Annotated in this window: 56 protein-coding genes (2 of these 56 cut by a window edge); 22 read left to right on the plus strand and 34 right to left on the minus strand. The window is 70.2% G+C overall.

Translation table 11 applies throughout. The features are described 5' to 3' along the window. Both HQ325_RS22390 and nadE read right to left on the minus strand, forming a co-directional pair. A protein-coding gene (locus HQ325_RS22390; protein ID WP_261777743.1) for a hypothetical protein crosses the window boundary here: on the minus strand, positions 1–37 show its 5' end (the start). Its footprint begins 89 nt before the window's first position; the window shows 37 of its 126 coding nt (coding positions 1–37); the start codon lies at positions 35–37; its stop codon lies off the left edge, out of view. A 107-nt stretch (positions 38–144) separates the two neighbouring features. Beyond that, a complete protein-coding gene (gene nadE / locus HQ325_RS07575) occupies positions 145–969 on the minus strand; it encodes an ammonia-dependent NAD(+) synthetase (RefSeq protein WP_222627770.1) in 825 nt (274 codons plus the stop codon). A 108-nt stretch (positions 970–1077) separates the two neighbouring features. Between nadE and HQ325_RS07580 the strand changes: the two genes are divergently transcribed. After that, positions 1078–1629, plus strand: a complete 552-nt coding sequence (locus HQ325_RS07580) for a CinA family protein (protein WP_222627772.1) — start codon at positions 1078–1080, stop codon at positions 1627–1629. On the opposite strand, the gene HQ325_RS07585 is transcribed toward HQ325_RS07580, so the two are convergent. The 3 genes from HQ325_RS07585 to HQ325_RS07595 form a co-directional block, all read right to left on the minus strand. After that, complete coding sequence (locus HQ325_RS07585) at positions 1609–2958, minus strand: SpoIIE family protein phosphatase (protein WP_308014295.1); 1350 nt, start codon at positions 2956–2958, stop codon at positions 1609–1611. The genes HQ325_RS07580 and HQ325_RS07585 overlap by 21 nt on opposite strands. A gap of 89 nt (positions 2959–3047) precedes the next feature. After that, on the minus strand, positions 3048–3557 hold the full coding sequence (locus HQ325_RS07590; protein WP_222627776.1) for an ATP-binding protein: 510 nt from the start codon (positions 3555–3557) through the stop codon (positions 3048–3050). Beyond that, positions 3554–3946, minus strand: a complete 393-nt coding sequence (locus HQ325_RS07595; protein WP_051612937.1) for an STAS domain-containing protein — start codon at positions 3944–3946, stop codon at positions 3554–3556. The genes HQ325_RS07590 and HQ325_RS07595 overlap by 4 nt, the downstream gene beginning before the upstream one ends. A 127-nt stretch (positions 3947–4073) precedes the next feature. On the opposite strand from HQ325_RS07595, the gene HQ325_RS07600 reads away from it, so the two are divergent. Continuing rightward, on the plus strand, positions 4074–5042 hold the full coding sequence (locus HQ325_RS07600) for a polysaccharide pyruvyl transferase family protein (RefSeq protein ID WP_222627778.1): 969 nt from the start codon (positions 4074–4076) through the stop codon (positions 5040–5042). Between the two features lie 50 nt (positions 5043–5092). Further along, a complete protein-coding gene (locus tag HQ325_RS07605) occupies positions 5093–5911 on the plus strand; it encodes an SDR family oxidoreductase (RefSeq protein WP_222627780.1) in 819 nt (272 codons plus the stop codon). Between the two features lie 30 nt (positions 5912–5941). Here HQ325_RS07605 and HQ325_RS07610 read toward each other — a convergent pair whose 3' ends face one another. From HQ325_RS07610 to HQ325_RS07645, 8 genes are read right to left on the minus strand one after another with little or no spacing between them, the layout of a single operon-like run. Then, entirely contained in the window at positions 5942–6814 is an 873-nt protein-coding gene (locus HQ325_RS07610; RefSeq protein WP_308014296.1) for a glycosyltransferase family 9 protein, read from the minus strand. 56 nt (positions 6815–6870) lie between these two features. Further along, complete coding sequence (locus HQ325_RS07615; RefSeq protein ID WP_261777744.1) at positions 6871–7560, minus strand: SDR family oxidoreductase; 690 nt, start codon at positions 7558–7560, stop codon at positions 6871–6873. 34 nt (positions 7561–7594) lie between these two features. Continuing rightward, positions 7595–8989, minus strand: coding sequence for a PfkB family carbohydrate kinase (locus HQ325_RS07620; protein ID WP_308014297.1), 1395 nt, complete (start codon positions 8987–8989; stop codon positions 7595–7597). Further along, on the minus strand, positions 8986–9549 hold the full coding sequence (locus tag HQ325_RS07625; protein ID WP_222627784.1) for an SIS domain-containing protein: 564 nt from the start codon (positions 9547–9549) through the stop codon (positions 8986–8988). Before HQ325_RS07625 ends, HQ325_RS07620 begins: the two co-directional genes overlap by 4 nt. Then, a complete protein-coding gene (locus tag HQ325_RS07630) occupies positions 9546–10637 on the minus strand; it encodes a glycosyltransferase family 9 protein (RefSeq protein WP_308014298.1) in 1092 nt (363 codons plus the stop codon). The genes HQ325_RS07625 and HQ325_RS07630 overlap by 4 nt, the downstream gene beginning before the upstream one ends. Further along, positions 10634–12163 carry an HAD-IIIA family hydrolase gene (locus HQ325_RS07635; protein WP_222627786.1) on the minus strand — a complete coding sequence of 510 codons (1530 nt, stop codon included), beginning with the start codon at positions 12161–12163 and terminating at the stop codon, positions 10634–10636. The genes HQ325_RS07630 and HQ325_RS07635 overlap by 4 nt, the downstream gene beginning before the upstream one ends. Further along, positions 12160–13806: a carbamoyltransferase C-terminal domain-containing protein gene (locus HQ325_RS07640; RefSeq protein WP_222627789.1), complete on the minus strand. Its 1647-nt coding sequence runs from the start codon at positions 13804–13806 to the stop codon at positions 12160–12162. Before HQ325_RS07640 ends, HQ325_RS07635 begins: the two co-directional genes overlap by 4 nt. Before the next feature lie 54 nt (positions 13807–13860). Beyond that, positions 13861–14892, minus strand: a complete 1032-nt coding sequence (locus HQ325_RS07645) for an NAD-dependent epimerase/dehydratase family protein (protein ID WP_222627791.1) — start codon at positions 14890–14892, stop codon at positions 13861–13863. Positions 14893–14963: 71 nt separating this feature from the next. Here HQ325_RS07645 and HQ325_RS07650 point away from each other — a divergent pair, with 71 nt between their 5' ends. Next, positions 14964–15914: a glycosyltransferase family 2 protein gene (locus tag HQ325_RS07650; RefSeq protein ID WP_222627793.1), complete on the plus strand. Its 951-nt coding sequence runs from the start codon at positions 14964–14966 to the stop codon at positions 15912–15914. Continuing rightward, positions 15911–16813, plus strand: a complete 903-nt coding sequence (locus tag HQ325_RS07655; RefSeq protein WP_222627795.1) for a glycosyltransferase family 2 protein — start codon at positions 15911–15913, stop codon at positions 16811–16813. The genes HQ325_RS07650 and HQ325_RS07655 overlap by 4 nt, the downstream gene beginning before the upstream one ends. Before the next feature lie 39 nt (positions 16814–16852). Here HQ325_RS07655 and HQ325_RS07660 read toward each other — a convergent pair whose 3' ends face one another. From HQ325_RS07660 to HQ325_RS07670, 3 genes are all read right to left on the minus strand, one after another. Beyond that, positions 16853–18091 (minus strand): glycosyltransferase, encoded by a 1239-nt coding sequence (locus HQ325_RS07660; RefSeq protein ID WP_222627797.1) that lies wholly within the window; start codon positions 18089–18091, stop codon positions 16853–16855. Positions 18092–18198: 107 nt separating this feature from the next. Further along, entirely contained in the window at positions 18199–19161 is a 963-nt protein-coding gene (locus HQ325_RS07665; RefSeq protein ID WP_222627799.1) for a glycosyltransferase, read from the minus strand. An 84-nt stretch (positions 19162–19245) separates the two neighbouring features. Continuing rightward, positions 19246–19581, minus strand: coding sequence for a DUF3140 domain-containing protein (locus HQ325_RS07670; RefSeq protein WP_222627801.1), 336 nt, complete (start codon positions 19579–19581; stop codon positions 19246–19248). A 119-nt stretch (positions 19582–19700) separates the two neighbouring features. Here HQ325_RS07670 and HQ325_RS07675 point away from each other — a divergent pair, with 119 nt between their 5' ends. The 5 genes from HQ325_RS07675 to HQ325_RS07695 are packed head-to-tail and all read left to right on the plus strand — an operon-like array spanning position 19701 to position 25360. Continuing rightward, positions 19701–20798: a hypothetical protein gene (locus tag HQ325_RS07675; RefSeq protein WP_222627803.1), complete on the plus strand. Its 1098-nt coding sequence runs from the start codon at positions 19701–19703 to the stop codon at positions 20796–20798. Positions 20799–20855: 57 nt separating this feature from the next. Beyond that, complete coding sequence (locus tag HQ325_RS07680) at positions 20856–21653, plus strand: PIG-L family deacetylase (protein ID WP_222627805.1); 798 nt, start codon at positions 20856–20858, stop codon at positions 21651–21653. 43 nt (positions 21654–21696) lie between these two features. Next, on the plus strand, positions 21697–22254 hold the full coding sequence (locus HQ325_RS07685) for a 2Fe-2S iron-sulfur cluster-binding protein (RefSeq protein ID WP_222627807.1): 558 nt from the start codon (positions 21697–21699) through the stop codon (positions 22252–22254). Beyond that, positions 22251–23270, plus strand: coding sequence for a xanthine dehydrogenase family protein subunit M (locus tag HQ325_RS07690; protein ID WP_222627808.1), 1020 nt, complete (start codon positions 22251–22253; stop codon positions 23268–23270). Before HQ325_RS07685 ends, HQ325_RS07690 begins: the two co-directional genes overlap by 4 nt. Then, positions 23267–25360 (plus strand): xanthine dehydrogenase family protein molybdopterin-binding subunit, encoded by a 2094-nt coding sequence (locus tag HQ325_RS07695; protein WP_222627810.1) that lies wholly within the window; start codon positions 23267–23269, stop codon positions 25358–25360. The genes HQ325_RS07690 and HQ325_RS07695 overlap by 4 nt, the downstream gene beginning before the upstream one ends. Before the next feature lie 8 nt (positions 25361–25368). On the opposite strand, the gene HQ325_RS07700 is transcribed toward HQ325_RS07695, so the two are convergent. Continuing rightward, positions 25369–25848: an SRPBCC family protein gene (locus HQ325_RS07700; protein ID WP_222627812.1), complete on the minus strand. Its 480-nt coding sequence runs from the start codon at positions 25846–25848 to the stop codon at positions 25369–25371. Between the two features lie 173 nt (positions 25849–26021). On the opposite strand from HQ325_RS07700, the gene HQ325_RS07705 reads away from it, so the two are divergent. Genes HQ325_RS07705 through HQ325_RS07715 form a run of 3 tightly spaced genes read left to right on the plus strand, consistent with a single transcriptional unit; the run spans position 26022 to position 29099 of the window. Then, positions 26022–27269: a glycosyltransferase family 4 protein gene (locus HQ325_RS07705; RefSeq protein ID WP_222627814.1), complete on the plus strand. Its 1248-nt coding sequence runs from the start codon at positions 26022–26024 to the stop codon at positions 27267–27269. Beyond that, complete coding sequence (locus HQ325_RS07710) at positions 27263–28015, plus strand: class I SAM-dependent methyltransferase (RefSeq protein ID WP_027503960.1); 753 nt, start codon at positions 27263–27265, stop codon at positions 28013–28015. Before HQ325_RS07705 ends, HQ325_RS07710 begins: the two co-directional genes overlap by 7 nt. After that, positions 28002–29099, plus strand: coding sequence for a prenyltransferase (locus tag HQ325_RS07715; protein WP_308014299.1), 1098 nt, complete (start codon positions 28002–28004; stop codon positions 29097–29099). The genes HQ325_RS07710 and HQ325_RS07715 overlap by 14 nt, the downstream gene beginning before the upstream one ends. Here the strand turns inward: HQ325_RS07715 and HQ325_RS07720 are convergent. Both HQ325_RS07720 and HQ325_RS07725 read right to left on the minus strand, forming a co-directional pair. Next, on the minus strand, positions 29075–29719 hold the full coding sequence (locus tag HQ325_RS07720; RefSeq protein WP_222629072.1) for a class I SAM-dependent methyltransferase: 645 nt from the start codon (positions 29717–29719) through the stop codon (positions 29075–29077). The genes HQ325_RS07715 and HQ325_RS07720 overlap by 25 nt on opposite strands. 23 nt (positions 29720–29742) lie before the next feature. Then, positions 29743–31128 (minus strand): FAD-binding oxidoreductase, encoded by a 1386-nt coding sequence (locus tag HQ325_RS07725; RefSeq protein WP_222627816.1) that lies wholly within the window; start codon positions 31126–31128, stop codon positions 29743–29745. A 139-nt stretch (positions 31129–31267) separates the two neighbouring features. Between HQ325_RS07725 and HQ325_RS07730 the strand changes: the two genes are divergently transcribed. Beyond that, the gene (locus tag HQ325_RS07730; RefSeq protein WP_222627819.1) at positions 31268–32620 is read left to right on the plus strand and encodes an MFS transporter; all 1353 of its coding nucleotides are present in this window, start codon (positions 31268–31270) and stop codon (positions 32618–32620) included. 75 nt (positions 32621–32695) lie between these two features. Here the strand turns inward: HQ325_RS07730 and HQ325_RS07735 are convergent, their stop codons facing one another. From HQ325_RS07735 to HQ325_RS07765, 7 genes are all read right to left on the minus strand, one after another. Next, positions 32696–33703 (minus strand): substrate-binding domain-containing protein, encoded by a 1008-nt coding sequence (locus HQ325_RS07735; RefSeq protein WP_222627821.1) that lies wholly within the window; start codon positions 33701–33703, stop codon positions 32696–32698. 170 nt (positions 33704–33873) lie between these two features. Then, on the minus strand, positions 33874–35283 hold the full coding sequence (locus HQ325_RS07740; RefSeq protein WP_222627823.1) for a class I adenylate-forming enzyme family protein: 1410 nt from the start codon (positions 35281–35283) through the stop codon (positions 33874–33876). Beyond that, positions 35280–35897, minus strand: coding sequence for an energy-coupling factor transporter transmembrane protein EcfT (locus tag HQ325_RS07745; protein WP_222627825.1), 618 nt, complete (start codon positions 35895–35897; stop codon positions 35280–35282). Before HQ325_RS07745 ends, HQ325_RS07740 begins: the two co-directional genes overlap by 4 nt. Further along, the gene (locus tag HQ325_RS07750) at positions 35894–36574 is read right to left on the minus strand and encodes an energy-coupling factor ABC transporter ATP-binding protein (protein ID WP_222627827.1); all 681 of its coding nucleotides are present in this window, start codon (positions 36572–36574) and stop codon (positions 35894–35896) included. The genes HQ325_RS07745 and HQ325_RS07750 overlap by 4 nt, the downstream gene beginning before the upstream one ends. Beyond that, on the minus strand, positions 36571–37701 hold the full coding sequence (locus HQ325_RS07755; RefSeq protein ID WP_222627829.1) for a thiolase family protein: 1131 nt from the start codon (positions 37699–37701) through the stop codon (positions 36571–36573). Before HQ325_RS07755 ends, HQ325_RS07750 begins: the two co-directional genes overlap by 4 nt. 1 nt (position 37702) lies before the next feature. Next, complete coding sequence (locus tag HQ325_RS07760) at positions 37703–38290, minus strand: biotin transporter BioY (protein ID WP_222627831.1); 588 nt, start codon at positions 38288–38290, stop codon at positions 37703–37705. 106 nt (positions 38291–38396) lie between these two features. Continuing rightward, positions 38397–39380: an NAD-dependent epimerase/dehydratase family protein gene (locus HQ325_RS07765; RefSeq protein WP_222627471.1), complete on the minus strand. Its 984-nt coding sequence runs from the start codon at positions 39378–39380 to the stop codon at positions 38397–38399. Positions 39381–39445: 65 nt separating this feature from the next. Between HQ325_RS07765 and HQ325_RS07770 the strand changes: the two genes are divergently transcribed. Beyond that, positions 39446–40567, plus strand: coding sequence for a class I SAM-dependent methyltransferase (locus HQ325_RS07770; RefSeq protein ID WP_222627834.1), 1122 nt, complete (start codon positions 39446–39448; stop codon positions 40565–40567). A gap of 36 nt (positions 40568–40603) precedes the next feature. On the opposite strand, the gene HQ325_RS07775 is transcribed toward HQ325_RS07770, so the two are convergent. Then, positions 40604–41059, minus strand: coding sequence for a hypothetical protein (locus HQ325_RS07775; RefSeq protein ID WP_222627835.1), 456 nt, complete (start codon positions 41057–41059; stop codon positions 40604–40606). A gap of 200 nt (positions 41060–41259) precedes the next feature. Here HQ325_RS07775 and HQ325_RS07780 point away from each other — a divergent pair, with 200 nt between their 5' ends. Continuing rightward, positions 41260–42108, plus strand: a complete 849-nt coding sequence (locus HQ325_RS07780; RefSeq protein WP_222627467.1) for a Bax inhibitor-1/YccA family protein — start codon at positions 41260–41262, stop codon at positions 42106–42108. 79 nt (positions 42109–42187) lie between these two features. Here HQ325_RS07780 and HQ325_RS07785 read toward each other — a convergent pair whose 3' ends face one another. Together HQ325_RS07785 and HQ325_RS07790 are read right to left on the minus strand one after the other, a co-directional pair. Beyond that, positions 42188–43405 (minus strand): acetyl-CoA C-acetyltransferase, encoded by a 1218-nt coding sequence (locus tag HQ325_RS07785; protein ID WP_222627837.1) that lies wholly within the window; start codon positions 43403–43405, stop codon positions 42188–42190. Positions 43406–43469: 64 nt separating this feature from the next. Then, on the minus strand, positions 43470–44444 hold the full coding sequence (locus HQ325_RS07790; RefSeq protein WP_222629073.1) for an SGNH/GDSL hydrolase family protein: 975 nt from the start codon (positions 44442–44444) through the stop codon (positions 43470–43472). Positions 44445–44562: 118 nt separating this feature from the next. Here HQ325_RS07790 and HQ325_RS07795 point away from each other — a divergent pair, with 118 nt between their 5' ends. The 3 genes from HQ325_RS07795 (at position 44563) to ilvA (ending at position 48457) form a co-directional block, all read left to right on the plus strand. After that, complete coding sequence (locus tag HQ325_RS07795; RefSeq protein WP_222627839.1) at positions 44563–45948, plus strand: cystathionine beta-synthase; 1386 nt, start codon at positions 44563–44565, stop codon at positions 45946–45948. A gap of 63 nt (positions 45949–46011) precedes the next feature. Continuing rightward, positions 46012–47184 (plus strand): cystathionine gamma-synthase, encoded by a 1173-nt coding sequence (locus HQ325_RS07800; RefSeq protein ID WP_056447615.1) that lies wholly within the window; start codon positions 46012–46014, stop codon positions 47182–47184. Positions 47185–47239: 55 nt separating this feature from the next. Beyond that, positions 47240–48457, plus strand: coding sequence for a threonine ammonia-lyase (ilvA, locus tag HQ325_RS07805; RefSeq protein WP_222627841.1), 1218 nt, complete (start codon positions 47240–47242; stop codon positions 48455–48457). On the opposite strand, the gene HQ325_RS07810 is transcribed toward ilvA, so the two are convergent. From HQ325_RS07810 to HQ325_RS07820, 3 genes are all read right to left on the minus strand, one after another. Beyond that, positions 48458–49180 carry an FAD:protein FMN transferase gene (locus HQ325_RS07810; protein WP_222627843.1) on the minus strand — a complete coding sequence of 241 codons (723 nt, stop codon included), beginning with the start codon at positions 49178–49180 and terminating at the stop codon, positions 48458–48460. Between the two features lie 147 nt (positions 49181–49327). Next, on the minus strand, positions 49328–49822 hold the full coding sequence (gene greA, locus HQ325_RS07815) for a transcription elongation factor GreA (protein ID WP_027503942.1): 495 nt from the start codon (positions 49820–49822) through the stop codon (positions 49328–49330). Between the two features lie 288 nt (positions 49823–50110). Beyond that, positions 50111–50542, minus strand: coding sequence for a DUF4307 domain-containing protein (locus HQ325_RS07820; RefSeq protein ID WP_204866684.1), 432 nt, complete (start codon positions 50540–50542; stop codon positions 50111–50113). 136 nt (positions 50543–50678) lie between these two features. Here HQ325_RS07820 and mca point away from each other — a divergent pair, with 136 nt between their 5' ends. The 3 genes from mca to HQ325_RS07835 all read left to right on the plus strand — a co-directional run bounded on the left by mca (position 50679) and on the right by HQ325_RS07835 (position 53855). Further along, positions 50679–51527, plus strand: a complete 849-nt coding sequence (mca, locus tag HQ325_RS07825) for a mycothiol conjugate amidase Mca (protein ID WP_222629075.1) — start codon at positions 50679–50681, stop codon at positions 51525–51527. Further along, positions 51528–51767 carry a hypothetical protein gene (locus HQ325_RS07830; RefSeq protein WP_204866685.1) on the plus strand — a complete coding sequence of 80 codons (240 nt, stop codon included), beginning with the start codon at positions 51528–51530 and terminating at the stop codon, positions 51765–51767. 78 nt (positions 51768–51845) lie between these two features. Continuing rightward, a complete protein-coding gene (locus HQ325_RS07835) occupies positions 51846–53855 on the plus strand; it encodes a thioredoxin domain-containing protein (protein WP_222627845.1) in 2010 nt (669 codons plus the stop codon). 7 nt (positions 53856–53862) lie between these two features. On the opposite strand, the gene HQ325_RS07840 is transcribed toward HQ325_RS07835, so the two are convergent. Further along, a complete protein-coding gene (locus HQ325_RS07840; protein ID WP_222627847.1) occupies positions 53863–54531 on the minus strand; it encodes a hemolysin III family protein in 669 nt (222 codons plus the stop codon). A gap of 42 nt (positions 54532–54573) precedes the next feature. Further along, on the minus strand, positions 54574–55944 hold the 3' portion of the coding sequence (locus HQ325_RS07845) for an NAD(P)/FAD-dependent oxidoreductase (RefSeq protein ID WP_222627849.1). The gene runs 231 nt beyond the window's last position; only the last 1371 of its 1602 coding nucleotides appear in the window; the start codon falls outside the window, past its right edge; the stop codon is at positions 54574–54576.

The following is a 55944-nucleotide window of genomic DNA, read 5'->3' on the forward strand; positions in this document are numbered from 1 at the left end:
GGCCGGCCTCGGTCCAGACCACCGTGTCGATGTCCATTTGTCCATCTCCTGTCGAAACACCGGAATGCGTCGACGCCTCACTTCTCGAGCGCTGTGAGGGGGACTACCCGTTCGGAGCAGGAACACACCGACCGGCCGAGTCGGTCAGCGCCACCACGTCTCACTGGGGGTGACCGGAGTGGTGCGCTTGTGCCGGGTCTTGACGAACCAGTTCTCGATGGTGGCTGCGGCCTCGTCGGGCACGTCCTCGCCTTCGAGGTAGGCGTCGATCTGGGCGTACGTCACACCCAGTGCCTCCTCGTCGGGCAGCGCCGGCCGGTCGTCCTCGAGGTCGGCTGTGGGCACCTTCTTCCACGTGCTCTCCGGGGCACCGAGTTCGCGCAGCAGGGCCGCACCCTGGCGCTTGGTCAGGCCGGTGAGCGGCGTGAGGTCCACACCGCCGTCGCCGTACTTGGTGAAGAACCCCGTCACGGCCTCGGCAGCGTGATCGGTACCGACGACGAGCAGGTTCCGCTCGCCCGCGAGCGCGTACTGGGCGATCATCCGCTCGCGTGCCTTGATGTTGCCGCGAACGAAGTCGCGCAGTCGATCGACTCCGAGGGCCGTGGCAGCTGCCACGCCTGCGCCGTCCGCGGACGGCTTGATGTCCACCGTCACCGTGGTGTCGGGGCGGATGAAATCGAGCGCGATCGCCGCGTCGGCCTCGTCCGCCTGCTCGCCGTAGGGGAGTCGTACGGCCATGAACGTCGCGTCGCCGCCGCCGGCGCGGACGCGTTCCGCGGCGAGCTGGCACAGGCGTCCCACGAGCGTGCTGTCCTGTCCGCCACTGATGCCGAGCACGAAGCCGGCAGTGCGGGTGGAGACGGCGTAGTCGGCGAGAAAGCCCACCCGCGTGTCGATCTCCGCTGCGGGATCGATGCTCGGACGGACCTCGAGTTCGGTTCGGATGGTGTCGCGAAGGCTTGGCATGACTCAACGCTAGCGCCGATCCTCCTCCCGTGCCGGGGATGTTTCTCACCGGGCGGAGCGGGAAGGACTACCGGTCCGTGCAGCACTGAGAGAGGAGACGGAAGACACATGTCTCACCACGTCGAGACCGAGGAACTCATCGAGAGCGAGGCGGCCGAACCGGAGCAGCGCGTCGACACCGACGAGGATCTCGCCGAGCTCTGTTCGGAGATCGCGGAACTCGCACTCGAACGCGATCTTCGTATCGCCACCGCCGAGTCGCTCACCGCCGGGAACATCGCTGCCAACCTGGGCCGCGCGTCGTCGTCCGGAACGTGGTTCCGCGGGTCGATCGTCGCCTACGCCAGCGAGGTGAAGTACTCGCTGTTGCAGGTGCCCCGCGGCCCCGTGGTGAGCGAGGAGGCCGCCACCGCCATGGCGAGCGGAGCGGCGTCGGCGCTCGGCGCGGATCTCGCCGTGGCCGTCACCGGCGAGGCGGGACCGGAGACGAACGAGGACGTGGAACCCGGAACGGTCTGGTTCGGCATCGCCGACCACGGGACGACCAGCGCGGAGCGCGTGGTCTTCGAGGGCGACCCGAAGGACGTCCTGGCCGCGACCATCGAACGCGCGCTACGCCTGCTGCGCGACCACGCCCGGTCAGGCGCCCAGCGCGAGTAGGGCGATGTCGTCGATCGGAGAGAGGTCGGGGATGAGGGCGACCAGATCCTCGACCATCTTCGTCGTGGACAGTCCGAGGCGGGCCTGCGTGAACTGCGCGAGACCGTCCTCGCCGAACATGGTGCGCCCGTCGGGACGTGCCTCGGTGATGCCGTCCGTGTAGAGCAGCAGTGTCTGCCCCTCCTGCAACCGGAAACTGCACGCACTGAAGGTCGCGTTCGGCAGAGCGCCGACGAACATGCCTGTACTGGAACGGATCTCGTGCACCTCGCCGCGAGCGGGATCGAGGAGCAGGGCGGGCGGGTGCCCGCCCGTCGCCAGTGTGACGCGGAAACCGCCGCGAGGATCCGGGGTGATCACACCGAACAGCACGGTGCAGAAACGCTGATGCGAGGTGTCCATCAACAACAGTCGATTGAGCTCGGCGAGCCCCTCCGTCGGGTCGTCGTGGTGCAGCGCCGCGGCCCGCAGGGTGTAGCGGACCAGCGAGGTGACGGCCGCGGCGCCGGCGCCGTGGCCCTGGACGTCGCCGAGGAAGAACGCCCACCGGTCCTTGCCCAGCGCGAAGACGTCGTAGAAGTCGCCGCCGACCTGCAGCGGTGACGAGGCGTGGTAGTGCGACGCGAGCGTCAGACCCTCGATGGTGGGAAGGGAGGGTGGGAGCAGCGTGCGCTGCAGCACGGCGGCGTAGTCACCGATGATCGCGGAGTCCGCCTCGGCGCGCGTGCGGAGTTCCCGCTCGGCGCGCACGGTGGTCGCGGCCGACAGTCGCAACTCGAACTCGTCCATCGCTATGTCGGCCAGTTCCATCAGGATGTCCGCGCGATCGTCGGACACCGTGCGCGGCACCACGTCGTAGACGTTGACCGTGCCGAGCCGGAAGCCGTCGGCGGTCACGATGGGGGCGCCGGCGTAGAAGCGGATGCCGAGATCGCCGCGGACGAAGGCACTACCGGCGGTGGCCGGGTTCGCCAGGGTGTCCGACGCGACGAAAGGCCCGTCGTGCGTCATCGCCATCGTGCACAGGGCGTCGTGACGTTCGGTGTGGTCCGGGAGCCCGTCGCCGTAGGTGGCGGTGAACCGCACCAGGTCGGCATCGATGATGGACACGGACGCGTACGGCGCGTCGAACCAGCGGGCCGCGAGGCGGGCGATGCGGTCGAAGGCGCCGTCGGCGGCGGTGTGCTCGACGTCGTACCGGGCCAACGCGGCCAGGCGTGCCGCCTCGGCGGCCTGCGCGAGGTCGGGACCGAGATCGAGGGAATCGATCGCCGTTCTCGACGTGGCACGGCGCGGGGAGTCGAACGCGTGGGACGAGAGTGCAGTCACGAAGCCTCCGGTGAGACGAGAGCGGTAATGCTCTCCCCGGGGCTGGAGGAGGAGAGACTCACGGGGAGCCTCAGCAATCGCGTACGAGTCTACGAGACCTGATCGTCGGTGTCGATGCCGGATGTCGGTGCCACGTCCCATGCCATGGTCACGGTGGTGCCCGAGTCGGCGGACGACAGCGTGACGTCGTCCGACAGGGTCTCGATCAGCGGCAGACCGCGGCCACGGAGGGGCCCCGGCGACGAGTCGGACCACGTCCCGTGATCACGGACGGCGACCTCGAGCCGAGCGGAGTCGTAGGTGGCCTGGAGGTCGAAGACGCGTCGACCGGTGGTGGCGGCATAGGCGTGCTCGACGACGTTGGCCATCGCCTCGTAGACGGCGAGCACGATGTCGTACGTCCGCGCCGCGTCGAACGGCGTGTGCGTCAACCACGCACCGAAGCGGACGCGTGCGTCGGTGATGCGCTGCGGTTCGGCGTCGAGATCGGTGAGGGACAACTGGGTGGGGGGCTGGTGGTGCTCAGTCGTCGCGTCGTCGATCACGAGGGGAGGAGTACCCCACGCGTGCCCGGTCCTCACACCGGGAGCGCTGCTCATGCGAGGTCGTCGACGGGCGAACCGGACGTGGTGACGGCCGCGAGCGCCGCCTCGCGGGTGTCGAGCACGGGGAACGTCTCGTCGAGACCGACCAACTGCAGGGGGCGAGCGGTGGCCGCACCGCGGGCGACGACGGCGAAGGCGACGTCGTCGCCCACCGCCTGATGCGAGGTCACCAGCACGGTCATACCGGCCGACGCAAGAAAATCGACACCCGTCAGATCGATGATCAGCGCGCTCGACGCCGTGGTCCGTACGGCGTCCACCGCGTCCTGAAGAATCGGCGCGGTGGCCAGATCGAGTTCGCCCACGACTGTCAGGATCGCTGCGTCGTCGTGCCATTCGGTGTCGACACGGAATGCGTCCGTGGTGTTCTCGGCGATCGACATCGGATGTCCTGCCTTTCGGTGTTCGGTCCAGAAAGGCCATTCAAGCAGCCGAGTCCGACCGATGCCACACCGGCTCCGAGCGCCGGGTGGGGAGTTTGACGGGGTTTTTCCAGGGTATCGAGCCCCGATGAGCAGCATCGGTACGGACGGCCGACGCGTTCTCGTCGTGGGCTGGTCGAGTGTCGAGAACGGCGAGTGCACGGCCGGGGACCAGAAGGCCATGTGGGCTGTCGCGGACGCGGTGGCCGCGGCCGGGCACCGGGTGGACATCGCCTGGAGCACGGTCATGAGCCGCGCCCCGCTCGGCTCCCGAGCCGGCCGTGACGTCCCTCTCGCCGACGTCGACCCGAGCGAGTACTCCCATCTGCTGTGGGTGTGCGGGCCGGTGAGCGGGAGCGAGATCGAGGCGCTGCACCGCAGATTCGCGCACTGCCGCCGTTACGCGGTGGGAGTCAGCGTCGTCGACGTCGCCGGTGCGGCGTACACGGGGTTCGACGAGGTCTTTCCCCGAGACATCGACGTCCCGGCCGGCGAGTCGGGTGGGGCGAGGTGCCCCGCCCCACCCGTTCCGGACCTGGCTGCCGCGGCGGCACCCGGAGCCGTGCCCGTCGTCGGGGTGTACACGACGTCCGGTCAGCGCGAGTACGGGGCGCGTCGCCGGCACGAGGCGGTCGCTGCCGTTCTCGACGACTGGCTCGCCTCCCGGCACGATATGGCGCTGCTGGATCTCGACACCCGGCTCGATCCGCGGTCGTGGCGATCACCGTCGACGTCGGCCGCGGTCGAGTCGGTGGTGCGACGCCTCGACGTCGTCGTCACGATGCGCCTGCACGGACTGGTGCTCGCGCTGTCCGACGGCGTTCCCGCTCTCGCGATCGACCCGGTGGCCGGGGGAGCGAAGGTGACCGCGCAGGCCGCGGCGTGGGGATGGCCGGCGGTGCTCGCCGCCGACGACGTGGACGCGGCGTCGCTGTCCCGGTGGGCGGCGTGGTGTCTGTCCGACTCCGGTCGAGCGCAGGCGTCGCAGGCGGCTGCGCGGGTGCGCCCGGTGGTGGCGGATCTGCTCGTCGATGTCGTGCGGGAACTCGCGTCGTGAGGTCGTGCGGGCACTCGCATAGTCGCGTGGTCGGTGGGTAGTCGACCGACATGACCGATACCTCGTCCACCCCCGGCGACACCCGACCTCTGGCGCTCGTGACCGGTGCCTCCAGCGGCATCGGGCGCGAGCTGGCCCGACTCTTCGCGCGCGACGGTCACGACCTCGTCGTCGTGGCGGAATCCGACGGCCTCGACGTGGTCGCGACCGAACTGAGCGCGACCGGCGTGTCGGTGACCCCCGTGACCGCGGACCTGGCGACGCCGGACGGTGTGGCGCGCGTCGCCGACGCGCTGCGGGCGCAGGGCCGCCCCCTCGTGGCCGCGGCTCTCAACGCCGGTATCGGTCGCGGCGGCGCGTTCACCGAGGTGCCGCTCGACGACAGTCTCGCCGTCGTCGACCTGAACGTCCGTTCGACGGTGCATCTCGCGAAGGTGGTGCTGGACGGCATGATTCGCGCCGGTGAGGGCTGTGTGCTCATCACCTCGTCGGTAGCCTCGACCATGCCCGGCCCGTACCAGGCCGTCTACAACGCGTCCAAGTCGTTCCTGCAGTCGTTCGCCGAGGGGATCCAGGGCGAACTCAGTGAGTCACCCGTGACCGTCACGTCGCTGATGCCCGGACCCGTCGAGACCAACTTCTTCCACCGCGCGCGCATGGACGACACCGCCATGGGCCGGTCGAGGAAGGACGACCCGGCGGACGTCGCGCGTGCGGGATACGACGCCATGCAGGCCGGCTCGCGCAGGGTAGTGGCGGCGTCGGTGATGTCGAAGGCGATGGCCGCGGTCGACGCGGTCCTGCCCGACGTGGTCAAGGCGACCGGCCACAAGGTACTGGCCAAGCCGCGAGAAGCCCTGCGCCGGTGATGCTTCGAGCCGTCACAGCCGTCAGAGCCGTCAGAGCCGTTCCCGCACGGCGGTGAGCACGTCGGACACGGAGATCTCGAGCAGGCCTGGATCCACCGTGTCCGCGTGCGGATCGCCGGTGTGTCCGCTCCACAGCACCGTGTGCGGCCCGTCCGACGGCGGCCCCCACCAGCGCGGCGGGGTGGGACCGAACAGTACGACCGACGGCGTCCGGTAGGCGCTCGCGAGATGCGCCACACCGGTGTCTCCGCACACCACCAGGTCGGCATCGCACACCAGCGCTGCCAGGTGCACGAGGTCCAGCTCTCCGGCCAGGACCGCGTCTGCGCCCAGTGCTGCCTGGTCCGCGACAGCCCGACAGAGACCCCTCTCCTCGGCCACTCCGGTGAGCACCACCCGGTGGCCCTGTCGGTCGAGTCGTGCTGCCACACGGGCGAACCGGTCGGGGGGCCATCGGCGTGAGAGCGACGCCGCGCCGGGGTGCACGACCACGGATCGCGTCACCGGCACGTCGGCGGGCCGAGCGATCAGGCGATCCCGCCGGTCCGCCGACGCGCCGCCGTACTCCGTCAGGCGGCACCATCGGTCGACCTCGTGGAGTTCCTGCATCCACGGTCGGCCCGCGAGTCCCCGGTCGGGGTGGGCGTGGGTCAGGATCGACGGTGCGCCGGTGGCGACGCACACGTCGATGCTCTGCGGTCCTCGCCCGTGGAGGTTGATCGCGAGGTCCGGGGTCGGACCCGGAGGCGGTCCCGTGAGGCCGCGGGTGTCGATCACCGCGTCCACGCACGCGGTACCGTCCGCGCCGTGCGCCAGGGCGACGAGGTCGGTATACCGGTCCGGCATCGCCAGGGCGAGGTGCGCGTTCGGGTACTGCGCGCGCACGGCTCGGAGCGCCGGCACCGCGGTGAGCAGATCGCCGAGACCGAGCGCGCGCAGGACGAGGATGCGGGAGAGGTTCAGGGCCAGGACGATTCGGTGGAGGAGGTGACCACCAGCTCACGGATCTCACAGCCCGCCGGCTGTGAGAGTGCGAAGATCACCGACGCGGCGGTGTCCTCGGGCCGGTTCAGCTTCGCATCTGCCGGCGGCTTGTACTGCTCGGTGCGGCCGTCGAAGAACGCGGTGTGCATTCCGCCGGGGATCAGCAGCGTCACGCCGATCTCGCCGGCGGTCTCCGCGGCGAGGGCTCGGGTGAAGCCCACGACGCCGAACTTGGAGGCGCAGTAGGCGGTGGCGTCACCCACGGCCTTGATGCCGAGCGTGGACGCGCACGTGACGACGCGTCCGTGCGACTCGGTCAGCGCGGGGAGGGCGGCGCGCACGACGGCGACGGTACCGAGCAGATTGACGTGCACCACCCGTTCCCAGTCCTTCGTGGACACCGAGCCCAGGGGGCCGCACGAATCGACGCCGGCGGCGGTGAACACCCCGTCGAGACGGCCGGCGCGGGAGACGAGCTCCAGGGTGGCTGCTTCCGCGGCTGCGGAGTCGCCGAGGTCGGCGACCACGTGCTCGACACCGGATTCCGGTGCGACGCGGTCGATGACCAGCGGTGTGCCACCGGCGTCGAGGACGGCGTCGACGACGGCGGCGCCGAGGCCGGATGCACCACCGGTGACGAGAACGGTTCCGAGAGTGGGGGTCATGAGAGTTCCTTCCATGGTCGATCGTGTGGACGGGTCAGGCGGGGCGTGCACGTGCGGCGTCGACGAGCCGAGTGGTCGAGTACCCGCCGACCACGGGGACGAGCACGATGTCGCCGCCGTGGCGACGGACGGTCTCCGCCTCCGGCAACGTCGCCTCCGCGTAGTCGGATCCCTTGACCCAGAGGTCGGGTCGTAGGCGGTCGAGGACGGCGGTGGGGGTGTCCTCGTCGAACACCACCACGGCGTCGACGCTGCCGAGCTCGAGGAGGACGCGCGCTCGATCTCGTTGCGAGACCACCGGTCTCGTAGGTCCCTTGGCGCGGGCGACGGAGGCATCGGAGTTGAGGCACACCACCAGGGCGTCGCCCATCAGTCGGGCCTGACGCAGCAACGAGACGTGGCCGGTGTGCAGGAGGTCGAAGCACCCGCCGGTCGCGACGATCCGACCGCCGGCACGTCGGACGCGGTCGATCGTCGTCTCGGCGTCCTCGGGAACGGTCGTGAGCGCGGCAGCAGGGATCTCGCCCTCGCATCGGGAGAAGCCGACGGCGCCGCCGGACACGACGAAGCGGGCCGCCGCGTCGACGGCCACCCGGGTGGCGGCGAGCAGGGTGGCACCGTCCCGCAGCGCGGCTGCGGCCGCGGTCGCGAACCGGTCACCGGCGCCGCACGTGTCGGCGCCCCGCCCCGCGGCGCCGATGTCCGCGCCGATGGGTACCTCGGTGCGATCGTCGCCCTCCACGAGAACTGCGCCACGTGATCCGGTGGTGACGGCGACACCGGCGGCGTGCAGAGCCGCGGCCACCCGGTCCAGCACCGCCTCCTGGTCCTGCGCGCCCGTGACCCGCCGAGCCTCGTCCAGGTTGGGGGTCGCGAGCATGGTGCCGCGCACCGGCGCGGGCCCTCGGGGATGGGGGTCCCACACGACGGGAACGCGCTCGGCCGCTGCGTCGAGACATGCCCGTAGTGACGGGTTGGCCGCCACGCCGCGGCCGTAGTCGGACACGAGAACGGCTCCCGCGGAGGCGATCGCGTCGGACACCCGGGTCGGCACGTCGGCGCGGGACGCCCGCCCGTCGCCGGAATCCAGGCGCAGTAGGGGCTGCCCGGACGCCTGCACACGGGTCTTGCGCACCGTCGTGCCGTCGAGCGGCATCGTCACCACCTCGACGTCGCGCTCCAGCAGGTCCAGCACGGTGTCCGCACCGGCGTCGACTCCCACCGCGGTGACGAGCACCGTGGGCACGCCGTGGCGGGCCGAGATCAGCGCGGCGAGCCCGGCACCACCCGGGCGACACCAGCTCCGGGCGACGTCGACGACGGGAACGGGCGCCTCGGGGCTGAGCCGCTCCGCGACACCCTGGACATCGACGTCGAGCAGCGTGTCGCCCACGATCACCAGCGGACCGGGATCAGGCGTCGCACTCACGTCCGCACTCCCAGTGCCGTGTCGAGCGCCAGACACAGCCCGTGCACCAGTGCCAGGTGGATCTCCTGGACCGTCGCGACGGTGGGTGCCTCGACGGCGATCGCGTCGTCCGCCGTGGCGGCGAGTTCGTTGGGAGGAGGGCCCGTCAGAGCCCACACGGTGACGCCGATCTCCTGCGCAGCCTTCGCTGCTGCGAGCACGTTCCGGCTCGAGCCACTGGTGGACAGCGCGACGAGGACGTCCCCCGGGCGACCGTGGGCACGGACCTGGCGCGCGAAGACCTCCTCCTCGCCGTAGTCGTTGACGATGGCGGTGGTCGCCGAGGTGTCGGCGTGCAGGGCGATGGCGGACAGCGGGTGTCGATCGTGCCGGAATCGGCCGACGAGCTCGCCCGTGAGGTGCTGCGCCTCCGCGGCGCTCCCGCCGTTGCCGCACGCGAGGAGCCGACCACCGCCGTCGAACACGGTGGTGAGGTGGGCTGCCCACCGGGACAGGACCGGGGCCGCGCCCGACGCCTGCCGGGCCGCGGTCTGCAGAGCTACGAAGTGTTCCTCGATCATCGTCCGCCTCCGGGTGTGGGAATGGGTGTGGGATCGGGTGCGGGAACGGCTGCGCTACGGATGGAGACGCGCCGGGTGGTGAAGCGATGCACGGCCTCGACCACGTCGTACGGGTCGATACCGTCCAGGCAGGGGTGACCGGGCACCGGACAGCGCCGCGCCCGCGTACCCCGGCAGGCCGCCGTCTGATCGCCGAGAACGACGCGCGGCACGCCGTGGGGTGCCCACCGGACGGACGACACCACGGGCGCGAAGAGAGAGACCACCGGGGTGCCGACGGCCGCCGCGAGATGGGCCGGCCCGGTGTTGGGGGCGACCACGACGTCGGCGCGATCGAGGACGTCCGCGAGTTCGGCGAGGTCGACGCGTCCGGCCAGATTCGCCGCGTCCTCGTCGGCCACATGGGCTGCGAGCCGGGCCTCCTCCGCGGTTCCCGTCACCACCACGCGATGACCCTCCGCGACGAGCGCGGACACGATGGCCCGGCTGTGGTCCGGTCCCGGCCGACGGGCCGACACGGCGGCGCCGGGATGCACGACGACGTAGCTCTCGGGACCGGTCAGGTGCGAGGTGTCCGGCAGTGGGCGCCGCACCGACAGGGCGCTGCCACCGGACTCGTACCCTGCCGCGCGCACCAGGGACATGGCACGCTCCGCTTCCGGAACGTCCTCGTCGGGTGTTCGGTGACGCAGATCGAGCAACGAGCCGGGGTAGTCCTCGCAGTGCGCGCCGATCCACGGGATCCCGGCGAGTCGGCCGAGCAGCGCGAGCGGGAGCGGCGACTGGTGGAACGAGCCGAAGACGAGCAGCCGGTCGAACGCTCCGTCGGCGAGTCTGGAGACCAGCGCATCGATCTCGGCGCGGTCGACGGCCGGCGGATCGAGAACGATCCACGGTGCGGTGAACGTGATCACCTCCTGCACACCCGGAAGGAGTTCCGCCGCAGCGCGTCCGCCGGGACCCACGAGCATGGTCACCGAGTCCTCCTGCGCGATCGCACGCACCGCGGGGCCGGTCAGCAGGACGTCGCCCATGCTGTCCAGGCGAGCCACGAGCACCCGTCTGCCTTCCGAACGTCGCACACTCACACGGCACCTGCGATCACGGCCGACACGGCGGCCGCCACGGTGGGCGCCACCGCGGCGTGACGGCGAGCATGGTCCACCTCGTCCGCACGGGTGCGGGGCGTGGGCACGAGGATCGCGCGTGCACCCGCAGCCTGTGCTGCGCCGATGTCCGCGCCGATGTCCCCGATGAGGACGCAGTCGGCTGGGGACAGGCCCAGTTCCCGTGCGGCGGCATCGACCATGCCGGGGCGGGGCTTGCGGCACCCGCACCCGTCGGCCTCGCCGTGGGGACACACCTGCCACGTGTCGAACGGACCCAGCAACGTCTCGACGCGTGCATTCACCGCGTCCAGTTGCTCGGGTGCCACCAGACCGCGGGCCACGCCGGACTGATTGCTCACCACGCCGACCTTGATACCGTTGTCGCGCAACAGGTCCAGGGCCTCGCGCGCCCCGTCGACGGGTGTCACCCCGTCGGGATCGGCCAGATAGGGGACGTCCACGATGATGGTGTCGTCGCGGTCGAACAGCACGGCCAGCGCCGGACCCGTGGACGCGTCCGACCGGACGAGACGATGACGCAGCTCCCCGCGTGCCCGGTACGCCACGGCGAGTGGCGGGATCAGCACCGACGTGACGGCCATCGAGACGCACTCCCGTGACGAGAGAGGTCCCGCGGCGATGCGGCGCGCCGCGAACTCCGCGGTGAGTGTCGCCCAGGCCGACGCGGCGGCGGCGGCGATCCTTCGCCGGCCCCTCGACACGGATCGCACGGCGACGACGGCCGTCAGCGTCGTGACGACGTGGCGGGGCATCATGCCAGGACCCTCACCGATCTCGGAGCGCCAGTCGCGGCCGTACTTCAGGCGCATCAGCGCGTTGTCCTCGTTGCCACGTTGCGCGCGCAGACTCGCCCACGGGTCCGCGCTCACGGCGGGCGGGTGGGTGGTGATCCTGGTGCCGGTGACGATCTCGTACCCGGCGCGGCGAACGCGGACCGCCAGGTCCGAGTCCTCGCGGTACGCCCGTGGGAACCGCTCGTCGAAGCCGTCCACCGTGCGCAACGCCGTGCGTCGGTAAGCCATGTCGGCAGTGATCCACCGCGCCGTGGACAGCGCCGCGGTGCGGCGTTCGTCGTCGGTGGGCCGACGGTCCGTCGGCAGGGGCACGTCGATCACGGCCTGCGACGCCCCCACGGACGACGGCAGTCCGCGCAGGTCGCGGACGAGCTGGTCCCGCCACGTCGACGCGACCGTCACGTCGTCGTCGAGGAATGCGACCCACTCGCTGCTCGTGTGGCGCCAGCCGACGTTGCGTGCAGCGGCTGGTCCACGCCCACCACAGCGGACCAGTCGGACGGTGAGATCGAGTGCGGGGAGGTCGAGGGGCTCGGTCGCACTGCGCGGCCTGTCGTCGACCACCACCACGACGTCCGGTGTCGGACCCGTTCCCGAGTCGAGCGCACGCAGCAGTGTGGCCAGGCCGGGCCGACCGATCGTCGGGATCACGACGGACCACGTCGGCTCGCTGTGGGCCGGCGCGCTCATCGGTTCCGCCGGACGAGGAACGGTCCGATGGCCAACGCGTCGACGGGAGAGGATCCGAACAGCTCGAGGGCGTCGTGCGGGCTGTCCACCATGGGTCGGCCCGCGGTGTTGAGGCTCGTGTTGACGACGACCGGGATGCCGGTCCGGCGATCGAACTCGCGCAGCATCGCCGCGGTCGGCCCCGAACCGTCCTCCACGGTCTGGATGCGCGCGGTGCCGTCGACGTGGGTCACGGCCGGGAGCCGATCTCGCCACGCCGGGTCGACGTCGTGCACGAACAGCATGTAGGGGCTGGGAATCGGACCACGGGAGAACAATTCGGGAGCGCGATGCGCGAGCACCATGGGTGCCACGGGCCGGAACTGCTCGCGCCCCTTCACGTCGTTGAGGCGCTCGACGTTGCCGGCATGACCGGGATGGGCCAGCAGCGAGCGGTGGCCGAGCGCGCGGGGACCGAATTCGGACGGACCCTGGAACCATGCGACGATCCCGTTGTCCGCCAACACCTCGGCCGCGGCGGAGGCGATGTCGACGGGCCGCTCGAACGGCACCTTGGCCACGGTGAGCTGAGCGGCGATCTCGTCATCGCTCCATCGGCGACCGAGTGCCGCCGTCGTCAACGGTGCGATGGTGTCACCGGCCTCGGCGGCCACCGTCGCTGCTGCGCCCCAGGCGGTTCCGCTGTCACCTGCGGCCGGCTGGACCCAGATGTCGTCGAAGGGACCCTCGGTGAGCACGCGGGTGTTGGCCACACAGTTGAGGGCGGTTCCGCCGGCCATGGCCAACCGGTGTTCGCCGGTCCTGTCGGCGAGTTCGCGGGTCAGGGCGAGCAGCACCTCCTCCACGACGGCCTGCACGCTGCAGGCGAGATCCGCGTGGCGCTCGTCGAACCGCGCGTCGGGGGCACGGCGGGGCACCAGCTGCTCCCAGTCGATCCACTCGGTGCGGAATCCGCCGTCGTCGGTGACGTGGACGAACCGACGCAGCAGAGGGAGGTGCCGGGGCCGTCCGTACGAGGCCAGGGCCATCACCTTGTACTCGTCACTCGAGCGAGTGAAGCCCAGGTGTTCGGTGAGGTCCTCGTACAGCAGTCCGAGGGAGTGCGGAAGGCTCTGCGTGGCAAGTACTTCGAGCTTGGAGTCGATGTAGCGACCGGACAGCATCGAGGTGCTCTCGCCCCGGCCGTCGGACACCAGTACCGCGCAGGAGCCGCCGAACGGAGCCAGCAGTCCCGCCGACGCGGCGTGCGCGACGTGGTGCCGCACATGGTGGAACGACCCCACGGGTGCCCCGCCGAGAACGGTGGACAGGAAGTGCGGAGCGCGCTCGGCATAGGTCGTACGCAGCTCCTCCCACCGTGGATCGAGGCCACCGTGGCGATCTCCGTGCACGGCGTCGTGGTCCACCAGGGCGGGGTCGTACGAGTACGCGACGGCATCGATGTCCGACGCGTCGAGGCCGGCGTGATCGAGGCACCAGCGAATCGCCGCCTCGGGAAGCTCCCACGCGGAGAACGGAACCGGCCGCTTCCCGTGTTTGCGTCGGGAGAAGCGCTCCTCCTCCGCCGCGGCCACCGTGCGGCCGTCGACCATGACCACGGCGGCCGAATCGTGGAACACCGCGTTGATCCCGAGCACGCGCATGACTCACCTCCTCTTCGTCCGATCGATCCTCCGGCCGCGCCGGTGCGGCCCGATCTACCCGCCGGCCGCGCCGGTAAACACCGTGTTCGGATTCGGTCGTGACGACGGAGCGGTGTCGGCGAACCACCGGACCGTGCGGGTGAGACCGTCCGCCAGGTCGACGGTCGGGCCCCATCCGAGAGCAGTGCGCGCGACGGTGATGTCGGGGCAGCGGCGCTGGGGGTCGTCCTCGACCGGCGGGCACGGTGCCACGGTGAGGTCGCACCCCACGACCTCGGCCACGGCGCGCGCGATCTCGAGCACCGTCCGTTCGTCCGGGTTGCCGATGTTGACGGGCCCGGGATGCGCCGACCGGACCAGTGCGAGCAGCCCGGCCACGGTGTCGTCCACGTGGCAGACCGACCGGGTCTGCAGGCCGGAGCCGGTGACGGTCAGCGAGCGGCCCTCCAGGGCCTGGCACACGAAGTTCGGAATCATCCGCCCGTCGTCGCGGCGCATGCGCGGGCCGTACGTGTTGAAGATGCGGGCGATCGCCGTGTCGACGCCGTGCGTGCGCCGGTAGGCCGCGGTGAGCGCCTCGGCGTAGCGCTTCGCCTCGTCGTAGACGCTGCGCGGACCGGTGGGGTCGACATTCCCGCGGTACGACTCGGACTGCGGGCTGACCAGCGGATCGCCGTACACCTCACTCGTCGACGCCAGCAGGAACCGGGCACGGTGCTCGCGGGCGAGCTCGAGAGCTCGCTCGGTTCCGACGGCACCCGCGTGCAACGTCTCGAGAGGCAGCCGGTGATAGTCGTCGGGGGAGGCCGCGGACGCGAGATGGAAGACCTGTCCCGGGTCGGCACGGGTGATCGACCGGGGCAGCGGTTCCGTGATGTCGTGCTCGACGAAACGGAACCGCGACTCGCGGTGGAGGTGCTCGATGTTGTCGAGCGACCCCGTGACGAGGTTGTCCACACAGACCACCGCGGTGCCGTCGGCGAGAAGCGCCTCGCAGAGATGTGATCCCACGAATCCCGCGCCGCCGAACACGACCGCGCTTCTCGTCGACCTGCCAGTTCGGTTCGATCCAGCTTCCTCGGACATGGCGCGGCAGATACCCGTGAGTGCACCCGGCAAACGCGTTTGTCCGGACCCGTTCCGGGTAGACCGGGCGCGTGTCGGGCAGTGAGACGAGCGGTTCCGGGGAGAGGTCGCGCACCACGGTGGTGGTGGCGACACGCAACCGTGCGGACGAACTGGCCACCACGTTGCACCACCTGACGCGGCTGCGGCCGCCACCGCCGGTGATCGTCGTGGACAACGCCTCCTCGGACGGCACCGCGGACGTGGTACGGCGGGCAGCCGAGGAGGGTGCGGACGTGCGCTCGATTCCACTGTCGCGCAACGAGGGTGCCGCGGCCCGCAATCGGGGCGTCTGGGCCGCCGAGACCGAGTTCGTCGCCTTCGCGGACGACGACTCGTGGTGGGAGCGTGCGGCGCTGACGACCGCGGAACGAATTCTCGACGTCCATCCGGACATCGCCCTCGTCGCAGCGCGGACGGTGGTCGGCCCCGAGTGTCGGGACGACCCCGTCAACGCGGCCCTGCACGTCAGCCCTCTGGCGTCCGGCAGTGCCGACGTCGACGACCCCGGTCCGCCGGTGCTGGGATTTCTCGCGTGCGCTGCGATCGTGCGGCGCAGAGCCTTCCTGGCCATCGGCGGCTTCTCTCCGGTCCTGCAGTTCGGCGGTGAGGAGACCCTGCTCGCCTTCGATCTGGTGGCGGCGGGTCATCGGGTGGTGCACGTGTGCGACGTGATCGCACACCACCACCCGTCGACCCGACGCATGGCGACGATCGCCCGACGGAACCTGGAGTCGCGCAATGCAGTTCTCACGGCACTGATGCGCCGACCGGTGGGGGAGTGCGTCCGGTCGGTGACGACGCTGGTGGCGCGCGCACTCGTCGATCCTCGCGTGACGCCGGCTCTCGTGGGCGCGGCGCTCCGTGCCCCGACCGCACTGTGGCACCGACAGACCCTGCCCCCGGACGTCGAGCGGGCCGCTCGCGCTCTCGAGACCACACCGGCGGCGTCCGGGCACCCCGACGAGGAGGTTCGAGCATGACCGAGACAGCCGATCGTGTCACCGTCGTGATGATCACTCACGACCGACGGGACGAGCTTCACCGCACGCTGAAACACATGACGTCGATCTCGGACGCGGCCCCGATCATCCTGGTGGACAACGCCTCCACGGACGGTACGGCGGACATGGTGCGGGAACTGTTCCCCGAGGTACGGCTTCTCGCCCTGTCGGAGAACCTGGGCGCGGTGGCCCGGAACCGTGCGGTGGATCTCGTGACGACGCCGTACGTCGCCTTCTGCGACGACGACACGCGCTGGCAGGAGGGCGCACTGACACTGGGGGCGGTGCGACTCGACGCCTATCCGGCCCTGGCGACGGTCACGGGCCGCTGTCTGGTCGCGCCGTCGCTGGTCGAGGATCCGATCACTCCCGAGTTCCGGGAGAGCCCGATCGTGGGTCCCGCCTGGCTTCCCGGTCCTGCTCTCCTCGGGATCATGGCGGGGCTGACGATGATTCGCGTGGCGGCGTTCCGGAGAGTGGGCGGATTCTGCGAGAAGATGTGGCTCGGCGGCGAGGAGGAACTGTTGGCCCTCGACCTCGCCGCGGCCGGCTGGTGGATGGTCTGGGAGGAGGGCATGGTCATCGAACACGAACCGTCGGTGAGCCGCGACTCCACCCGCCGTCGTCAGCTCGGGATCCGGAACACCCTGTGGACGCTGTGGTTACGCCGGCCGGTGCGCAGCGCACTCCGCCGTACCGTCGCGGTGGTGCGGTCCGCCCCCCGGGACCGCACGACGGCGTCGGCGGTGTGGGAGGCGATGCGGTCCGCCGGATGGGTGGCACGCGAGCGGACAGTGGTGCCGCCGTCCGTCGAACGGGGCCTCGTACTCCTCGAGGAGCCGCAGTCGCGGTCGGTGGCGCGGCGCTACGTGGGGTGACAAGTTCGGGGGGGTGACGAGACCGGGTTCGACCGGGCTTCACACCCGGTCCAGCTGGTCGTCCCCCGATCCGTCCGCGGTGTCGGCGGCGGCCGGCTCCGGAAGCAGTGACCGGTAGACCCGATCGGTGTCGACGGCGATCTGCTCCCACGAGTACCGCGCACGAGCGCGATCGGCGGCCGACATGCCGTAGCCGGTCCGCCGACCCTCGTCGTTCAGCAGGCGACGGACGGCGTCGGCCACGGCGGCAGGCGTGCGTCGGTGGACGAGAACTCCGGTGACACCGTCGATCACGGTGTCGAGGAAGCCACCGACCGCGGTGGCCACCACCGGGATCCCGCACGCCATCGCTTCGAGCGGCACGATCCCGAACGGCTCGTACGTAGGAGTGCAGACCACGATGTCGGCGGAGCGGAGAAGGTCGGGCATCGTCTCGTGGGAGACCTGTCCGACCAGGCGAACGCGGTCGGCCACACCGTGGGCGACGGCGATCTGCTTCAGGCGTCGAGCCTCGTCGTCGTCCGAGACGTCGCTGCGCTCGCCGCCGGCGATGATGAGGTCGGTGTCCGGAATCGACGCGAGGGCCGCGATCGCCAGGTCGAATCCTTTGCGAGGCACCAGTCGGCCGACGGCGACCAGCCGCCGCCGACGCGCGGGGTCGGGAGAGCTGACCGGCGCCGGCTGGAACTTCTCGAGGTCCACGCCGCACGGCACCACCGACACCCGCCGGCGCGGTATGCCCATCCGGACCAGTTCGGTGACCTCGTCCGAGCACGTCGCGACGACGTGATCGGCTCCGCGTGCGATGAGCCGCTCGATCTTCGGTCGGCTCGGCGGCGACGTGTCGCGGGTGCCCTGGTGCCGACGCTTGACCACACCGAGTGCGTGGAAGGTCACGACCGTGGGAATCGCGGGCGGACGCGCCGCGAGCTGGGTCGCGAGCCCCGACATCCAGAAGTGGGCGTGGACCACGTCGGGTCGGTCTCGCGTCCAGTGCTCGGCCAGGTGCGAGGCGAAGTCGCCCATGTGGGGCAGTAGTTCGTCCTTCGGTACCGGCTCCGGCGGACCTGCGGGAACGTGCACGACGCGGTAGCCGTGATCGACGGTGACCTCGTCGGGGAGGTCGCGGGAGTCGCGCCGGGTGAAGACCGACACCTCGTGGCCGCGGTCGACCAGGGCCGCGGCCAGCGCCGCGACGTGGACGTTCTGGCCCCCCGCGTCGATTCCGCCGAGCGCGGCGAGCGGGCTTGCGTGTTCTGACACCATGGCGATGCGCATGAGGAATCCGTCCCTCGGATCGTGCGTTCCGAGACGTCGCTGGTGACTGAACGACGTCCCTCTCGGTCGGTGGAGCGGGTGGAGATGGTCTGGTCGGGTGAGCGGCTTCAGGGGAGGACGGCGGCGAGTGCGCTGTCCCATCGGTCGAGGAAGGTCGGGAGGTCGTGTCGTGCGGAGACGAAGCTGCGTGCCGCCTTGCCGGCGAGCTCGGCTGCGATCGGCTCGTGGACGAGTTCGCTGATTCCGGCGCGGAGGACGTCGACGTCGTTGGAGAGGACGCCGACCTCGGGCGGCACAGTGGCCGCGACCTCCGTCGTCGCCACCGCCACGACGGGCATGCCCAGGTACATCGCCTCGAGCAGTGACAGTCCCAGCGACGTCCATCGTGCGGTGTGCACGTAGACGCGGCGTCGAGCGATCTCGCGGTGCAGCTCGTGGCCCTGCACGTCGCCGAGGCCGCGGACGTTCGCGGTCGGCTCGTCCAGTTCGCGGGTTCCCATCCCGAACACGTCGAGCGGTGCGGCGCCGGCCAGCGGGCCGAGGAGGTCGGTTCCCACCACGCGTCCGCGTCGGACCGGGTCGTTGATCATGGTGACGGCTCGGGGCAGCGAGCCCGTGTAGAGCGGACCGGGGTCGGCGATGCCGTGCGGGATCACCGTCGTCGGCGCGACGCCGGTGTCCCACATGAGGCGATTGAACTCGGTCACGTGCACGACAGGGATGTCGCTCCGATCCGCCAGCGGGTGGACGGAGTGCACGGGACTCGGTCGTGGCGCGTTGTGCTCGACGTAGATCGCCGGGACGTCGCGGCCGGGTCGTCGACCCAGAATCGCTTCCGCCAGCTCGAGCTCCTGCGGGCGTTGCAGCACGACGACGTCGACATCCTGCGCGGGCGCACGATCGACCGGAACGTCGATCGCGTAATCCGACCAGGGTCGCCCACACCGTCCGCGCCCCCACTCGTCACCGGTGTCGTTCACCGGGAGCAGGTACCGGTGTCGACCCGCGACGAAGGCGGACGTCCACGATCCGTGCACGTGCCACAGCAACACCGAACAGGACTGGGACATACCGCTCGGATAACCCGGATCGAAGGAAAAAAACATCCGGATGGCGTTCAGCTCCGAATACCTCTCCCACATCTCACGCCGAGGTCACTTCATCGGATCGTTTCCCCAGTTCATCAGCGAGTAGCGCCACCGCGAGTGCTCCACGTCCTTCGAGGGGCCCTGGGCGCGATGTCGGTGCACGTATCCGACGACCTTGCGCATCGCGGCGACGTCGTCGTCCGTGAGATCGGATTTCTTCGTGTCCAGGATCGAGGTGATGCGCCGCCCCATCTCGTGCCCCGTCGACTCACCGTCCTTCGAGTCACCGACGGAGCGGGACTCGTCGGTCGTCAGCCAGTCCTCGAGCTCCTTCCTGGTCATGTTGACCGCGTCCTTCCAGTCGTCCCACACGTCGTCCACCGTCTCGTTCTTCTCCGTCATGACGCATCGCGTTCCCCGGAAGCGAGGGCGGCAATCCCGGTCGTTTGACGTCCGTCCTGACGGGCAGACCTCCGGACGAGACGACCGAACACCCGTCGGACACACCGTGGGAGGAACCGATGCATCCGAACTCACTCCGTGCGTTGACCGAGTCCACCGGACCTTTCGTGTCCGTGTACTTCGAGGATTCGCACGACACCGAGGACGCGCGAACGCGCCTCGAGCTCAGCTGGCGCGGGATCGAGGAGGAGTTGCGGGAGCGGTCCGCACCGGACGAGGCCGTGGAGGCCCTCCGGTCCGCGGTGCTGGACGCACCGCCCGCCGTCGGTCGCAGCGGGCGCGCTCTCATCGCTGCCGGGGCGACGGTGCTCGTCGACGAGCGCCTCCTCGGCCCGCCCGTCCGGACGGAGGTGCGGGTGTCGGAGTTGCCCTACCTCGTTCCCCTCGTCGACCACGGCCCCGTGGACCTGACCTACCTGGTGGCGTGGGTCGATCACGCGGGAGCCGACATCACCGTGCACGGCCCCGGCGGAGTGCACGAGGAGACCGTCGACGCCGTGTCCGGACCCGTTCACCAGGCAGCCGGGGCGGAGTCCGCCGGCTACGGCACCCCGCAGCGCCGTACGGACGACGCCGCGCGCCGCAACGTGAGCGCCGTGGCCGATCGGGTGACGCACCTGATCGACGAGCGACGGCTCGACGTCGCGTTCGTCGCCGGGGAGGTGCGCTCGCGGTCCGATCTGCGCGGCGCGCTCCCGGAACGCACGGCGGACGTCGTGGTCGAGCTCGACATCGGGGCACGCGGAAGTGGGGACCACGACGAGGAACTGGCGCGCGCGATCGAGGAGGAGGTCGAGCGTCGACGACTCGCCGCGATGGACGACGCCGCCCGGAGGTGGTCGGCCGAGACGGGCCGGGGGTCCGGGCTCGCGATCGACGGTCTCGACGACGTCTGCGCAGCGGTGCGCGACGGCAGCCTCGAGACGCTGCTCGTCGGGGATCTCCCGGAGGTCACCGTGGTCGCGGACTCGTCGCCCACCATGATCGCGCCGGACCCCGACGCGCTCTCGGTGTTCGGTGTCTCTCCCGCCCGCACGCTGCGGGCCGACGAGGCCGTCCCGTTCGGTGCGCTCCACCTCGATGCCGAGGTGCTGCGCGTCGACGAGCGGATCGATCCCCGCGACGGCATCGCCGCGCTGCGCAGGTACGCGACGTGAGGGGTCGACACCCGACGTGATCGAGCCCGCGCACCGCGCCCGTGCGACCATCTGCCGATGAGTGTGTTGGTGTGCTTCCATGCCCATCCCGACGACGAGGTGTTCGGCACCGGCGGGATCATGCGGTCGGCGGCCGACGCCGGCCACCGAGTGGTGCTGGTGACGGCGACCGACGGTGCGCTCGGTGAGGTGCCCGACGGCCTGTTGACCGAGGGCGAGTCGCTGCACGATCGGCGGCAGCGTGAACTGGAGCGCTCGGCCGAGGTGCTGGGGGCGCAGCGCGTGGTCCTGCTGGGATATGCGGACTCGGGGATGGCCGGGACCGAGGGCAACACGAACCCGCACGCCTTCGCCAACGTGGACGTCGAGGAGGCCGCTCGGCGGCTCGCGGACGTTCTCGTCGAGGAGCAGGCCCGTGTCCTGACGGTCTACGACTCGCACGGTGGTTACGGCCATCCCGACCACGTGCAGGTGCACCACGTGGGGGTGCGCGCCGCGGCCATCGCCGAGGTGCCGTTCGTCTACGAGGCGACGATGAACCGTGACCGCATGCGCGAGATGATGACGGCGAACCCCAACTGGGATCCGGGCGAGAACGAGGACGCCTCGCACCTCGACATCGAGGCGTTCGGCCTGCCCGAGTCGGAACTCACCACCGCGGTGGACGTGTCCGGTGTCCTGGCCGCCAAGCGGGCGGCGATGGTGGTGCACGAGTCGCAGATCGGTGACTTCGGCCCGTTCATCCCCATGTCGGACGAGGATCTCGCGTCCGCGTTCGGCACCGAGTGGTTCCGACGCATCGTGCCCCCGGTCGATGCGCCCGACGCCGTGCGCGAGACCGCCCTGCCCCTGTAGTCCGGGGACGGTTTGGCGGCGGGAGCGCAGGGTAGCCCGGAGCATGAGCCTCGTCACAGGAGATGTCGGAGTACGCCTCACGGTCAACGGCGAGGAGCACCGGATCGAGTGCGACGTCCGGACGACCCTCCTCGACGCGCTGCGTGAGCGGCTCGGGCTGACCGGGTCCAAGAAGGGGTGCGACCGCGGTCAGTGCGGATCGTGCACGGTGCTGTCCGGTGGTCGGCGCGTGGTCAGCTGCCTGACGCTGGCCGTCGCGGCCCAGGACGACGACATCACCACCGTCGAGGGGCTCGGCGACGGCGAGGACCTGCATCCCGTGCAGGCGTCGTTCCTCGCGCACGACGCATTCCAGTGCGGCTACTGCACCCCCGGTCAGATCTGCTCCGCCGTCGCCGTGCTCGACGAGGTGAAGAACGGATGGCCCAGCGCCGTCACCGAGGATCTCGACAGCGTGCCGACGGCCTCGGACGCGGAGATCCGAGAGCGGATGAGCGGCAACCTCTGTCGGTGCGGCGCCTACCCCAACATCGTCGATGCCGTGCGAGAGAACATCGACGGCAGACCTGCAACGACGACGGAGACGGGCGCGGACCAGTGAGAACCTTCGCGTACGACCGTGCCGCCGACGCGTCGACCATCGCGTCCGCACTCGCCGAGGGGTCCACCCGCGTGCTGGCCGGCGGAACCAACCTCGTGGATCTGATGAAGCTGGGAATCGAGACCCCGGACCGGCTCGTCGACATCACGGGTCTGGCCCTGGCGGACATCGAGTGGAACGACGGCAGTGGCGGCGGGGTGCCGGGTCTTCGTGTCGGGGCCCTGGTCCGCAACAGCGATCTGGCCGCCGACCCCGTCGTGCGTTCTCAGTTTCCCGTCCTGTCGCGCGCCGTGCTCTCGGGTGCGTCCGGTCAACTGCGGAACATGGCGACCACGGGCGGGAACCTGTTCCAGCGCACCCGCTGTCCGTACTTCATGAACGCCGACACCGCGTGCAACAAGCGCGAACCGGGCTCGGGCTGTTCGGCCCTGGACGGCGATCGGCGCAACGCCGCGGTGCTGGGCGCATCGCAGCACTGCATCGCCACCCATCCCTCGGACATGGCCGTGGGCCTCGCGGTGCTCGATCCCTCTGTCACCGTCGTCGGCACCGACGGAGTGCGCGAGATCCGGTTCGCCGATCTGCATCGGCTCCCCGAGTCCGCACCCGAACGCGATTCGACTCTGCGGCATGACGAGTGGGTGACGCACCTCGACATACCGCCGCTTCAACCCGGTGCGCGCTCGACTTATCGGAAGGTGCGGGACCGTGCGTCCTACGCCTTCGCGAGGGTGTCCGTCGCCGCCGTCGTGGTCGTGGAGAACGGGGTCTTCACCACGGTGCGCATCGCGCTCGGCGGCGCTGCCCACAAGCCGTGGCGGGCCACGGTCGCGGAGTCCGAACTGCTCGGGGCGATCCCGTCCCGGAGCGGCGTGATCGCTGCGATGGAGCGCGAGCTCGCCGCGGCACACACGTTCCCCGACAACGACTACAAGTTGTCACTCCTCGCGTCGACGGTGGCCTCCACCGTGATGACCCTCGCGGATTCGGCCGCAGACGAGGCGGCCACCCGATGACCGTCACGGGAACACCGGTCGAGCGGCTCGAGGGCCGCGACAAGGTCACCGGAGCCGCCCGCTACGCGGCGGAGTACCGAGACGTGGGCGGAGAACCGGCGCACGCGGCGATCGTCGGCGCCGCCGTTCCGGCGGGGCGTGTACTGGACGTGGATCGCGCCTCCGCGCTGGAGCTTCCGGGTGTCCTCGCCGTGCTGTGGCACGGCAACGCTCCGACGCTCGGGTCCGCCGGGGACGGCGAGTTGCAGGTGCTCCAGTCCGATGTCGTCGCCTACCGCGGGCAGATCGTCGCCGTGGTCGTGGCGGAGACGTCGGAGCAGGCGACGTGTGCGGCCTCCGTTCTGGACGTCACGTACGAGAGTCGACAGTGCGACAACGAGTTACGGGAGCATCACCCGGGCATCTACGCACCCGAGCAGGTGAACGCGGGCTTCGACACCGATGTCGTCACCGGGGAACCGGAGCGGCGCTTCGAGGAATCCGCGGTGCGCGTCGACGTCCGCTACACGACGCCGCCCGAACACAATGCGCCCATTGAGCCGCACGCGTCGATCGCCGCGTGGAGCGAGGACCGCTCGACCCTCACGGTCTGGGACTCGACGCAGGCGCCGTCCGGCGTGGCCGAGGATCTCGCCGAGCTCTTCGGCGTCGACTCGGACGCCGTGCGCGTCATCGCCCGGCACGTGGGCGGCGGCTTCGGATCGAAGGGGAGCACTCGACCGAACGCGGTCGTCGCGGCCATGGCGTCGTCCGTCGTGGGTCGGCCGGTCTCGTTCCCGGTCCCACGCCGGTCGACCTTCGACTTCGTCGGCTACCGGACGCCGACGATCCAGCGGGTCCGACTGTCGGCGGACGCGGACGGCTCGATGACGGCGTTGCTGCACGATTCACTCCAGCAGACCTCCACCGTGATGGAGTTCGTGGAGCAGACGTCCGAGGGCAGTCGCCACGTGTACGACATCGACGACGTCTCGACCACGCATCGCGCGGTCGCGCTGGACGTCGGGACACCGCGCTGGATGCGCGCTCCCGGTGAGGCGCCCGGCATGTTCGCTCTGGAGTGCGCGGTCGACGAACTGGCCCACACGCTCGGAACGGACCCCATCGAGTTGCGGCTGCGGAACGAGCCGTCGGTCGATCCCGCGGACGGGCAGACCTACAGCTCACGGACCGTCCGCGCCGTGTTCGAGGAGGGCGCGCGGCGCTTCGGCTGGGCCGGGCGTGACCCGCTGCCCGGGGTGCGCCGAGAGGGACGCACCCTCGTCGGGACCGGTGTCGCGATGGCGACCTACCCCGCGATGACGTCGCCGAGCACCGCGCGGGCGACCGTCCGCGACGACGGGGCGGTCGACGTGTCCATCGCCGCGTCCGACATCGGTACCGGCGCACGAACGGTGCTCGCCCAGATCGCCGCCGACGCGCTGGAGGTCGGGCTGGACCGGGTCCACATCCACGTCGGAGACAGTGCGCTGCCCACGGCGCCCGGCGCGGGCGGGTCCTCGGGCACCTCGTCGTGGGGCTGGGCGGTGACCAAGGCCTGTCGTGCGCTGCGCGCGGACGGAGACCTCGCACCGGGTGCGACGGCCACCGCGGACACCACCGACGACCTCGAGGAGCGTGCGGCGCTGGCGCGGCAGGCGTTCGGCGCCCATTTCGCCGAGGTGCACGTCGACGTCGACACCGGGGAGGTCCGGGTGACGCGGATGCTGGGCGTCTTCTCCGTGGGCCGCGTGCTGAACCCTCGGTTGGCTCGGTCACAGCTCCTGGGCGGCATGGTGTTCGGTATCGGTATGGCACTCATGGAGGAGGGCATCGTGGATCGACGACACGGCGGCTTCCTCAACGCCGACCTCGCGGAGTACCACGTCCCGGTGGACGCCGACGTCGTCGACATCGAGGCGATCTGGGTCGAGGAGCACGACGACGATCTGAACCCGATGGGCAGCAAGGGGATCGGCGAGATCGGCATCGTGGGGTCGCCCGCCGCCATCGCCAACGCGGTGTTCCACGCATGTGGTGTCCGGGTGCGAGATCTGCCCATCACTCTCGACACTCTCGTCGAGCGGATGGACCCCGCGCTGCGCCTGTGACCGCCCGTTCAGCCCAGCAGATCGTCCAGGCGCTCGTAGCCCTCCCGCATGCCCTTCTCCATCCCGCTCGCCGCCATCGAATCCCGCGCCTCCAGCGTCGGGTACACCGAGTGCCCCTCCAGCCGGCAGCGGTCACCCAGATCGACGAACGTGAGGAACTCGATGCTCACCACGTCGGGGAAGCCCTCGTACTCGAAAGTCTGCACGGCGAACTCGTTCGTGCGCACCGTGTGGAACACGCCGTGAAAGGCGTACTCCGCACCGCCGGGATCACGGTGGACGTAGCGGTACCGGCCACCGCTGCGGAAGTCGTACTCCTCGACCGCCATCTCGTAGCCGGCGGGACCGAGCCAGCGGGCCACCAGTTCGGGCTCCGCGTGCGCCCGGAAGACCGCGCACACGGGTGCGTCGAACTCGCGCCGGACATCGATGAACGGCAGGCCCGCCGGTGCGTGGATATGCAGCGTCCTGTCGCCGGTTCCGGTCATCGTCGGCTCCTCGATCTCGGGTGGCGGGGAGTTCAGTGTGAATCAGTGCAGGCCGAAAGGCCACGTGGATTCGAGAAGAACGGAAGGTGGTAGACACATCGGGACATGATCGCCGGTTCCACCGCGGCGAGGGTGTCTGCCATCACACTGCCGCGACAGCTCGGGGGACCCACGTGCGTATCGCTCTGCTGTCCTACCGGAGCAAGCCCCACGTCGGTGGTCAGGGCGTCTACGTCGCACGTCTGAGCCGAGCGCTGGTGGACGAGGGGCACGAGGTCGAGGTGTTCTCCGGTCAGCCGTACCCCGATCTCGATCCGCGGGTGCGGCTCACGCGAGTACCGAGCCTCGACCTCTATCGAGACGAGGATCCGTTCCGCACCCCGCGGCCGTCGGAGATCCGTGACCTGGTCGACGTGTCCGAGGTGCTGACCATGTGGACGGCCGGGTTCCCGGAGCCCCGCACGTTCGGGGCACGCGCCGCTCGTCTGCTGCGCGCGCGAGCCGACGAGTTCGACGTGGTCCACGACAACCAGTCGCTGAGCTACGGACTGCTGCGCATCCCGTTGCCGCTCGTGGCCACCATTCATCACCCCATCACCCGCGACCGCGCCCTCGACCTCGCGGCGGCGCCGTGGCGACGACGGATCACCGTGCGGCGCTGGTACGGCTTCCTCACCATGCAGCGGCGGGTGGCGCGCCGGATCCCGCGGTTGCTGACCGTGTCGCGCTCGTCCGCGGTGGACATCGTGGACGCGTTCGGGGTCGCTCCGAGTGCGGTGACGGTGGTCCCGCTCGGGGTCGACACCACCGTGTTCACCCCCGGCGCGGCGCCGCGAGTTCCCGGCCGCATCGTGGCCGTCGCGAGTGCCGACGTCGCCCTCAAGGGCGTGCGGCACCTTCTCGAGGCGGTCGCGAAGATGCGCACCGAGCGGGATGTCGAGCTCGAACTGGTGTCGAAGGTGGACCCGGCAGGACCGACCCGGACGCTGATCGACGACCTCGGTATCGACGACATCGTGCGGACACGGAGCGGCCTCGACGACGCCGAGCTGGCCCGCGTGCTGGCGTCGGCCGACGTGGCCTGCGTGCCGTCGCTGTACGAGGGCTTCTCGCTCCCGACCATCGAGGCCATGGCCTGCGCGACCCCCCTGGTGGTGAGCCGCACCGGGGCGATCCCCGAGGTCGTCGGGCCCGACGGGCTCTGCGCCGATCTGGTCCCTCCCGGTGACAGCGATGCCCTGGCGCGGGCCCTGATGCGCGCGCTGGACGACGAGCCCCGTCGGCGCGCCATGGGTGAGCGAGGACGGGAACGAGCCATGCAGACCTACGGCTGGCCGGCGGTGGCCGCCGCGACCGTCGCGGAGTACGAGAAGGCGATCGCCGATCGCCGTGGACGAGGGAATCGAGAGACGACATGCTGACGATGGACTTCGACCGGCTCGGCTTCGGTGCGGGCGATCGCGTCATCGACATCGGGTGCGGCCAGGGGCGCCACTCGTACGAGCTGTACCGCCGCGGGGCCCATGTCACCGCCTTCGACCAGAACGCGGACGAACTCGACGAGGTCAAGGTCATGTTCGGCGCGATGGCCGAGGAGAAGCAGGTACCGGAGTCCGCCACGGCGGAGACGGTCGTCGGCGACGCGTTGTCCCTGCCGTTCCCGGACGAGTGGTTCGACGGGGTGATCGTGTCCGAGATGCTCGAGCACGTGCCGGACGACGCGTCGGCCATCGCCGAGATCGCGCGCGTGGTGCGCCCCGGCGGCACGGTGGCGGTGAGTGTCCCGCGCTGGTTGCCCGAGCGGGTCTGCTGGTCCCTCTCCGACGAGTACCACGCGAACGAGGGTGGCCACGTCCGGATCTACCGCGCGAGTGAGTTGGCGGCGTCGCTCACCGCGGCGGGCCTCGAGGTCACGCACACCCACCACGCGCACGCACTGCACGCTCCGTACTGGTGGCTCAAGTGCGCGGTCGGGGTGCGGAACGACGATCACCCGCTGGTGCGCGGCTATCACTCGATGCTGGTGTGGGACATGATGAAGGCCCCGCGCACCACCCGAGTGCTCGAGCAGGTCCTGAATCCCGTCATCGGCAAGTCCGTGGTGATCTACCTGCGCAAGCCGGAGACCGGGATCGGCGGACCGGGGGCCGGACGTGGCGCTCACTGATCACGTGACGCCGTCGGTTCCCGGAATCCTGTCCGCCGAGCAGTGTCTGGCCAGTGCGCGCAGCATCGCCGCTGTCCAGGTCCGGTCCGGGGCGATTCCGTGGTCCGAGGGCGGGCACCTCGACCCGTGGGACCACGTCGAATCGGCCATGGCGCTCAGCGCCGCGGGCCTCGTCGAGGAGGCCGACGCCGCGTACGAGTGGTCGCGGCGCACGCAGCGCAGCGACGGCACCTGGCCGATCCGGCTGCGCGGCGACGTCGTGGAGGACGCCGGCGCCGACACCAACTTCTGCGCGTACATCGCGGTGGGAGTGTGGCACCACTTCCTCGTCACCGGCGACGACAACTTCGCCCTGGCCCTGTGGCCCACCGTGCGCCGCGCCGTCGACTTCGTCCTCGGTCTGCAGACCGACCGCGGCGAGATCGCCTGGGCCGCAGGGCCGAACGGATCGCGTGCCGAGGCCCTGCTCACCGGGAACGCCAGCATCCACCACAGTCTGCGGTGCGCGTTGGCACTCGCGGCGTACATCGGCGACCCGCAGCCGGACTGGGAGGTCGCCGTCGGCCGGCTGGGTCACGTTCTGCGGCATCACCTCTCGGCTTTCACGCCGAAGCCGTCGTACTCCATGGACTGGTACTACCCGATCCTGGGCGGCGCCGTGCGCGGACCGGCGGCCGGGCGGCGCATCGACGACCGGTGGTCGGACTTCGTCGTGGAGGGGCTCGGCATCCGCTGTGTCGACGACCGACCGTGGGTCACCGGTGCCGAAACGTGTGAGCTGGTCCTGACTCTCGACGCGATGGGTCGGGTCGACGTGGCCACGGACCTGCTCGGAAGCATGCAGCACCTGCGCGAGGGCGACGGGTCGTACTGGACCGGGCTGGTCTACGCGGACGGCAAGCGGTGGCCCGTCGAGAGGACGACGTGGACCACCGGAGCCATGATTCTGGCGGCCGACGCCCTGTCCCGGTCCAGCGCCGGATCCGGAATCTTCCGAGGGGACGATCTGCCCGTCGGGCTCTCCGGCGCGCATCGCAGCTGCGGCTGCGCGGGGGAGTCCTACCCGGCGAGCGTGCCCGGCTGACCCGAGGTCCGCACCAGGACGCGCAGTGAGCCGATCACGCGGTTCTCGGTGAACATGCCGCTGTCCAGCGCGCGCCGGTAGATGCGGTACGGGGCCTGCCCGCCGTCCGCCGGATCCGGGAACACGTCGTGGATGAGCAGGGCGCCTCCGACCGTGACCCACGGCACCCATCCCTGGAAATCGACGGTGGCCGCCTCGTCGGTGTGACCACCGTCGATGAACAGCACGTCGACGGGCTGCTTCCACAGTGCGGCGACGTCGCCGGAACGACCGACGACGGCGACCACGACGTCCTCGAGGCCCGCGTGCGCCAGGGTGCGGCGGAATCGTCCGAGAGTGTCCAGCGCACCGGTGGCCGGGTCGACGAGCGTGGTGTCGTGGTACTCCCAGCCGACCTGGTGCTCCTCGGATCCGTGGTGGTGATCGACGGTGACCACACGGCCACCCGTGGCGCGCGCCGCGGCGCCGAGGTACACGGTCGACTTGCCGCAGTAGGTGCCGATCTCCACCGCCACGCCGTCGCCCAGGAACTCGGCGGTGGCGTCGAAGAGTGCGAGTCCCTCGTCGGCGGGCATGAATCCTGTTGCCGCCTCTGCGAACTCGCGCAGATCGGCGGGCATGACGGGACGTGCGGGGGTGTCGGTCACACGGGCGAGCCTAGCTGGTCGAACACCTTGCCCGGGTTGAGGATGCCCTGCGGATCGAGTGCGGCCTTGACCGCGCGGTGCATCGCGAGGACCACCGGGTCGAGCTCCTGGACGAGTCCGTGCATCTTGAGCAACCCGACACCGTGCTCGCCGGTGACCGTGCCGCCGAGGGCGAGTGCGGCATCGATGATCTCGGCGAACGCCGCCTGCGAGCGTGTTCGGGCGGCGTCGTCTCCCGCGGGAGTGATGAGCAGTGGATGCAGGTTGCCGTCGCCGGCGTGGGCGATGTTGGCGATGACGACGTCGTGGGCGATGCCGATCTTCTCGATCCGCGACAGCATCTCCGGCACATGGCGTTTGGGGACGCACACGTCCTCGGTGAGCACCGGGCCCAGCCGCTCCATGGCCGGGTAGGCCAGACGACGCGCCGCGAAGAGCGCGTCCGCCTCCTCCTGATCGGTGGACACCGCAGACCAGGTGGCACCGCCGTCGTCGAAGCAGGCGAGCATCCTCTCCGCCTCCTGGTCACCGACCTGTCCGGGGGTGTCCACGCGGCCGAGCAGCACCACTTCGGCGTCGACGGACAGTCCCATGTTCTTCCACGCGTCCACCGCGAGGAGGCACTGCCTGTCCACCAGTTCCAGAGCGGAGGGGGTGAGTCCGGCGGCGGCGACGGCGGCGACCGCTCGGCCCGCGTCGACGATCGAGTCGAAGTACCCGGCGACGGTGCGTTGCGGGTCCTGCAGGGGGCGCAGCTTCACGGTGATCTCGGTGATGACGCCGAGTGTTCCCTCGGAGCCGACCATCAGTCCCGCGAGGTCGTAGCCCGCGACGCCCTTGGCGGTGCGTCGGCCGAGTCGGACCTTCTCACCGGTGCCCGTGACCACCTCCATGCCCATGACGTAGTCGCGGGTCACGCCGTACTTCACGCAGCACAGGCCGCCGGCGTTGGTGGCGACGTTGCCGCCGATGGTCGACCACGGCGAACTCGCCGGATCCGGTGGGTACCACAGGCCGACCTCCGCGACGGCCGCGCGCAGATCGTCGTTGACCACACCCGGTTGCACGACGGCGTACCGCTCGAGGTGGTCGATCTCGGTGATCGCGGTCATGCGGTCGAGCGCGAGGACGATGCACCCCGCGGTGGCGTTCGCACCCCCGGAGAGCCCTGTCCCGGCGCCGCGGGTCACCACGGCGGTGCCGTGGTCGAGGCACGCCCGTACCGTCGCCTGGACCTCGTCGGCCGTGCCGGGACGCACCACCGCGAGAGGAGTCGCCGACGGTGCCCACTCCGCCTCGTCGTGCTGGTAGGACGCCATGACGTCGGGATCGATCACCACCCGATCGGCGGGGAGCGCAGCGAGCAGGGCGTCGACGATCATCCGTCGAGCGTAGCGCCGGGTGACCGTCGACCCGCCTGATCCGGACCCCCTCTTCGGAGGGTGGTGGGAGTGGTTCACGTCACATACGTTCCTCCCGGAGTCCGACGATTCGGACGATCCTCACCTCGGATGGAGAACCATGACCACAGTTTCGCCGGACGACGCGACCGCTCGCGCCTCCTCGGCACCACCCGTCGCGGCACCGCCTGCCACGAGCGTCCGCAAGGTGGCCGTCGCCAGCGGCATCGGAACGACCATCGAGTTCTACGACTTCTTCATCTACGGCACCGCGGCGGCGCTGGTGTTCCCGACGGTGTTCTTCCCGGCACTGGGATCGACGGCCGGCACCGTGGCCTCGTTCGCCACCTTCGCCGTCGCCTTCATCGCGCGTCCCGCGGGCGCCGTGCTGTTCGGCCACTTCGGCGACCGCATCGGCCGCAAGAAGACGCTGATCTCGACGCTGCTGCTGATGGGTGTCTCCACCTTCGTCATCGGGCTGCTCCCCGGTGCCGCGACCATCGGCGTCGCCGCACCGATCATCCTGGTGGTGCTGCGGTTCGGGCAGGGGTTCGCCGTCGGCGGTGAATGGGCGGGAGCGACGCTGCTGACCGCCGAGTACGCACCGGCGAAGCGGCGCGGCTTCTACGGCATGTTCCCGCAGCTCGGTCCGGCCGCCGCCTTCATCCTCTCCAGCGCGACGTTCCTGGTGACCGGCGCCGTGTTCGGCGACACCAACGACACGTTCCTGAACTACGGATGGCGGATCCCGTTCCTCTTCAGCGCCGTGCTGGTTCTGATCGGTCTCTACATGCGCCTCGCCATCGAGGAGACGCCGGTGTTCAAGGCCGAACAGGCCGTCGCCGCGTCGACGCCGTCCGCTCCCACCCGGCTCCCCGTACTCGAGGCGTGGCACGTGCAGAAGCGCGAAGTGCTGCTCGCGGCCGGTGCGCTGGCCTCGTTGTTCTCACTCTTCTACATGGGCACCGCATATCTCACGAGCTACGGCACGAAGACCCTCGGCTTCGACCGGCCGTTCGTGCTGTGGACCGGAATCGTCGGTGCGGTGATCTTCGGCATCACCATCGCGCTGTCGGCCACGTTCTCTGACCGGGTGGGTCGGCGTCGCGTCATCATGGTGTCCTGCGCGGTGGCCGTTCCGTGGTCGCTCGCCCTGTTCCCGATCCTCGACTCGGGATCGAGTGCTGCGTACGTGATCGCGATGTGCGTGACCCTGTCCATCTTCGGTATCGCCTACGGCCCCACCGGCGCATTGCTACCGGAGCTGTTCCGGACCAGGTTCCGGTACACCGGTGCCGGTCTCGGCTACAACCTGGCGGGCGTGCTCGGCGGAGCGATTCCCCCGCTGCTGGCGGCTCCGTTGACGGCACAGTTCGGCAGCATTGCCGTGGGCGTCATGCTGGCGCTCCTGTCGGTGCTGAGTCTGGTCTGCACACGGGCGCTGGTGGAGACGAAGAACAACGACCTGACCTGACCCCGCGACGACGAATCCGGTGCAGAGGTCCGCGTTCACCGCGGATCTCTGCACCGGATCTCGTGTGCGTGGAGGCTAGCGCGTGCCGCCCTTGGCGTACTCGGCGATCGCGTCGATGTTCGACGAGTCGATGAAGGCCGGTCCGGTCAGGACGGGCGTGCCGCCGCCGATGGTGTTGCCGTTGTTCAGGTACAACCACAGCGAGTCGACGGCCAGGTAGCCCTGCAGGTACGGCTGCTGATCGACGGCCCACGCGACGTCGCCGCTCTGGATGGCCTCGACGAGTGCGGCGTTGGTGTCGAAGGTGACCACCGTGGCCTCGGAGTTGGCGTTCGCCTTGGACTGCACAGCGGTCAGCGCGATGGGAGCGCCCAGGGCGACGATGTGGTCGATGGTCGGATCCTGCTGCAGCTTGGCCGTGATGGTGGCCTCGACGGACGGCATGTCCTTGCTGTTGACGTTCAGGATCTCGGTGGAACCTCCGGTGAAGCCCTGCGTCACACCGGCGCAACGGGATTCGAGGGCGACCTGTCCCTGCTCCTGGATGATGCAGAGGGTCTTCTTCGCACCCTCGGTGGTCAGACGCTCACCGACCGCCTGGCCGGCGATGGTCTCGTCCTGGCCGAAGTACTGCTGGACGCCCTGGTCCTTCCACGCGTCGTAGCCGGAGTTGAAGGCGACGACCGGGATGCCGGCGGCCGTGGCGGCCTCGACGGCGGGTGCCATGGCGTCGGGCTTGGCCAGCGTGACCGCGATGCCGTCGACGTCGGAGTCGATGGCGCTCTGCACCAGGTTGGCCTGGTTCGGTGCCTCGGGATCGGCCGAGTAGCGCAGCTCGATGTTGTCCTTGGCTGCGGCCGCCTCGGCGCCCTTGCGGATGAGGTCCCAGAACGTGTCGCCGGGAACCTCGTGCGTGATCATCGCGATCGTGGCGCGCGGGGTGTCGGCCGTGCCGGCATTGCTGCCGCCGTCACCGGAGGACTCCGGTGCGCCGCCCGAACTGGAGCAGCCCGCTGCCAGGCTGACGCTCAGTGCCACGCCGAGAGCGACAGCAGTGCCCCGACGGGTGAAATGACGTGTCATTCGGTCTCTTTCTCGAACGCCGACGAGAGAACAACGCGGCGACATGCTGGGTACGTCTGGAATCGATCGAGCCGGCGACCTGTTCGGTCGCGGCCCGACATATGTGTAATCCACATCACAAGGGAAGTCAATAGTTTGTTCGGACAATACGTCCGCAGCACGGCGAGCCGTCAGGATCGAGGTCGGGCAGCGATCATCTCCAGGACGGCCGGTCGGTCGAGTTTGCCGCGGGCCGTGCGGGGGAGCGCCGGCACCGCGGTCACCCGGGTGGGCATCGCCGGTGCCTCGAGGTGCGCGCGCAGATGGCGCCGCAGGGCGGTGCGGTCCACCGGCTCCGAGACCGTGATCGCCGCGACCGGGACGTGCCCCATCCTCGGATCCGGCTCGCCCACACACGCCGCGTCGAGCACGCCGGGAAACGCCCGCAGGGCGGTCTCCACATCGAGTGGCTCCACCTTGAGGCCGCCGCGCACGATCGTGTCGGAACTGCGGCCCGCGAGAAACAGCCACCCGTCGCGGATCTCGCCCCGATCGCCCACGCTCGTCCACCCGTTCACGGGCCCGTCGGACGGTTCCGCGTGATCGGGGTGGGTGAGGTATCCGTCGAACAGCATGTCGCTGTGCACGCTGACGACGCCGTCCACGGTTCTCGTGCGGACGCCGGAGACGAGCCGCCCGGCGGAGCCGTCGGGAACCGGTTCGGTGGAGGAGTCGACTGCCACCAGCGACAGTTCCGAGGCGCCGTAGAAGTGCACGAGCCGAGCGCCGGGGATGCGAGCGGACAGTGCGTCGCGGCCGGAGCGCGGCCAGAAAGCACCCGAGGACAACACTTCTCGGACCTGCGTCAGTGGGGGGCGGGCGGACACGGCGATGTCGTGCGCGAGGGTGGGCACGGTGTAGACGTGTGTCGGGTCGACATCTCCCGCCGTGGGCCACGACTCGAGCGGCCGCAGGTCCACGGCAGCGCCCCGCGTGAGCGCGTGCACCAGTCCGTAGAGGAAGTGGGTGTGGTCCAGGACGCCCGGTGCAGCCACCCGGGAGTGCCGGTCCACGGTGAACTCCTCGTCGGACCGGTCGAGCGTGCGCGACCACGACCGCCGCGAGCGGACGAAGAGCTTGGGGGTGCCCGACGTACCGGAGGTCAGTCCCGCCAACAGTTCTCCGGACTCGTCGGGCGCCGGGAGGGGTACCGCGGGCGCGCCGGCGAGTTCTTCGGGCGAGGTGAGCGTGCCGGCGACGCCGAGTCGGCGCAGCCGAGCCCGTCCGCGCTCGGTGGCGATCACCGCAGCGGGGCGACCGATCTCGAGAACCGACGCGAGGTGGTCGGGGAGCAGGTGGCGGTGCAGGAGCACGAGGGAGCAACCCGCACGGATCGCACCGAGAACCGTGACGACGGAACCGAGATCGGACGCCGGGAGGACGGCCACCCGCTTCGCCCCGATCAGGCGTGCGCCGACGCGTCCCGACCGATCCCACATCTCGCGGTAGGTGAGGGTGCCGCCCGCGGCGACGACCGCGAGCGAGTCCGGACGATCTCGGGCGCGACGACCGATGCGCTCGTCGATCGAGTCCGTGCTCACGTGTCCTCGTCCCGGTCGTCGTCCACGCCGCGGGCGACGAGACTGTCTCCCAACGCGTCCGCGGTCCGCAGCGCACGGACCACCACGGGTGTCGCGAGCGCGGTCATCGACCACTGCAGTCCGCGGGCCTTCCGCGCGTCGGAGACCTCGTGCACGATGCCGGTGAGGAGGGGTACGAGTCGGATCGTCAGGGCCAGGAGCAGTCCGATGCGGTCGGGGTCGACGCCGAAGCGCCGCAACGGTTCCAGGACGCGGCCGCACACGTCGAGCATCGCGGTCACCCGGGTGGTGAGGGTGACCAGACTCGCCGCGGCCACCGTGACGACGAGGATCCCGCACACGACCACGGCGCGGGCCGGGGTCGTGATGATCACCTGGAACACCGCGATGATCGCGATCATCCAGAAGAGCGGCCGGATCTGCGCGAGTGCGGTCCGCGGGCCGATGCCCCCGATCCCGAAGAGAACGGCGACCACGCCGGCAGCGACCGCGACGTCGACCGGTCGGCGAACGAGGGCGATGACCGCGATGACACCGACCATGAGGAGCAGAAGCTTCCACCCTGCGGGAAGCCGGTGCAGGAGCGAGTGACCGGGTCGGTAGAGGCCGATCATTCGAGCAGCGCCTCGTACGCGGGCAGGGCGTCGGCGGGCCGTCCGTCGTGGGCGACCCGAGCATCGTGGATCACGATGACGCGATCGAAATTCGTCAGCAGATCGAGGTGGTGCGTCACCACGACGACCTGCTGCTCGAGGCTGTCGAACACCGCACCGACCTTGCGGGAGTTGCGGAGATCGAGAAGCGTGGTGGGTTCGTCGGCCACCAGGACCTCGGGTCGGCGGATCAGCACCGCGCCGATCGCCAGCATCTGTTTCTGCCCGCCGGACAACAGGTGCGCGGGATGATCGGCGTGACCGTCCAGCCCGAAACGGTCGAGCATGTCGGCGACGCGGTCCGCCACCTCGTCCTTCGACGCTCCGGTGCGGCGTAGCGAGAACGCCAGATCCTCGGCGACAGTCGGCATCACGATCTGGTTGTCCGGGTCCGTGAACACGAACCCGACCTTCCGTCGCACCTGGCCACCCTTGCGCGCGACGTTCAAACCGTCGACGGTGACGGTGCCGGAACTCGGCGACACCAGACCGTTGATCATGCGGGCCAGGGTCGACTTCCCGGAGCCGTTGGATCCGACGATGCCGACGCGGTGTTCGGCGATCTCGAGATCGATGTCGCGCAGCACGGGTCGATCGCCGTACCCGTGCGAGACGTGATCGAACCGGATCACGCTCATGCTCCGACTCGTTCCACGAGCATGGCGATGCCCTGACCACCGCCGATGGCGCACACCGCCAGACCGAGAGCGGGGGAGTCGGTCGCGGCCATCTGCTCAGCCAACCGGACGAGGAGAATCGCTCCGGAGGCGCCCCACGGGTGTCCGAGCGCGATGGCCCCTCCGTGCGGGCACACGATGTCCGGATCGATGCCCAGTCGATCGACGGCCGCCAGGGCCACCGAGGCGAAGGCTTCGGTGATCTCGACGATCCCGACGTCGGACAGGGAGACGCCGCAGCGGTTGAGGACGGCGCGGACCGCGGGCACGGGGGACAGTCCCGGGAGCGCGGGATCCGTCCCGGCGACGGCCCAGCCGAGTACCCGCAGGGCAGGGCCGTCTGCCCGGTCCGCGGTCGTCACGGCGAGCACGGCCGCGCCGTCGGAGATGCCGCACGAGTTGCCCGCGGTGGCGGTGCCCTCGGGGGAGAACGCCGGACGCAGCCTGCTCAGACGCGCCGCGGTGAGTCCGCTGCGCACCCGCTCGTCCCGATCGATCCCGGCGACGGTGACGATCTCCGCCGAGAAGTCCGTCTGCGACGCGAGCCGGTGCGAGCGTTCAGCGTAGGCGTCCTGTCGCTCCCGGCCGATGCCGAGCGTGCGGGCGAGATCGTCGGCGGCAGTGCCCATGTCGGGGTCCGGGTGACCGCGCGGGGTGAACGGGGCGCGCGTGTACCGCTGGGGATCCGCGTCGCCGACCGGGGCGTGGAACCGCCACGGCGCCGTGCTCGCCGATTCGACGCCCCCCGCGAGGATCAGGGCGTCGTCGCCCGCGCGGACACGGGACGAGGCCAGGGCCACGGCGTCGAGGCCCGACCCGCACTGGCGATCGACCGTCACGCCGGGGACGTGGTGACCGAGACCGGCCTGTAACGCCGCGACCCGAGCGAGGTCGCCGCCGGGACCGAGGCAGTTGCCCAGGACCACGTCGTCGATGCGGCCGAGATGGTGCACCCGGAGCGCGACGTCGGCGAGGACGGGTGCCGCGAGATCGGCGGCCGTCAGGTCGGCGAACGCATGCCCCGCCGTGCCGATCGGAGTCCGCCTCCCTGCCAGCAGGATCGGATCGCGCGGGGACGAGCGCACCATGTCAGGCGGCGGACCCGACGGTCGCGCGACGCCGCGGCGCGACGAGGCCGGGGTAGGCGCGGTGGACGCCCTTCGCGACGACGGTCGCGACGACGACCTTGACCGCGTCGCCGGGAACGTAGGCGCCCGTGGACGCGACGGCCGCCCCGACACCGAGGTCCGTGCGCAGCAGGAGGCCCAGGACACCGAAGACGTAGATGACGACGATGCCGCCCACGGCGTTGACGAGCAGACCGGCCCACAGCGGGTAGGACGGCACGATCAGCCGCGTGAGCGCGCCGATGACGAAGGCACCCACGACCCATCCGACGAGGTACCCGACGCTGGGGGCCGCGAAGACGCCGAGGCCTCCGCGTCCGCCGGCGAGCAACGGCAGGCCGATCGCGACGAGTGCGAGCAGGACCAGTACCGCGGCCGCACCCTTGCGGGCGCCGAGAACCGCGCCCGCGGCGATGACGCCGAGGGTCTGCAGGGTGATGGGCACACCGCTGATGCCGACCGTGATGGAGCCGGGAAGGCCGAGTGCCGCGATCAGTGCCGCGAAGACGGCGACCTGAGCGAGGTCACGAGCCGAGAGACGAGGGGACACGGTCGGGACTCCTGTGCGTGGCGTGAGCGAGAACCACTTGAACGGTGTTCAAGTGCGCGGAGTCACGCTAGTGGGGTGCTCGTACCCGGTGCAACTCCCCGTCGTGTCACAGCGACGCGACGAGGGCGTTCAGGGTGGCGGAGCTGCTGTGCGCGGGATGCCACCCGAGGTCGCGCTTGGCCTTCGAGGTGTCCATGACGACGGACGTCCGTCCCACGTGCACCCACTCCACCATCGACGGGACGAACGGGAGGGTGCGGATCACCGCCGACGCCGCAGACCCGAGGAGGGACGGCACCCGTACCGGGAAGGCGCCCAGCGCGGCCGCCACCTGCGACAGGGACACCACCCCGTCGCCCGCGATGTTGTACGGGCCGGGAGGTGCGTCCGTGGTCGCGGCGAGCGCGATGGCCGTCGCCACGTCGTCGTGGTGCACCAGTTGCAGCGGGTGTCCCGGGTCGGGGAACACCGGACGCACCGCGCCGACCACGGCCCCCAGTGGTGCGGGGAGCTGGGCGGCGATCGAGCGCCACGGCATGGAGTCGGCCAGGGCGGGCGCTTTCGGGCCGGCGACGATGCACGGCCGCAGGACGTACACCTCGAGGTCCGATCCCGCGGTGACCTCGTCGAGGACCTCCTCGAGTTCGGCCTTCTGCTCGGAGTAGTAGTGCTCCTTCGATCCGCGCGTCGGTGTGTCCTCGGTCAGCGGCACCCGGTTGTCCGAGTGATAGCCGTACGCGGCGACGGACGAGGTGTAGACGAGCCGTGTCGGCCGCGCGGCGGCCACCGTCGCCTCGAAGACGGTGCGAGTCCCGGCCAGGTTGATCCGTGAACTCTCGGCCCGCGATCCCATGATGAGGAAGGCGAGGTGCACCACGACATCCGCCTCGGCGACGAAGGCGTCCACCGCCTCACGATCGAGTATGTCGCCCTGCCGGTACTCCGTCTTGGTCCAGCCGTGCTCGTCCACGTCGAACGGTCGTCGCGCCATGCCGAGGATGCGGTCCACGGCCGGATCGCGCTCGAGCGCGTCCACCGCCGACATGCCGATCTCGCCGGTCGGACCGGTCACTGCCACTGTGAGTCCCATGGGTCGATGATGCCCGCTGACGTCGGGATTCAAGCAAGGTTCGGTGGGAGTGAGAGACTGCGACGATGCAGGATCCGGACCATGTTCTCGGCGCGCTCCGTCGCTCACCCGATGTCGAGGCGCCCAATCTCCACGCCGTCGACGCCTCCGACCGGCTGATCCTGGCCGAGGCCGCGGAGTCGACCTCCACCGCCGAGCCCGGGTCGGTCGCGGTGATCGGCGACCGGTACGGCGCGCTGACCCTCGGGACCGCCGCCGCGCACGGCCTCACCGGCATTCGCGTGCACCAGGATCCCCTCACCTCCGAGCTCGCGCTGGCCCGCAACGCCGGCACGCTCGGCCTCGGCGACGTCTACACGAGCCACGCGTTGGATCGAGAGTTGCTCGACGGTGCGACCGTGGTGCTGCTGCAGCTTCCCCGCGCCCTCGCCGAGCTCACCGAGATCGCCGAAGCCGTTGCCCGCTGGGCGGATCCGTCGGTCCGCGTCATCTCGGCGGGTCGACTCAAACACATGAGTCGGTCGATGAACGACGTGCTCGCCGCGAACTTCACCGACGTGGGGGCCACCCGTGCGGCGCAGAAGTCTCGCGGGTTGGTGGCGACCGGGCCGCTGCCTCGCGAGAGCGCGACGTACCCCGTGTCGACCCTCCTCCCCGATCTGGACCTCACCGTGGTCGCCCACGGTGCCGTCTTCTCCGGGGACCGGCTGGACATCGGCACCCGATACCTGTGCACGTTCCTCGACCGGATATCGCCCGACGCGCGCCGCATCGTCGATCTGGGGTGCGGGACCGGCATTCTCGCGGCCCTCGCCGCGCGCCTACGGCCGGACGCGGAGGTGGTCGCCACCGATCGCTCGGCCGCGGCGGTGGCGTCGGCGGCGGCCACGGCGGAGGCGTCCGGCGTGCGGGTGACGGCGCGTCGGGACGACGCCATGGCGTCGGAGGCACCCGCGAGCGCCGACGTGATCCTGTGCAATCCGCCGTTCCACGAGAACGCGGCCGTGCACACCGGGGGAGCGGAGAAACTGTTCGCGGCCGCGCGGACCGTCCTGCGCCCCGGCGGCGAACTGTGGGCGGTGCACAACTCACACCTGCGGTTCCGCTCCGTGCTCGCGCGCATGGTCGGGCCGACGGAGGTGATGGGCCGCAACGACAAGTTCACCGTCACCCGGTCGATCAGGTGACGGTGAACATCTCGGCCGCGGTCCGGCGGTCGTGACTCAGTCGAAGTAGGAACCCGCGTCCTCGGTGGTCCCGTCGATCTGGCCGCGGTGCGTCGCGGAGTTCTCCACCACGACTCCGTCCACCACGTCCGCGTCCTTCACGGCGGCGCCGTCGGTGCCGTCGTCCTCCGTGGCGTCCGCGATGTAGTCGTTCTCGTCGTCGCTGTCGACGACCCGGTCCACCAGTTCCTCGGTCAGGTCGTCGTCGGGTGTCGCCGCGACGGGGACGTCGAGTTCCTCTTCGAGCGGGATGTCCGGCACTTCCTCGGCCAGCTTCTGGTCGAGGCTCTCACCCTCCCGCGCCTCGCGTTCGGTGGTGCCGAACTTGTCGGCCTCGGTCCACGAGTCCGGCGGGGTGACCACGTCGTCGACGTCGTCCGTGCCTCGGATCTCGTCCGAGTCGAGACTCTCACTCTGGTCCAGCGTGTCTCCGGGTCCGTCTTCGATGCTCATGAGGGAGAAGGTGCCCGGATCGCCCGAGCGACAAACGTGAGCGGACAAACGTGCGCCGACCGTGTGTACTGATGCGGTACTGCGCTGGGGGAACGGCGACGTTCGCCCGGTACAGTCCGTTTTGTCCGATGGGAACTTTTCCGTCGCATCCGAACGTTGAGAGATACACAGGCTCCACCACACGAAAGGGATGAGACACGGTGCGCACTTCCAGCAACCCGGTGTTCCGCAATCTGCCCAAGCAGGCGGGAGGCGGATATGCCTCCTTCGGTTCGGCCGCCGCCGGTGCCGGTGCGGTCACCCAGCAATACGGCTCCCCGCAGGGACAGCCGCAGCCGTACCAGACCGGTCCGCAGCAGCGTGCGATGACGATCGACGACGTGGTCACCAAGACGGCCACCACGCTCGGTGTCCTGACGGTGTTCGCCATCGCGTCCTACGTGCTCGCGAGCAACAACCCCGGCCTCGCCCCGATGTTCGTCATCGGCGGCGGACTCATCGGCTTCGTCCTCGTCCTCGTGGCGACGTTCGGCCGCAAGATGGACAGTGCGCCCCTGGTGCTCGCGTACGCGGCCTTCGAGGGCGTGTTCCTCGGTGCCCTGTCGCTCATGTTCACCGACATCAGCTTCGGCGGCGTCGGCGGCAGTGCGCTCATCGCCCAGGCCGTGCTCGGCACCTTCGGCGTCTTCTTCGGCATGCTCGTCGTCTACAAGACCGGCGCCATCCGTGTCACGCCGCGCCTCACCCGCATGGTCGTCGGCGCCCTCATCGGTGTCGTCGTGCTCATGCTCGGTAACCTGGTCGCCAGCTTCTTCACCCCCGGCGGGCTCGGACTGCGTGACGGCGGCACCGTCGCCATCATCTTCAGCCTCGTCTGCATCGGCATCGCCGCGTTCAGCTTCCTGCTCGACTTCGACTCCGCCGACCAGCTGATCCGTGCCCAGGCACCGGAGAAGGCTGCCTGGGGCGTCGCGCTCGGTCTGACCATCACCCTGGTCTGGCTGTACGTCGAGATTCTGCGACTGCTGAGCTACTTCAACAACGACTAGTTCCAGCGGTAGTCGTCACAGCCGACAGCCCCCGTCCTCCTCTCGGAGGGCGGGGGCTGTTCGCTGTGTACGGGACGACTCAGCTGAGGCGCTCGAGCACCATGGCCATGCCCTGTCCGCCGCCGACGCACATGGTCTCGAGACCGAACTGCTTGTCGTGGGCGCGCAGGTTGTTCAGCAGGGTGGCGGTGATGCGGGCACCGGTCATGCCGAAGGGGTGTCCGAGGGCGATGGCGCCGCCGGAGACGTTGATCTTGTCCTCGTCGATCTTCAGCTCGCGGGCGGAGCCGATCACCTGGACGGCGAAGGCCTCGTTGATCTCGACGAGGTCGATGTCGTCGATCGTCTTGCCTGCGAGCGCGAGCGCCTTCTTCGACGCCTCGATGGGGCCGAGGCCCATGATCTCGGGCGAGAGGCCCGAGACGCCGGTGGACACGACGCGGGCGAGCGGGGTCAACCCGAGCTCCTTGGCCTTGGTGTCGGACATGATCACCAGTGCTGCGGCGCCGTCGTTCAGCGGGCAGGCGTTGCCGGCGGTGATGGTGCCGTCCGGGCGGAAGACCGGCTTGAGCTGCGAGATCTTCTCGTAGGTGGTGCCGGCGCGGGGGCCGTCGTCGGTGGACACGACGGTGCCGTCGGGCAGCGTGACCGGGGTGATCTCGTTCTGGAAGTGGCCCTTGGCGATGGCCTCCTCGGCTCGGTTCTGGCTGCGGACGCCCCAGTGGTCCTGCTCCTCACGGCTGATGCCGGTGAGCTGGGCGACGTTCTCCGCGGTCTGGCCCATCGCGATGTAGGCGTCGGGGAGGTTGCCGTTCTCGCGGGGGTCGGACCAGGTCTGGCCACCCTCGGCGATCTTCTCGGTGCGGGCCTGCGCGTCGGCGTAGATGGGGTTCTGGGTGTCCGGGTAGGAGTCGGAGTTGCCCTTGACGAAGCGGGATACCGTCTCGACGCCCGCGGAGATGAACACGTCGCCCTCGCCGGCCTTGATGGCGTGCAGTGCCATGCGGGTGGTCTGCAGCGACGACGAGCAGTAGCGGGTGATGGTGGTGCCGGGGAGGAAGTCGTAGCCGAGCTGGATGGCGACGTTGCGGCCGATGTTGAAGCCCTGCTCGCCGCCGGGCAGACCGCAGCCCATGAGGAGGTCGTCGATCATGGTGGGGTCGAGGGCGGGCACCTTGTCGAGGGCTGCCTTGACCATCTGCGCTGCGAGGTCGTCGGGACGCATGCTGACGAGCGACCCCTTCATCGCGCGCCCGATGGGCGAACGGGCCACGGACACGATCACTGCTTCTGGCATGGGAGGACTCCTCGGGTTGGCGACGATATGACTGGAGGGTAACTCTCGTCCGGTGGGCCCCCGGTCACTGCAGGGCGTCTCGCGGTCGTAGCCGCGACACGTGGCGGTTGGCCGAGGCGGTGAGGCGGGCGACGAGGCGACGCTGCTCGGCGACGTCCGACACCGTGGGCAGCGTCGGCAGGGGGCCGCCCGCCCATTCGCCCAGCGCGGCCGCCAGCACGGGCAGGATCTGCTGGGCAGCGAGTTCGTATCCGGCAGCGGACGGATGGAAACGGTCGGCCGAGAACATCCGCTCCGGCGCCGCGAGGAACTCCGGGGCGAGCAGATCCGCCAGCGCGACGGGGTGGCCGCCGGCGGCGAGCGTCGCCGACGTCTGAGCCCGCGCGAGTCGGTGGCCCCACGTCCGCACGACAGCGCGGAGCGGCTGCGGGATGGCGGTGACGACACCGAGATCCGGGCACGTCCCGACGACCACGACGGTGCCCTCCGCCCGCAGGCGACGCACCGCGGTACGCAGACGCTCGGCCGAGGCCGCCACCGCATGCTTCTTGGTCACGTCGTTCGCGCCGATGAAGATGACCGCCGCATCGGGCCGGTCGTGGTGGGCGACCAGCATCGCATCGACCTGACCCTCGAGTCCCTTGGACGTCGCGCCGGGAATGGCCTTGGTGCTGAGCCGGATCCGCTTCCCGCTCTCGTCGGCGAGACCGCGCGCGATCAGCACGCCCGGCACGTCGTCCGCGACGACGCAGCCCATGCCGGCGGCCGTCGAGTCGCCGAAGATCATCAGGTGCAGGTCGGACTGCACGCCGGGCCGCCACCGCTGGGGGACGCGCGCACCCGGGGCGTACACACCGTCGGCCTCGGGCGGCCGGTCCGTGCTGCGGCCGATCACCGTCCGAGCAGCGGCCGCCTGTGCCAGCAGATGCCGGTACGCGGCCCAGGACAGTGTTCCCGCGCCGGATCCCGCGACGACGGTGGCGGCTCCCGCCACTGCTGCCTGTCGCCACCCACCGCGACCCGAGCCGCCCTGCTGCATCGCACCTCCGCTCACCTGTCCGATTCTAGGTGCGCCGACGGCGGTGCCGTGCAGTGCGATCGCCGCAGCGCGACGAGGCTCGGTGGGTGTCCGGCCGGACATCTGGGAGGATGGACACATGCGCATTGCAAACAGCGTCGTCGACCTCATCGGCAACACCCCGCTGGTCAAGCTGAACACCGTCGTCGCCCCCGGGTCCGCACTCCTCGCCGCCAAGGTGGAGTACCTCAATCCCGGTGGCAGTTCGAAGGACCGCATCGCCGTCAAGATGATCGAGGCGGCCGAGGCGTCCGGTGAACTGAAGCCCGGCGGCACCATCGTCGAGCCCACCTCCGGCAACACCGGAGTCGGCCTGGCCCTCGTCGCACAGCAGCGCGGCTACAAGTGCGTCTTCGTGTGCCCCGACAAGGTCGGCGAGGACAAGCGCAACGTCCTACGTGCCTACGGCGCGCAGGTCGTCGTGTGCCCCACCGCGGTCGCCCCCGAGGATCCGGACAGCTACTACAGCGTCTCGGACCGCCTCGTGCGCGAGATCGACGGTGCCTGGAAGCCCAACCAGTACGCCAACCCGGGTGGTCCGCAGAGCCACTACGAGACCACCGGACCCGAGATCTGGAACGACACGGACGGCAAGATCACGCACTTCGTCGCCGGCGTCGGTACCGGCGGCACCATCACCGGAACCGGTCGCTACCTCAAGGAGATGTCGGGCGGTGCGGTGAAGATCATCGGCGCCGATCCCGAGGGCTCCGTCTACTCGGGCGGGACCGGCCGGCCGTACCTCGTCGAGGGCGTGGGCGAGGACTTCTGGCCCAGCGCGTACGACCCGTCGATCCCGGACGAGATCATCGCCGTGTCCGACGCCGACTCGTTCGAGATGACGCGTCGCCTCGCCCGCGAGGAGGGTCTGCTGGTCGGCGGATCCTGCGGTATGGCCATGGTCGCCGCGCTGCAGGTGGCCGAGCGCGAGGGCCCGGAGGCCCTCGTCGTCGTCCTGCTGCCCGACGGTGGTCGCGGCTACCTCGGCAAGATCTTCAACGACAAGTGGATGAGCTCCTACGGCTTCCTGCGCACCCGGCTCGACGGCGGCACCGCCGAGCCCACCGTCGGTGACGTGCTGCGCGGCAAGTCCGGCGCACTGCCCGACCTCGTGCACACGCACCCGTCCGAGACGCTGCGCGACGCCATCGAGATCCTGCGCGAGTACGGCGTCTCCCAGATGCCGGTCGTCGGCGCCGAGCCGCCGGTCATGGCGGGCGAGGTCGCGGGCAGTGTCAGCGAGCGCGATCTGCTCAGTGCCGTGTTCGAGGGCCGGGCCAACCTGTCCGACGCCGTGAAGACGCACATGAGTGCGCCGTTCCCGCTCATCGGTGCCGGTGAGCCGGTCTCGGCCGCGACGAAGACGCTCGGCGACACCGACGCCGTCATGGTCGTCGACGACGGCAAGCCGGTCGGCGTCATCACCCGCCACGATCTCCTCGGATTCGTCACCACCGCGTCCTGACGCGGCGACGTACTGACCCAGCCCGACCGGCCTCCGGCCTGCCCGCTCGTTAGGCTGGTCTGCATGAGTGAGCAGCGCAGCAAGTCCGACACGACGTCCTGGCAGGGGTTCTCCACTCGCGCGGTGCACGCCGGGTACGAGCCCGACCCGCTGACCGGTGCGGTCAACGTCCCGATCTACGCGAGCTCCACCTTCGCCCAGGACGGCGTGGGCGGTATGCGCAGCGGGTTCGAGTACGCCCGCACCGGCAACCCGACCCGGCGTCCGCTCGAGGCCAACCTGGCAGCCCTCGAGAACGGCCACTACGGTCGCGCGTTCTCCTCGGGCATGGCCGCGACGGACGCCCTCCTGCGGGCGTCGCTGCGCCCGGGCGACCACCTCGTGATCCCGAACGACGCGTACGGCGGCACCTTCCGGCTCATCGACAAGGTGTTCACCCAGTGGGGCATCGAGTACTCGGTGGCCGCGGTGTCGGACGTCGACGCCGTGCGCGAGGCCATTCGCCCCAACACGAAGCTGGTCTGGGTCGAGACGCCCACCAACCCGCTGCTCAACGTCGGCGACATCGAGGCTCTGTCGGGCGTCGCACACGAGGCGGGCGCGAAGATCGTCGTCGACAACACGTTCGCGTCGCCGTACCTGCAGCAGCCCCTCACGCTCGGCGCCGATGTGGTGCTGCACTCGACGACCAAGTACATCGGTGGACACTCCGACGTCGTCGGCGGCGCCCTCGTGTGCAACGACGAGGAACTGGACGCGTCGTTCGCCTTCCTGCAGAACGGCGCCGGCGGTGTTCCCGGACCGTTCGACGCGTTCCTGACACTGCGCGGCATCAAGACGCTCGCCCTGCGCATGGAGCGGCACAGCGACAACGCCGAGAAGATCGTCGAGCTGCTGACGGGTCACCCCGCCGTCTCCTCGGTCATCTACCCGGGATCCGAGAGCCACCCGTCCCACGCCGTCGCCGCCAAGCAGATGCGTCGGTTCGGCGGCATGGTGTCGGTCCGTCTGAAGGGTGGCCGCCAGGCGGCGCTCGACCTCTGCGCGCGCACCGAGATCTTCACTCTCGCCGAGTCGTTGGGCGGCGTCGAGTCGTTGATCGAGCATCCCGGCGCCATGACCCACGCCTCCACCGCCGGCTCGCTGCTCGAGGTGCCGGACGACCTGGTGCGCCTGTCCGTCGGCATCGAGGACGCCGCAGACCTGGTCGGCGACATCGAACAGGCGCTCGCCTGACGCTCGACGGCGAACAGGCGCTCGCCTGGGAGTATTCGGGTTTAGGGTTCCAGCCATGGATCTCCTCACCGCCGACCGGCTGGACCGCGCCACCGCGCTGCTCGCCCCGGTCATGCGCCGCACACCCCTCGTGGCCTCCCGTGTCCTGTCCGATCGCACCGACCGTCAGGTGTGGCTCAAGTGCGAGAACCTGCAGCGCACCGGATCGTTCAAGCCGCGGGGTGCGTACAACCGCATCGCGGGTCTGACCGACGAGGAGCGCGCTCGTGGGGTGGTCGCGGCCAGCGCCGGCAATCACGCGCAGGGCGTCGCGTGGGCGGCGTCGGAACTCGGGGCCGCGTCGACGGTGTTCATGCCGAACGGTGCTCCCCTGCCGAAGTTGGTGGCCACCAAGGCGTACGGGGCCACCATCCACCAGGTGGGCACCACCATCGACGAGGCGCTGCTCGCGGCCATGGCATTCGCCGAGGAGACCGGCGCCGTGCTGATCCACCCGTTCGATCACATCGACGTGGTGGCGGGCCAGGCCACCGTGGGTGTGGAGATTCTCGACCAGATGCCCGATGTGGGCACCATCGTGGTGCCGACCGGCGGCGGCGGTCTCGTCGCCGGCATCGCCGCCGCCGTCGCGTTGAGCGGCAAGGACATTCGCATCGTCGGGGTCCAGGCGGAACAGGCCGCCGCGTGGCCCGGATCGCTCGAGGCCGGTATGCCGATCTCCGCCGAACGGATGTCGACGATGGCCGACGGTATCGCCGTGGGGCGTCCCGGGGCGGTGCCCTTCGCACATGTCACCGAGATGGTGGACCGCGTGATCACTGTCAGCGAGGACGCGCTGTCTCGGGCGCTGCTGCTGTGCATGGAGCGCGCCAAGCTCATCGTCGAAGCCGCGGGGGCTGCGGCCGTCGCTGCGCTCATGGACCACCCCGAGCAGTTCCACGGTGACGGGCCGATCGTCGCCGTTCTGTCCGGCGGAAACATCGATCCGCTCCTGCTGACGCACGTCGTCGCGCACGGGTTGCGAGCGGCGGGTCGCTATCTGACGGTGCGCATCGTCATTCCCGACCGCCCGGGCGGCCTCGTGGGGGTGCTCGGCGTGGCACGCGACACTGCCGCGAGTGTGGTCGACGTGGTGCACGCGCGCACGGCAGGGCGGCTGGCGATGGACGAGGTGGAGATCATGATGACCCTGGAGACCAGGGGGCCGGATCACCGTGCCGCTGTGCTGTCGGGTCTCGCGGCCGCCGGATACGAGGCCGAAGTTCAGGAGTGATCAGGCGGCGATGAAGACCGTGGCCGAGGCGTGGTCGGCGGCACCGTCGACCAGCGCGTCGGCGCCCGCCGCCGCGGCTCGCGACCACGCGGCTGCCACCACGGGGGAGGGTGCGGCCACCGTGGCCGTGGTGGTGGCCGTGCTGGTGACCACCGTGGTCCCCGAGGCGATCGGGACGAGGCGTTCCGCCGAGCCGTCGATCACCGAGATCTGCCATCCCCGTGCGGATTCCGGTCCGGCGACGGCGATGTGGGTGTCGGTCGAGTGTGCACCCGAGACCGACACCAGCGCGCCGCACCCGAAGCGGCGTGCGATCGTCGCGGCGATGCGCTCGACGACGACGGCGAGCGCTGTCGCGTCCAGATCGAGTGTGGCCCAAGCCGGGAGACGCACATCGAGGCCCTCGATCTCGATGGCGTCGTGAGTGTCCGTGCTCTGTGTGCGGAGTGGATCGACGGCGCCCGACGTGAGGGTGGCGGCGTCGAGGGCGTGCCGGAGCTGGTCCGCCAGAGCAGGGGAGACGCGCACGGTCCGGCCGAAGGAGCGGTTCAGTCGCTGCAGTTCGGAGTCCGCACGGGTGAGCGAGACGATGTCGAGCCACGTGTCCAGGGCGGTGCGCGCCGCGGCTGCCGCATCGGTGATCACGGCCGCGTCGGTGACGACCACCCGCACGTGGCGGTCGTCGATGTCGAACCCTGCGAATGCCTTCGTGGCGAGACTCATCTGGTGGCACCTCCGTCGTGACTATCGTTCGACCTGCACGTGCCCGTTACACGAGTAGGGCTTCGGGTCTGGCGGCCGTACGGATGGGACACGCGTTCGGCCCCGTACGCGGACGTACGGGGCCGAACGGACGTGCATGGTGCGAGATCAGTTGTGGTACGGCTCTGCGCTCGCGAGCGTGACCTTCATGGTCTTGCCGTTGGGCAACGAGTACTCGCGCGTGTCGCCGACCTTGGCGTCGATCAGCGCGCCGCCGAGAGGCGAGTTGGGGGAGTAGACCTCGAGCTTGCCGTCCCGGGCGCCCTCCTCGCGGGTGGCGATGAGGAACGTCTCGGAGTCGGACTCGTCACCGTCGTAGTAGACCTTGACGACCGATCCGGGGAGCGCGACGCCCGACTGGGTGGGAGCCTCGCCGACCTTGGCGTTGTTCAGCAGCTCCTGCAGCTGGCGGATACGCGCCTCCTGCTGGCCCTGCTCCTCGCGGGCGGCGTGGTATCCACCGTTCTCCTTGAGGTCGCCCTCTTCCCGTCGCTCGTTGATCTCCGCGGCGATGACGGGTCGGTTGGCGATGAGCTGGTCGAGTTCGCCCTTGAGCCTGTCGTGCGACTCCTGGGTCAGCCAGGTCACCTGGGTCTCGCTCATCTCGATCACTCCCTCGTGTTCTTCAGAGCCGTTCGGCTCCGGTATTCGTAGGCGGCGTGCGGTGGTGTCACCGAGCCCACACGTGAAAGAGAGCCCGCGCTGGTGCGCGAGCTCGGTCACGAGCAGGGCGTTCCGCCGAGGCGAAACGCGGTCGATGCGAACGGCCCTTGGCTCGAGTGCTCGCGTTACGCCCGTCAATGCAGCAATACACGGCCCCACTGGGTGAGCCGTGTACGAACTGATTTTACCACGAAAGAACTTCGTGGTTTCTTGGTCGGCACCCGACGGTCACCGAGGTGTGAGATGTTCCGGCACGTCCAGGCTGCATCCGTAGAGGTCTGCCAGGCCCGGCGCGGCCGACGTGATGACGAAGCTGCGGACGTCTTCGGTGCCGTTCTCGGACGCCGGGATCACCACCTCGCGCCGGCCGGTCTCGGTGCCGTCGCGTGACCGCGACCGGATGATGCAGACCGCGGGCTGCGACGGGTCGTCCCTGGTCACGTTCAGGCGTACGTCCACGCGGTCCTCGCCGACGATGTCGAAGGACACCATCGTCCCGTCGACGTCGGGGGTGGTGAACTTGGTGTAGCCGAGGTAGGCGACGGCCACGCCCAGTGCGATGACCAGCAGCGTCAGAGCCACGGCGAGGACACGGGACGGGGCGATTCCCCGACTGGTGGGGTAGCGCCCCTCGGGGAGACTCTGCGGCGTGGTGGACATCGCCGTCGAACTTACCCGCGGACCTGGTCCCGCCTCTCCGGGGTGCCCGAGGGAGTGGAACTATTGACGGTGCCCGGACCGGAACCGGAGCACCACCGATAGTTGAAGTGAGGCACACGTGAGCGGACTGCGACTGATGGCAGTGCACGCCCATCCCGACGACGAGTCCTCGAAGGGCGCGGCCACCATGGCGCGATACGCGGCCGAGGGCAACGAGGTGCTGGTGGTCACGCTCACCGGCGGTGAGCGCGGCGACATCCTCAACCCGGCCATGGACATCCCCGGTGTGCGCGAGCGCATGTCCGAGGTGCGCAAGGAGGAGATGGCCGCTGCCGCAGCCATTCTCGGGGTGCAGCAGACGTGGCTGGGGTTCGTGGACTCCGGTCTGCCGGAGGGCGATCCGCTGCCGCCGCTTCCCGAGGGATGCTTCGCGCTGGTGCCGCTCGAGGAGTCGACCGAGGCTCTGGTGCGCGTGGTGCGCGACTTCAGGCCGCACGTCATGACGACCTACGACGAGAAGGGTGGCTACCCCCACCCCGATCACATCCGCTGCCACGAGGTGTCGGTCGCCGCCTACGAGGCGGCCGGCGATGCCGAGCAGTTCCCCGGAACGGGCGAGGCGTGGGAGGTCTCGAAGCTCTACTACTCCCACGGCTTCATCCGCCAGCGCATGCAGTTGTTCGACGACGAGATGATCGCCTCCGGTCAGGAGGGGCCGTTCACGGAATGGCTCGCACAGTGGCCGAAGGATCGCGGCGAGATCATGGAGCGCGTCACCACCCAGGTGGAGTGCGCGGACTTCTTCCAGCAGCGTGACGACGCACTGCGTGCGCACCGCACCCAGATCGATCCGAACGGCCGCTTCTTCGCGGTCCCGGTCGACGTGCAGAAGAAGCTGTGGCCGACCGAGGAGTACGAGCTCGCGCGGACCCGCGTGCGCACGTCGCTGCCCGAGACCGACCTGTTCGCCGGGATCGAGTCCTAGATGACCGTGCTCAGCGCGTCGATCATGCTGGCGCAGAACAACACCGGGCCCGAGTTCGGCAAGGCCTCACCCGTCGGTCTCGTCATCATCGTGCTGTTGCTCATCGGTACCGCCCTGTTGGTGCGGTCGATGAACGCGCACTTCAAGAAGCTCCCGGCGTCCTTCGAGCCGGAGGATCCGACTCCGGACCAGGCCGCGGACGAGGGCACGGACCGCGGAGGCTTCCGACCCGAGCGGTGAGGGGCTTCCGACCCGAGCGGTGAGGGGCTTGCGACCCGAGCGGTGATTGCGCCGGGTGTCACGGGGGACACTGCAGGGGTGGCCACCCGTGAGCGCAACACCCTGTCCGACTCGACGAGCCCCTACCTGCGTCAGCACGCCGACAATCCCGTGCACTGGCAGCAGTGGGGTGACGACGCCCTGGCGTGGGCTCGCGAACGAGACGTCCCGGTCCTGCTGTCGGTGGGCTACTCGGCGTGTCACTGGTGTCACGTGATGGCACACGAGTCGTTCGAGAACGACGCCATCGCGGAGATCATGAACGCGAACTTCGTGTGCATCAAGGTCGATCGCGAGGAACGCCCCGACATCGACGCCGTCTACATGAACGCGACGGTCGCGATGACGGGCCAGGGCGGCTGGCCGATGACGGCGTTCCTCACCCCCGACGCGGAACCGTTCTACTGCGGCACCTACTTCCCGCCCACGCCGCGGCAGGGGATGCCGTCGTTCACGCAACTGCTCGAGGCCATCTCCGAGACGTGGCGCACCCGTCGTGACGAGGTGCAGCAGGCGTCGGCCTCCGTGGTCGCGGAACTGCGCAGGACCGCCGCGGGCATTCCGGAGGGCGACCGCGTCGTCGACGCCGCTCTGCTCGACGAGGCGGTGGCGCGCGTCCTGACGGACGAGGACGTGCCGCGCGGCGGCTTCGGAGGAGCACCGAAGTTCCCACCGTCGTCTCTCGTGGAGGGACTGCTCCGCCACGTCGAGCGGACCGGGTCGGAGCCTGCCCGCGCTGCGGTGGGCCGTACCGCCGACGCCATGGCCCGCGGCGGGATGTACGACCAGCTCGGGGGCGGTTTCGCTCGGTACTCCGTCGATGCGGACTGGGTGGTGCCGCACTTCGAGAAGATGCTCTACGACAACGCGTTGCTGCTGCGCTTCTACGCTCACCTGGCGCGCCGCGGCGATGCGTTCGCTCATCGTGTGGCCGTCGACACCGCCGACTTCCTCCTGCGCGATCTCGGCACGGACGACGGGTGCTTCGCCTCCGCCCTGGACGCCGACACCGACGGGGTGGAGGGACTGACCTACGCGTGGACACCCGCGCAGCTGGTCGAGGTGCTGGGCGCCGAGGACGGGGCCCGCGCCGCACAGGTGTTCGGGGTGACCGACACGGGCACGTTCGAGGAGGGGGCGTCCGTGTTGCAGTTGCGGGCCGAACCGACGGACCCCGAGCGTTTCGCACGCATGCGCGCAGCACTGGCCGCGTCACGTGCCACGCGTCCTCAGCCGGGGCGCGACGACAAGGTGGTGACCGCCTGGAACGGCTTCGCGATCACGGCGCTGGCCGAGGGCGGCGCCGCGCTGGGGTGCCGCAACTGGGTCGATGCGGCAGCACGCTGCGCGGACCGCATCCTGGACCTGCACCGCGTCGACGGCCGACTACGGCGTGCGTCCCTGGGCGGTGTCGTGGGCGATGCGGCGGCCATCGCGGAGGATCACGGCGCACTCGCCGTCGCTCTCGCCGCGCTGCACCAGGCGACCGGGGAGGCACGCTGGCTGACGGCGGCGGAGGAGATACTCGACGTCGCGCTCGACCACTTCGCCGATCCTGAGCAGCCGGGCAGCTGGTTCGACACCGCCGACGACGCGGAGACGCTCGTGACCCGGCCTCGCGATCCACTCGACAACGCGACCCCGTCCGGAGCGGCACTGATCACCGAGGCTCTGCTGACGGTGGCCGCGTCCAGCGAGAACTCCTCGCGCTTCGGTGCGGCGGCGGACAGGTCGCTGGCGCGAGCGTCGATCCTCCTCGAGCGGGCACCCCGGTCGGCCGGCCACTGGCTGACCGTCGCGGAAGCCGCGGTGGCGGGACCGGTGCAGGTGGCGATCGCCACGCAGTCCGTCGACGACGACCTCGTGCGCACCGCCCGCCGCGTCGCCGCCGGCGGCACGGTCGTGATCGCGGGTCCGCCCGACTCGGTCCCGCTGCTCGCGGATCGCCCGCTGGTGAGCGGCGAGTCGGCCGCGTACGTCTGTCACGGCTTCGTGTGCGACCGACCGGTCACCGACCCCGAGGACCTGACCGCACTCCTGGTCCGGTGACGCCGGATCAGGTGAAGAGCACCAGCCACACGGCGATGTAGTGGCACACCGCGGCGACGACCGTCGCGGCGTGGAAGAACTCGTGATGGCCGAACGTGGTGGGCCACGGGTTGGGCCACTTCGTTGCGTAGAGAACCGCGCCGATGCTGTAGAACACGCCGCCCGCCACCAGCAGTGCCATCGGTCCGACGCCCACACGATGGGTGAGTTCGCCCGCGACCGGCACGATGGCCCAGCCCAGCACGAGATACAGGGGCACGCCCAACCAGCGGGGGGCGGTGGGCCACAACATCTTCAGGGTGACCCCGGCCAGCGCACCGGCCCACACCACGATCAGCACGATGGTTCCGGTCCGGCTCGGCAGCCCGAGCACCGCGAACGGCGTGTAGCTGCCGGCGATGAACAGGAAGATCATCGAGTGATCGGCGCGCTTCATCCACGTCCGGCTCCGCACGGTCTGCCAGTGGACGCGGTGGTAGGTCGCGCTCACGCCGAAGAGACCACACGTCGCGATGGCGTAGACGGTGATCGCGAGACCGGCCCGGACGGACACCGCCGAGTAGGCGAGCACCACGAGCACGATCCCGCAGACCACCGACACACCGAAGGCATAGAGGTGGATCCACCCGCGCATGCGCGGCTTCACCGGCAGTTCGTCGAGGCCGAAGACAGTCACGAACCTACGGTACCGTAGGTTCGCGCTCCGACCGTGGCCGAACTAGCGGTCACCGAGCGTCAGATCCATGAGTGCACTGATCGTCCTGCGGTGAACCCATCCGCGCACACCGTCGCTCGCCAACGCAGCCCTCGCCGCGGCCAGTCCCGGTGCCCCGTGCACGCCGCCGCCCGGATGGGCGGACGCGCTCCCGAGGAACAACCGACCGACGGGGGTCTCCGTACGTCCGAGTCCGGGAACGGGCCTGAACACCAACTGCTGCTGCAGTTGCGACGTTCCGCCGTTCACCGCGCCACCGAACAGATTGGCGTCGTCCGCTGTCAGGTCGCCCGGTCGTTGGACGTGCTTACCGACGATCGACGCCGCGAACCCGGGCGCGTACTCCTCGAGGACGGTGTCGACCCGCTCGGCGAGCAGGTCGCCCGAGGCGTCGTCCGTCACACCGCGGGGGAGGTGTGTGTACGCCCATGCACTCTCCGTCCCGGCAGGGGAACGGGTGGCGTCCGCGGTCGTCATCTGACCGAACAGCATGAACGGCCGCTCCGGGATGCGGCCCGTCACCAGGTCGGCGTTCCATCGCACCAGACCGTCGTCGTCTGCGCCGACGTGCACCGTGCCCGCCTCGTTCAGACTCTTCGAGCGCCACGGGATCGGGGAGTCGAGTGCGTAGTTGATCTTCACCACCGGGGTGTCCCACTCGAACTTCTCGAGATCGCTGTGCACCCGCGCGGGAACTGCGTCCCGCGGCAGCAGTGAGCCGTACAGCGCGGGAGCGGACACGTCTGCGACGACGGCGCGCCGGGCGACGTACGTGTCGCCGCCTGCCGTCCGCACGCCGCGGGCGACACCGCCGGAAACGTCGATCGAGGTCACCTCGGTACCGCAGACGACCCGCGCCCCGGCGCTCTCGGCGCGGCGCACGAGCGCGCTGGTCAGCTCCTGCGCACCGCCGACCGGGACGGGGTAGCCGACGTCCTGCGCGAGCATCGTCAACAGGTAGCCCATGATGCCGCTCGCGGGTGCGTCGGTGGGGACGTCGGCGTGCATGGCGTTGCCGAGCAGCAGGCATCGCGCCGCCTCGCTGTGGAACAACTCGTGCGCCATCGCCCGGGCCGGGAGTACCGCGAAGCGCAGGAACCGCAGTGTCTCCGCGGTCCCGAGGCGCCGGAAGAGCGTCGCGGCACCCTTGACCGGCGGGAAGGAGCTGCCGAACAGTGAGTGCAGCAGGGGATCGCGGATCTTGTTCCACTGGTCCACCACCTGCATCCACGCCTCGCCGTCGCGCGCATCGTGATCCGCCAGCATGGCGGCCGTGTCCTCGGGATCGTGGTGGACCACCGGGGCGTTCTCGTCGTCGGGTGAGCGTGGGTGACCGAAGACGACGGGTGAGTGGGTCCAGCGGAGCCCGTGGCG

This window comes from Rhodococcus sp. BP-349 (assembly GCF_019835845.1).
GTDB lineage: Bacteria > Actinomycetota > Actinomycetes > Mycobacteriales > Mycobacteriaceae > Rhodococcoides.

Bases quoted from the DNA above. Each gene is read 5' to 3' on its own strand.
- nadE (WP_222627770.1), bottom strand. From the start codon at position 969: ATGCCAAGCCTTCGCGACACCATCCGAACCGAACTCGAGGTCCGTCCG.
- HQ325_RS07580 (WP_222627772.1), top strand. From the start codon at position 1,078: ATGTCTCACCACGTCGAGACCGAGGAACTCATCGAGAGCGAGGCGGCC.
- HQ325_RS07590 (WP_222627776.1), bottom strand. From the start codon at position 3,557: ATGAGCAGCGCTCCCGGTGTGAGGACCGGGCACGCGTGGGGTACTCCT.
- HQ325_RS07595 (WP_051612937.1), bottom strand. From the start codon at position 3,946: ATGTCGATCGCCGAGAACACCACGGACGCATTCCGTGTCGACACCGAA.
- HQ325_RS07600 (WP_222627778.1), top strand. From the start codon at position 4,074: ATGAGCAGCATCGGTACGGACGGCCGACGCGTTCTCGTCGTGGGCTGG.
- HQ325_RS07605 (WP_222627780.1), top strand. From the start codon at position 5,093: ATGACCGATACCTCGTCCACCCCCGGCGACACCCGACCTCTGGCGCTC.
- HQ325_RS07615 (WP_261777744.1), bottom strand. From the start codon at position 7,560: ATGACCCCCACTCTCGGAACCGTTCTCGTCACCGGTGGTGCATCCGGC.
- HQ325_RS07625 (WP_222627784.1), bottom strand. From the start codon at position 9,549: ATGATCGAGGAACACTTCGTAGCTCTGCAGACCGCGGCCCGGCAGGCG.
- HQ325_RS07635 (WP_222627786.1), bottom strand. From the start codon at position 12,163: ATGAGCGCGCCGGCCCACAGCGAGCCGACGTGGTCCGTCGTGATCCCG.
- HQ325_RS07640 (WP_222627789.1), bottom strand. From the start codon at position 13,806: ATGCGCGTGCTCGGGATCAACGCGGTGTTCCACGATTCGGCCGCCGTG.
- HQ325_RS07645 (WP_222627791.1), bottom strand. From the start codon at position 14,892: ATGTCCGAGGAAGCTGGATCGAACCGAACTGGCAGGTCGACGAGAAGC.
- HQ325_RS07655 (WP_222627795.1), top strand. From the start codon at position 15,911: ATGACCGAGACAGCCGATCGTGTCACCGTCGTGATGATCACTCACGAC.
- HQ325_RS07660 (WP_222627797.1), bottom strand. From the start codon at position 18,091: ATGCGCATCGCCATGGTGTCAGAACACGCAAGCCCGCTCGCCGCGCTC.
- HQ325_RS07665 (WP_222627799.1), bottom strand. From the start codon at position 19,161: ATGTCCCAGTCCTGTTCGGTGTTGCTGTGGCACGTGCACGGATCGTGG.
- HQ325_RS07670 (WP_222627801.1), bottom strand. From the start codon at position 19,581: ATGACGGAGAAGAACGAGACGGTGGACGACGTGTGGGACGACTGGAAG.
- HQ325_RS07675 (WP_222627803.1), top strand. From the start codon at position 19,701: ATGCATCCGAACTCACTCCGTGCGTTGACCGAGTCCACCGGACCTTTC.
- HQ325_RS07680 (WP_222627805.1), top strand. From the start codon at position 20,856: ATGAGTGTGTTGGTGTGCTTCCATGCCCATCCCGACGACGAGGTGTTC.
- HQ325_RS07685 (WP_222627807.1), top strand. From the start codon at position 21,697: ATGAGCCTCGTCACAGGAGATGTCGGAGTACGCCTCACGGTCAACGGC.
- HQ325_RS07695 (WP_222627810.1), top strand. From the start codon at position 23,267: ATGACCGTCACGGGAACACCGGTCGAGCGGCTCGAGGGCCGCGACAAG.
- HQ325_RS07700 (WP_222627812.1), bottom strand. From the start codon at position 25,848: ATGACCGGAACCGGCGACAGGACGCTGCATATCCACGCACCGGCGGGC.
- HQ325_RS07710 (WP_027503960.1), top strand. From the start codon at position 27,263: ATGCTGACGATGGACTTCGACCGGCTCGGCTTCGGTGCGGGCGATCGC.
- HQ325_RS07720 (WP_222629072.1), bottom strand. From the start codon at position 29,719: ATGCCCGCCGATCTGCGCGAGTTCGCAGAGGCGGCAACAGGATTCATG.
- HQ325_RS07725 (WP_222627816.1), bottom strand. From the start codon at position 31,128: ATGATCGTCGACGCCCTGCTCGCTGCGCTCCCCGCCGATCGGGTGGTG.
- HQ325_RS07730 (WP_222627819.1), top strand. From the start codon at position 31,268: ATGACCACAGTTTCGCCGGACGACGCGACCGCTCGCGCCTCCTCGGCA.
- HQ325_RS07735 (WP_222627821.1), bottom strand. From the start codon at position 33,703: ATGACACGTCATTTCACCCGTCGGGGCACTGCTGTCGCTCTCGGCGTG.
- HQ325_RS07745 (WP_222627825.1), bottom strand. From the start codon at position 35,897: ATGATCGGCCTCTACCGACCCGGTCACTCGCTCCTGCACCGGCTTCCC.
- HQ325_RS07750 (WP_222627827.1), bottom strand. From the start codon at position 36,574: ATGAGCGTGATCCGGTTCGATCACGTCTCGCACGGGTACGGCGATCGA.
- HQ325_RS07755 (WP_222627829.1), bottom strand. From the start codon at position 37,701: ATGGTGCGCTCGTCCCCGCGCGATCCGATCCTGCTGGCAGGGAGGCGG.
- HQ325_RS07765 (WP_222627471.1), bottom strand. From the start codon at position 39,380: ATGGGACTCACAGTGGCAGTGACCGGTCCGACCGGCGAGATCGGCATG.
- HQ325_RS07770 (WP_222627834.1), top strand. From the start codon at position 39,446: ATGCAGGATCCGGACCATGTTCTCGGCGCGCTCCGTCGCTCACCCGAT.
- HQ325_RS07775 (WP_222627835.1), bottom strand. From the start codon at position 41,059: ATGAGCATCGAAGACGGACCCGGAGACACGCTGGACCAGAGTGAGAGT.
- HQ325_RS07785 (WP_222627837.1), bottom strand. From the start codon at position 43,405: ATGCCAGAAGCAGTGATCGTGTCCGTGGCCCGTTCGCCCATCGGGCGC.
- HQ325_RS07790 (WP_222629073.1), bottom strand. From the start codon at position 44,444: ATGCAGCAGGGCGGCTCGGGTCGCGGTGGGTGGCGACAGGCAGCAGTG.
- HQ325_RS07795 (WP_222627839.1), top strand. From the start codon at position 44,563: ATGCGCATTGCAAACAGCGTCGTCGACCTCATCGGCAACACCCCGCTG.
- HQ325_RS07800 (WP_056447615.1), top strand. From the start codon at position 46,012: ATGAGTGAGCAGCGCAGCAAGTCCGACACGACGTCCTGGCAGGGGTTC.
- ilvA (WP_222627841.1), top strand. From the start codon at position 47,240: ATGGATCTCCTCACCGCCGACCGGCTGGACCGCGCCACCGCGCTGCTC.
- HQ325_RS07810 (WP_222627843.1), bottom strand. From the start codon at position 49,180: ATGAGTCTCGCCACGAAGGCATTCGCAGGGTTCGACATCGACGACCGC.
- greA (WP_027503942.1), bottom strand. From the start codon at position 49,822: ATGAGCGAGACCCAGGTGACCTGGCTGACCCAGGAGTCGCACGACAGG.
- HQ325_RS07820 (WP_204866684.1), bottom strand. From the start codon at position 50,542: ATGTCCACCACGCCGCAGAGTCTCCCCGAGGGGCGCTACCCCACCAGT.
- mca (WP_222629075.1), top strand. From the start codon at position 50,679: ATGGCAGTGCACGCCCATCCCGACGACGAGTCCTCGAAGGGCGCGGCC.
- HQ325_RS07830 (WP_204866685.1), top strand. From the start codon at position 51,528: ATGACCGTGCTCAGCGCGTCGATCATGCTGGCGCAGAACAACACCGGG.